The 56,943-nt window shown below is 64.3% G+C and carries 57 protein-coding genes and 1 pseudogene (2 of these 58 only partly in view); 39 read left to right on the forward strand and 19 right to left on the reverse strand.

Annotated features, from left to right (window positions below):
- From leuA to M9955_00630, 9 genes are all read right to left on the reverse strand, one after another.
- Nucleotides 1–18, reverse strand: partial view of a 2-isopropylmalate synthase gene (leuA, locus tag M9955_00590; GenBank protein ID MCO5080133.1) — the start only. The gene continues 1,659 nt to the left of window position 1, outside the view; the window shows 18 of its 1,677 coding nt (coding positions 1–18); its start codon is at nt 16–18; the stop codon falls past the left edge of the window.
- A 308-nt stretch (nt 19–326) separates the two neighbouring features.
- Nucleotides 327–1,415 carry an AbrB family transcriptional regulator gene (locus M9955_00595; GenBank protein MCO5080134.1) on the reverse strand — a complete coding sequence of 363 codons (1,089 nt, stop codon included), beginning with the start codon at nt 1,413–1,415 and terminating at the stop codon, nt 327–329.
- Nucleotides 1,416–1,484: 69 nt separating this feature from the next.
- Nucleotides 1,485–2,264: an SDR family oxidoreductase gene (locus M9955_00600; GenBank protein MCO5080135.1), complete on the reverse strand. Its 780-nt coding sequence runs from the start codon at nt 2,262–2,264 to the stop codon at nt 1,485–1,487.
- 96 nt (nt 2,265–2,360) lie between these two features.
- Nucleotides 2,361–3,290 (reverse strand): cation diffusion facilitator family transporter, encoded by a 930-nt coding sequence (locus M9955_00605; GenBank protein ID MCO5080136.1) that lies wholly within the window; start codon nt 3,288–3,290, stop codon nt 2,361–2,363.
- Between the two features lie 13 nt (nt 3,291–3,303).
- Entirely contained in the window at nt 3,304–5,493 is a 2,190-nt protein-coding gene (locus M9955_00610; GenBank protein ID MCO5080137.1) for an anthranilate synthase, read from the reverse strand.
- Between the two features lie 201 nt (nt 5,494–5,694).
- Nucleotides 5,695–6,417 carry a phosphatase PAP2 family protein gene (locus M9955_00615; GenBank protein ID MCO5080138.1) on the reverse strand — a complete coding sequence of 241 codons (723 nt, stop codon included), beginning with the start codon at nt 6,415–6,417 and terminating at the stop codon, nt 5,695–5,697.
- Nucleotides 6,418–6,461: 44 nt separating this feature from the next.
- Nucleotides 6,462–7,643 (reverse strand): choline ABC transporter ATP-binding protein, encoded by a 1,182-nt coding sequence (gene choV / locus M9955_00620; GenBank protein ID MCO5080139.1) that lies wholly within the window; start codon nt 7,641–7,643, stop codon nt 6,462–6,464.
- Nucleotides 7,640–8,494 (reverse strand): choline ABC transporter permease subunit, encoded by an 855-nt coding sequence (choW, locus tag M9955_00625; protein MCO5080140.1) that lies wholly within the window; start codon nt 8,492–8,494, stop codon nt 7,640–7,642. The genes choV and choW overlap by 4 nt, the downstream gene beginning before the upstream one ends.
- A gap of 92 nt (nt 8,495–8,586) precedes the next feature.
- Nucleotides 8,587–9,534, reverse strand: coding sequence for a choline ABC transporter substrate-binding protein (locus tag M9955_00630; protein ID MCO5080141.1), 948 nt, complete (start codon nt 9,532–9,534; stop codon nt 8,587–8,589).
- 338 nt (nt 9,535–9,872) lie between these two features.
- Between M9955_00630 and M9955_00635 the strand changes: the two genes are divergently transcribed.
- The 13 genes and pseudogenes from M9955_00635 to M9955_00695 all read left to right on the forward strand — a co-directional run bounded on the left by M9955_00635 (nt 9,873) and on the right by M9955_00695 (nt 24,237).
- Complete coding sequence (locus M9955_00635; protein MCO5080142.1) at nt 9,873–10,961, forward strand: hypothetical protein; 1,089 nt, start codon at nt 9,873–9,875, stop codon at nt 10,959–10,961.
- A gap of 119 nt (nt 10,962–11,080) precedes the next feature.
- Nucleotides 11,081–12,229 carry a hypothetical protein gene (locus M9955_00640; protein ID MCO5080143.1) on the forward strand — a complete coding sequence of 383 codons (1,149 nt, stop codon included), beginning with the start codon at nt 11,081–11,083 and terminating at the stop codon, nt 12,227–12,229.
- Between the two features lie 36 nt (nt 12,230–12,265).
- Nucleotides 12,266–14,176 (forward strand): ATP-binding protein, encoded by a 1,911-nt coding sequence (locus M9955_00645; GenBank protein MCO5080144.1) that lies wholly within the window; start codon nt 12,266–12,268, stop codon nt 14,174–14,176.
- A gap of 52 nt (nt 14,177–14,228) precedes the next feature.
- Nucleotides 14,229–14,348: pseudogene (locus M9955_00650) on the forward strand (type II toxin-antitoxin system prevent-host-death family antitoxin).
- Nucleotides 14,349–14,476: 128 nt separating this feature from the next.
- Entirely contained in the window at nt 14,477–14,887 is a 411-nt protein-coding gene (locus M9955_00655) for a type II toxin-antitoxin system VapC family toxin (protein ID MCO5080145.1), read from the forward strand.
- Nucleotides 14,888–14,894: 7 nt separating this feature from the next.
- Nucleotides 14,895–16,181, forward strand: coding sequence for a hypothetical protein (locus M9955_00660; protein ID MCO5080146.1), 1,287 nt, complete (start codon nt 14,895–14,897; stop codon nt 16,179–16,181).
- Nucleotides 16,182–16,214: 33 nt separating this feature from the next.
- The gene (locus M9955_00665; protein MCO5080147.1) at nt 16,215–17,336 is read left to right on the forward strand and encodes a DUF2333 family protein; all 1,122 of its coding nucleotides are present in this window, start codon (nt 16,215–16,217) and stop codon (nt 17,334–17,336) included.
- A 201-nt stretch (nt 17,337–17,537) separates the two neighbouring features.
- A complete protein-coding gene (locus tag M9955_00670; GenBank protein ID MCO5080148.1) occupies nt 17,538–19,217 on the forward strand; it encodes a formate--tetrahydrofolate ligase in 1,680 nt (559 codons plus the stop codon).
- A gap of 91 nt (nt 19,218–19,308) precedes the next feature.
- Nucleotides 19,309–20,070 (forward strand): 3-hydroxyacyl-CoA dehydrogenase, encoded by a 762-nt coding sequence (locus M9955_00675; protein ID MCO5080149.1) that lies wholly within the window; start codon nt 19,309–19,311, stop codon nt 20,068–20,070.
- A gap of 75 nt (nt 20,071–20,145) precedes the next feature.
- Nucleotides 20,146–20,916 (forward strand): HugZ family protein, encoded by a 771-nt coding sequence (locus M9955_00680; protein MCO5080150.1) that lies wholly within the window; start codon nt 20,146–20,148, stop codon nt 20,914–20,916.
- An 82-nt stretch (nt 20,917–20,998) separates the two neighbouring features.
- Nucleotides 20,999–21,205: a heavy-metal-associated domain-containing protein gene (locus M9955_00685; GenBank protein ID MCO5080151.1), complete on the forward strand. Its 207-nt coding sequence runs from the start codon at nt 20,999–21,001 to the stop codon at nt 21,203–21,205.
- Nucleotides 21,206–21,224: 19 nt separating this feature from the next.
- A complete protein-coding gene (locus M9955_00690) occupies nt 21,225–23,420 on the forward strand; it encodes a heavy metal translocating P-type ATPase (protein ID MCO5080152.1) in 2,196 nt (731 codons plus the stop codon).
- Between the two features lie 4 nt (nt 23,421–23,424).
- Nucleotides 23,425–24,237 (forward strand): RNA methyltransferase, encoded by an 813-nt coding sequence (locus M9955_00695; protein ID MCO5080153.1) that lies wholly within the window; start codon nt 23,425–23,427, stop codon nt 24,235–24,237.
- 33 nt (nt 24,238–24,270) lie between these two features.
- Here the strand turns inward: M9955_00695 and M9955_00700 are convergent, their stop codons facing one another.
- Nucleotides 24,271–24,648 (reverse strand): flagellar export protein FliJ, encoded by a 378-nt coding sequence (locus tag M9955_00700; protein ID MCO5080154.1) that lies wholly within the window; start codon nt 24,646–24,648, stop codon nt 24,271–24,273.
- A 430-nt stretch (nt 24,649–25,078) separates the two neighbouring features.
- Here M9955_00700 and ctrA point away from each other — a divergent pair, with 430 nt between their 5' ends.
- Nucleotides 25,079–25,774, forward strand: coding sequence for a cell cycle two-component system response regulator CtrA (gene ctrA / locus M9955_00705; protein ID MCO5080155.1), 696 nt, complete (start codon nt 25,079–25,081; stop codon nt 25,772–25,774).
- An 87-nt stretch (nt 25,775–25,861) separates the two neighbouring features.
- Here ctrA and M9955_00710 read toward each other — a convergent pair whose 3' ends face one another.
- Both M9955_00710 and M9955_00715 read right to left on the reverse strand, forming a co-directional pair.
- Nucleotides 25,862–26,230 (reverse strand): response regulator, encoded by a 369-nt coding sequence (locus M9955_00710; GenBank protein MCO5080156.1) that lies wholly within the window; start codon nt 26,228–26,230, stop codon nt 25,862–25,864.
- 126 nt (nt 26,231–26,356) lie between these two features.
- A complete protein-coding gene (locus M9955_00715) occupies nt 26,357–27,004 on the reverse strand; it encodes a histidine phosphotransferase family protein (GenBank protein MCO5080157.1) in 648 nt (215 codons plus the stop codon).
- Nucleotides 27,005–27,304: 300 nt separating this feature from the next.
- Here M9955_00715 and M9955_00720 point away from each other — a divergent pair, with 300 nt between their 5' ends.
- Nucleotides 27,305–27,883, forward strand: a complete 579-nt coding sequence (locus M9955_00720; GenBank protein MCO5080158.1) for an EipA family protein — start codon at nt 27,305–27,307, stop codon at nt 27,881–27,883.
- Between the two features lie 130 nt (nt 27,884–28,013).
- Nucleotides 28,014–29,261: a hypothetical protein gene (locus M9955_00725; protein MCO5080159.1), complete on the forward strand. Its 1,248-nt coding sequence runs from the start codon at nt 28,014–28,016 to the stop codon at nt 29,259–29,261.
- Between the two features lie 9 nt (nt 29,262–29,270).
- On the opposite strand, the gene M9955_00730 is transcribed toward M9955_00725, so the two are convergent.
- Nucleotides 29,271–32,183 carry an insulinase family protein gene (locus M9955_00730; GenBank protein MCO5080160.1) on the reverse strand — a complete coding sequence of 971 codons (2,913 nt, stop codon included), beginning with the start codon at nt 32,181–32,183 and terminating at the stop codon, nt 29,271–29,273.
- Between the two features lie 411 nt (nt 32,184–32,594).
- Between M9955_00730 and M9955_00735 the strand changes: the two genes are divergently transcribed.
- Entirely contained in the window at nt 32,595–33,296 is a 702-nt protein-coding gene (locus tag M9955_00735; GenBank protein MCO5080161.1) for a LuxR C-terminal-related transcriptional regulator, read from the forward strand.
- Nucleotide 33,297: 1 nt separating this feature from the next.
- Nucleotides 33,298–34,020, forward strand: a complete 723-nt coding sequence (locus M9955_00740) for a helix-turn-helix transcriptional regulator (GenBank protein MCO5080162.1) — start codon at nt 33,298–33,300, stop codon at nt 34,018–34,020.
- A 3-nt stretch (nt 34,021–34,023) separates the two neighbouring features.
- Here the strand turns inward: M9955_00740 and M9955_00745 are convergent, their stop codons facing one another.
- From M9955_00745 to motA, 6 genes are read right to left on the reverse strand one after another with little or no spacing between them, the layout of a single operon-like run.
- Nucleotides 34,024–34,464 carry a hypothetical protein gene (locus tag M9955_00745; protein MCO5080163.1) on the reverse strand — a complete coding sequence of 147 codons (441 nt, stop codon included), beginning with the start codon at nt 34,462–34,464 and terminating at the stop codon, nt 34,024–34,026.
- Nucleotides 34,461–35,552, reverse strand: a complete 1,092-nt coding sequence (gene flhB / locus M9955_00750; protein MCO5080164.1) for a flagellar biosynthesis protein FlhB — start codon at nt 35,550–35,552, stop codon at nt 34,461–34,463. The genes M9955_00745 and flhB overlap by 4 nt, the downstream gene beginning before the upstream one ends.
- Before the next feature lie 20 nt (nt 35,553–35,572).
- Complete coding sequence (gene fliG / locus M9955_00755; GenBank protein ID MCO5080165.1) at nt 35,573–36,622, reverse strand: flagellar motor switch protein FliG; 1,050 nt, start codon at nt 36,620–36,622, stop codon at nt 35,573–35,575.
- A gap of 2 nt (nt 36,623–36,624) precedes the next feature.
- A complete protein-coding gene (gene fliN, locus M9955_00760) occupies nt 36,625–37,041 on the reverse strand; it encodes a flagellar motor switch protein FliN (protein ID MCO5080166.1) in 417 nt (138 codons plus the stop codon).
- A 24-nt stretch (nt 37,042–37,065) separates the two neighbouring features.
- On the reverse strand, nt 37,066–38,007 hold the full coding sequence (locus M9955_00765; GenBank protein MCO5080167.1) for a FliM/FliN family flagellar motor switch protein: 942 nt from the start codon (nt 38,005–38,007) through the stop codon (nt 37,066–37,068).
- Between the two features lie 35 nt (nt 38,008–38,042).
- On the reverse strand, nt 38,043–38,921 hold the full coding sequence (motA, locus tag M9955_00770) for a flagellar motor stator protein MotA (GenBank protein ID MCO5080168.1): 879 nt from the start codon (nt 38,919–38,921) through the stop codon (nt 38,043–38,045).
- A 144-nt stretch (nt 38,922–39,065) separates the two neighbouring features.
- Here motA and M9955_00775 point away from each other — a divergent pair, with 144 nt between their 5' ends.
- The 21 genes from M9955_00775 to M9955_00875 form a co-directional block, all read left to right on the forward strand.
- On the forward strand, nt 39,066–39,851 hold the full coding sequence (locus M9955_00775) for a DUF1217 domain-containing protein (protein ID MCO5080169.1): 786 nt from the start codon (nt 39,066–39,068) through the stop codon (nt 39,849–39,851).
- Between the two features lie 8 nt (nt 39,852–39,859).
- Nucleotides 39,860–40,582 (forward strand): flagellar basal-body rod protein FlgF, encoded by a 723-nt coding sequence (gene flgF, locus M9955_00780; protein ID MCO5080170.1) that lies wholly within the window; start codon nt 39,860–39,862, stop codon nt 40,580–40,582.
- A 3-nt stretch (nt 40,583–40,585) separates the two neighbouring features.
- Nucleotides 40,586–41,992: a flagellar protein export ATPase FliI gene (fliI, locus tag M9955_00785; protein MCO5080171.1), complete on the forward strand. Its 1,407-nt coding sequence runs from the start codon at nt 40,586–40,588 to the stop codon at nt 41,990–41,992.
- Nucleotides 41,973–42,557 (forward strand): hypothetical protein, encoded by a 585-nt coding sequence (locus tag M9955_00790; GenBank protein ID MCO5080172.1) that lies wholly within the window; start codon nt 41,973–41,975, stop codon nt 42,555–42,557. Before fliI ends, M9955_00790 begins: the two co-directional genes overlap by 20 nt.
- A gap of 73 nt (nt 42,558–42,630) precedes the next feature.
- A complete protein-coding gene (gene flgB, locus M9955_00795; protein ID MCO5080173.1) occupies nt 42,631–43,011 on the forward strand; it encodes a flagellar basal body rod protein FlgB in 381 nt (126 codons plus the stop codon).
- A 5-nt stretch (nt 43,012–43,016) separates the two neighbouring features.
- The gene (flgC, locus tag M9955_00800; GenBank protein MCO5080174.1) at nt 43,017–43,433 is read left to right on the forward strand and encodes a flagellar basal body rod protein FlgC; all 417 of its coding nucleotides are present in this window, start codon (nt 43,017–43,019) and stop codon (nt 43,431–43,433) included.
- A complete protein-coding gene (gene fliE, locus M9955_00805) occupies nt 43,433–43,753 on the forward strand; it encodes a flagellar hook-basal body complex protein FliE (protein MCO5080175.1) in 321 nt (106 codons plus the stop codon). The genes flgC and fliE overlap by 1 nt, the downstream gene beginning before the upstream one ends.
- 19 nt (nt 43,754–43,772) lie before the next feature.
- Entirely contained in the window at nt 43,773–44,561 is a 789-nt protein-coding gene (gene flgG, locus M9955_00810) for a flagellar basal-body rod protein FlgG (protein ID MCO5080176.1), read from the forward strand.
- 5 nt (nt 44,562–44,566) lie between these two features.
- Nucleotides 44,567–45,028: a flagellar basal body P-ring formation protein FlgA gene (gene flgA, locus M9955_00815; GenBank protein ID MCO5080177.1), complete on the forward strand. Its 462-nt coding sequence runs from the start codon at nt 44,567–44,569 to the stop codon at nt 45,026–45,028.
- Nucleotides 45,028–46,254 (forward strand): flagellar basal body P-ring protein FlgI, encoded by a 1,227-nt coding sequence (locus M9955_00820; GenBank protein MCO5080178.1) that lies wholly within the window; start codon nt 45,028–45,030, stop codon nt 46,252–46,254. The genes flgA and M9955_00820 overlap by 1 nt, the downstream gene beginning before the upstream one ends.
- An 8-nt stretch (nt 46,255–46,262) precedes the next feature.
- A complete protein-coding gene (locus tag M9955_00825; protein MCO5080179.1) occupies nt 46,263–46,853 on the forward strand; it encodes a MotE family protein in 591 nt (196 codons plus the stop codon).
- A complete protein-coding gene (locus M9955_00830) occupies nt 46,850–47,554 on the forward strand; it encodes a flagellar basal body L-ring protein FlgH (GenBank protein ID MCO5080180.1) in 705 nt (234 codons plus the stop codon). The genes M9955_00825 and M9955_00830 overlap by 4 nt, the downstream gene beginning before the upstream one ends.
- Before the next feature lie 14 nt (nt 47,555–47,568).
- Nucleotides 47,569–48,099, forward strand: coding sequence for a flagellar basal body-associated FliL family protein (locus tag M9955_00835; protein MCO5080181.1), 531 nt, complete (start codon nt 47,569–47,571; stop codon nt 48,097–48,099).
- Nucleotides 48,096–48,827, forward strand: coding sequence for a flagellar type III secretion system pore protein FliP (fliP, locus tag M9955_00840; GenBank protein MCO5080182.1), 732 nt, complete (start codon nt 48,096–48,098; stop codon nt 48,825–48,827). Before M9955_00835 ends, fliP begins: the two co-directional genes overlap by 4 nt.
- A 176-nt stretch (nt 48,828–49,003) precedes the next feature.
- Nucleotides 49,004–49,987 carry a flagellin gene (locus M9955_00845; protein ID MCO5080183.1) on the forward strand — a complete coding sequence of 328 codons (984 nt, stop codon included), beginning with the start codon at nt 49,004–49,006 and terminating at the stop codon, nt 49,985–49,987.
- Between the two features lie 315 nt (nt 49,988–50,302).
- A complete protein-coding gene (locus tag M9955_00850; protein MCO5080184.1) occupies nt 50,303–51,280 on the forward strand; it encodes a flagellin in 978 nt (325 codons plus the stop codon).
- A 253-nt stretch (nt 51,281–51,533) separates the two neighbouring features.
- Nucleotides 51,534–52,529 (forward strand): flagellin, encoded by a 996-nt coding sequence (locus M9955_00855; GenBank protein MCO5080185.1) that lies wholly within the window; start codon nt 51,534–51,536, stop codon nt 52,527–52,529.
- A gap of 118 nt (nt 52,530–52,647) precedes the next feature.
- Nucleotides 52,648–54,282, forward strand: a complete 1,635-nt coding sequence (gene fliF, locus M9955_00860; protein MCO5080186.1) for a flagellar M-ring protein FliF — start codon at nt 52,648–52,650, stop codon at nt 54,280–54,282.
- Nucleotides 54,282–54,905: a hypothetical protein gene (locus M9955_00865; protein MCO5080187.1), complete on the forward strand. Its 624-nt coding sequence runs from the start codon at nt 54,282–54,284 to the stop codon at nt 54,903–54,905. The genes fliF and M9955_00865 overlap by 1 nt, the downstream gene beginning before the upstream one ends.
- The gene (locus tag M9955_00870) at nt 54,872–56,065 is read left to right on the forward strand and encodes an OmpA family protein (GenBank protein ID MCO5080188.1); all 1,194 of its coding nucleotides are present in this window, start codon (nt 54,872–54,874) and stop codon (nt 56,063–56,065) included. Before M9955_00865 ends, M9955_00870 begins: the two co-directional genes overlap by 34 nt.
- On the forward strand, nt 56,058–56,943 hold the 5' portion of the coding sequence (locus M9955_00875; protein ID MCO5080189.1) for a chemotaxis protein MotC. Its footprint extends 431 nt past the window's final position; 886 of the gene's 1,317 nt are visible here — the first part of the coding sequence; its start codon is at nt 56,058–56,060; its stop codon lies off the right edge, out of view. Before M9955_00870 ends, M9955_00875 begins: the two co-directional genes overlap by 8 nt.

Raw genomic sequence — 56,943 nt, forward strand, 5'->3', positions numbered from 1 at the left:
GCGTACCGCATCCGGCATGCCTTTTGCGGAATGCGCGTGTTGTGTCGTATCCATCGTCCTGTCTCCTGACGCGAACGTCCTGAGCGTTGCGTCTCTCGAATTCATATCTTGCTTGGGGCGAGGAGCGGCAGCCTGGGCGGCATATCGACCGCCGGGCGCTCCTCGTCAGCGAGCCCGGCGATCGCCGATAAGGCCGAGAAGAAGGAGCGTGGAAGAAAGCGCGCGCACGGTCTCCGCCGCGAAAGCGGACGAACGGGACAGCTCGATGGTCGGGCGCCGGAACATGGGCGCTCTCTTACTAGAGCCTGATCGGCCGCGCAAGAGCGTCATTCCCTGACGAGCCGGGCGACCAGACGCGCGATGACAGGCCCGAAAAGCAGCACCATGAGGAAACGGGCGAGTTGCAGCGCCATGATGAAGGATATGTCCACGTCACGCGATGCCGCCGCGATGATGGCGACCGCATCCATGCCGCCGGGGCTGGTGGCGAGATAGGCAGTCAGCGGGTCGACGCCGGTCGCTTCGACCAGCACCCACGCCAGCGCACCGCAGAAGGCGATCAACACGACGATCGAGCCAACGATCTGCGGCAGCGCCTTCGTCGCATGCAGCAGGATTGCGCGGGTGAAGTTGAGGCCGATCGACCAGCCGATCAGCGCATAGCTGACGGCCAGCAGCCAGTTGGGCAACTGGAAATCGACATCGAGGCCGAGATGCAGCGCCGTGGCGACGAGGAACACGCCCATGAAGAAAGGCGACGGCAGGCGCAGCAATCTTCCGGCGAAGCTCCCCACGAACACGACAGCGACCGTGGCCGCGAACGCTAGGGCATCGATGGGCGGAAACCAGACGATCGGCGCGGCCACGACACCCGACGTGTCGACCCACAGACGTGCAACCATCGCCGCCGTCAGCGAGACGATGATGACACGCAGATATTGCATGAATGCCACGAGCCGCGCATCCGCCCCGAACGCCTCGGCCATCAGCACCATCGCGTTGGCCGCGCCCGGCGAGGAGCCCCACACCGCCGTACTTCCCGGCAGGACCCGCCAACGGCTGATGAGCCAGCCGAGGAAACTGCTGGCGACCAGAGTCGCGATTACGGCAAGCAGGAAAAGCGGCCAGTCGGCCAGAAAAGAGGAGAAAATGGTGAGAGAGATGGAGGCCGCGATCAGCACGCCCACCACGCCCTGGCTGAGCGCATAAAGCGCTTTTGGAACGCGAATGGCCGCGCCGTTGGTGCCGACCGCGATGCCGGCGATCATCGGACCGATCAGCAGCGCGGCCGGCAGATGGCCGAGTTCGAGAAGCGTCGCCAGCAGAACCGAAAGGAGGGCGAGGAGCAGCCACTGCAACGGACGCGGCATCGTCGCGAGCAACGCCGGCTCCGGCGGCTTTTCGAAAGAGTCCATGCATGCGGCCTAAGCCGCAGAAAGCCGAAAATCAAATGCAGACTTCGGCGCCGGACCAGCGCCGCGCCGTCACGGCATCAACTGTCCACCGTTCACCTCGATCACCTGTCCGGTGACGTAGCCGCTCAACATGTCGGACGACAGGAACAGATAGGCGCCGACGCAGTCTTCCGCTATGCCGGCCCTGCCCTGCGGAATGGTTGCGACCATGGCCTTCATCTGCTCATCCGTCGAATAGCGCTCATGGAAAGGCGTGGCGATCACGCCGGGCGCGACGGCATTCACCCGGATCTTGTAGGGCACGAATTCCTTCGCCATGCCCCGGGTGACGTTCGACACGAACGACTTGGCCGAGCCGTAGATGCCGGCGCCGCCGCCGGCGCCGTTCCGCGCGGCTATGGACGAGGTGTTGACGATGAAGCCGCCCTGCCGCTTCAGCCAGGGCAGCGCCGCGCGCGTGGCGATCACCACCGAACGCGCATTGAGATCCATGACCCGGTCGTAATAGTCGTCCGTCATCTCGGCATAGGGCACACGCCCGATCATGCCGCCGGCATTGTTGACGAGCCCGTCCAGCCTGCCGAAATGCTCAGCACTCTGCTCGACGACGCGCCCGACGTCCGGCGAGGAGGAAAAGTCCCCCTGCACGAGGAAAACCTCGCCGCCATTCCCGCCGATCGTTTTCGCGAGATGTTCGGCCGCGTTCTTGCTGGCATTGTAGTGCAGCGCAACCTTGCAGCCCTGCTCCGCATACGCCACAGCCAGCGCCGCGCCTATTCCCGTCGAGGCGCCGGTGATGAGCACGACCTTGCCGCGAAGGTCGGGGATGTTCAGCCTGTTCTCGCCCATACGTCGCTCCTGCGAGTTTCAACCGCAGCAGCTAACGACACCGCCGACACCGGCGCAACCCCGACCGTCGGTCCAAACTGGCAGCGCTGCAAAGGCTCAGGCGAAAGGCACCGCCGCCGTACCCTTCGGCAGCTTGGCCTCGTCGTCCGGCTCGACGTGGATGATGACGCGCACGGACGGAATCTCTGCTTTCAGCGCGTCCTCGATCCGGTCGCAGATGACGTGGCTTTCGCGCACGGTCATGTCCGAATCGACGATCAGGTGGAACTCGATGAAGGTGGCGCGGCCAGCGATGCGCGTCTTGAGGTCGTGCACCTCCAGCGCGCCCTTAGAGTTCACCGAGATGATCTCGCGGATGCGCATGTTCTCCTCGGTCGGCACGGCCTTGTCCATCAGGCCGCTCAGCGAGGAGGAGATGACCTGCCAGCCCTGATAAAGGACGTTGATGGCGACGAGGATCGCGAGCAGCGGATCGAGGATGGCGAAACCAGTAACCACCGCCGCGATGAGACCGGCGATCACGCCGACGGATGTCACCACATCGGTCATGATGTGATGACCGTCGGCGACGAGCGCCGGGGACTTTTCGGCGCGGCCTACGCGTATCAGGATCATCGCCCAGATGACATTGACGAGGGACGCGAGCCCGTTGACCGCCATACCTTCCCACGGTTGCTCCATGGCGCGCGGCATCCGCAGCGCATCCCACGCTGCGGCGAAGATCATCAGCGCCGCAACGGCGATCAGCACCCCCTCCAGAACAGCGGAGAAATATTCCGCCTTGTGGTGGCCGTGCTGATGATCGTCGTCGGCCGGCATGTAGCTGACGCGGATCGCCCAGAACGCCGCGCCCGAGGCGATGACGTTGACGATCGACTCCAGCGCGTCGGAATAAAGTGCGACCGAGCCCGTCATCCACCAGGCGCCGGTCTTGAGCCCGAGCACCGAGAAGGCGACGACGATCGACCATGCGGCGAGTGTCGCGACCTTCGGCTTCGGACGTCCGGGAGTTGCGACTGCGTTCAAAGCGTTCCGGCGATCACGCCGCCTTTTCCCTGGCCTTGCGCGGCAGATGCGCGACGATGTTCTCTATCATCCGCATTCCGGCGTTCTGACCGAGCGTCATGATCGATTCGGGGTGGAATTGCACTGCGGCGATCGGCTCCTTGCGATGCTCGAACGCCATGATGATGCCGTCCTCCGTCTCCGCCGTGACGAGAAAATCGTCCGGCAACCGCACCGGATCGGCGAAGATGGAGTGATAGCGCCCGACCGTTACCTCTTTCGGCAGGCCGGAGAAGATGACGCCCGGCTTCGACACGCGGATGCGCGACGGCTTCCCGTGCATCGGGATGTGGAGATGGCGCAGCTCGCCGCCATAGGCTTCCGCCAGTGCCTGCAGGCCGAGGCAGACGCCGAAGATCGGCAACTCGCGCTGGCGCGAGCGCCTGATGGTGGAGGCGCAGTCGAAATCCTTCGGCGACCCCGGTCCGGGCGACAGCACGACGAGGTCCGGCCGAAAGGCGTCGAAAACCTCGTCCGGCACCGGTGTCCGCACAGTGGAGACCTCGGCGCCGGTCTGCCGGAAATAGTTCGCCAGCGTGTGCACGAAGGAATCCTCGTGATCCACCAGCAGGATCTTGACCCCCTCGCCCACCTTCGCCGTCGCGCGCTCGGCAGCCCCGGAATTCGCTGACTTGGCGTCACGGATGGCGGAGATCATGGCGGATGCCTTCAGCTCGGTTTCGGCTTCTTCTTCTGCCGGATCGGAATCGTAGAGCAATGTGGCGCCGGCGCGCACTTCGGCAATGCCGTCCTTGATGCGGATGGTCCTGAGCGTGAGGCCTGTGTTCATGTCGCCATTGAAATGCACCATTCCGATCGCCCCGCCATACCAGGCGCGCGGGCTCTTCTCATTGTTCTCGATAAAGCGCATTGCCCACAGTTTCGGCGCACCGGTGACGGTGACGGCCCATGCGTGGGAAAGAAACGCGTCGAAGGCGTCCATCCCCTCGCGCAGGCGGCCCTCGATATGATCGACCGTATGGATGAGGCGCGAATACATCTCGATCTGGCGGCGACCGATCACCCGCACCGAGCCCGGCTCGCAGACCCGGCTCTTGTCGTTGCGGTCGACGTCGGAACACATGGTCAGCTCCGACTCGTCCTTCTTGGAATTCAGCAGCTTGAGGATCTGCTCCGAATCCGAAATGGCATCGTCGCCGCGCTTGATCGTGCCGGAGATCGGGCAGGTCTCGACGCGCCGGCCCGATACGCGCACGAACATCTCGGGCGACGCGCCGATCAGATACTCGCCTTCGCCGAGATTGATGAAGAAGGAATAGGGTGACGGATTGATCGCCTTGAGGCGGCGCGAGATCTCGGAGGGCTGCGTCTCGCAGCGCTCGTAGAACATCTGCCCCGGAACGACCTCGAACAGATCGCCGCGCCTGAAACTCTCCTTCGCCTTTTCCACGAGACGCGCATATTCGCCTGGCTCGTGGTCGCCGCGCGGCGGGATGCGGTCGGCCGTCCGGAACGGCTCCGACACCTGCTCGCGCGGCAGGCCTTCCGTGGAGAAGCCGTCGCCAGAATAGTCGTAGCGATCGACCCACGCCTTGGCCGAATAATGATCGACCATCAGGATCTCGTCGGGCAGGAACAGCACGAGGTCGCGCTGGCTTTCCTTGCGCTCCAGTTTCAGCTCGACCGGATCGAACTGGAAAGCCAGATCGTAGCCGAACGCGCCGAACAGACCGAGATCGGCGTCCTGCTCGGTCCTGAACAGAGCCACGATCGCCCGCAAGACGGTGAAGACGGATGGAACGCGGCTACGCTCTTCCTCGGTAAAGACGCGGCCCGGCGCCGCTATGTCGAGCGTGACGAGACGCTGTGCGCGGCTCCCGATCGTGACGTCCTTCAGCGGCTCGATGGCCTTGAGCAACACCGGGAGGAGCGCCTCGCCCCGCCGGTTCAGCGCCTCGATCCGCATCGCGCGGCCGCACGCCGAAATGGCGACGGGCGGGTCGATGATCGCCGTATCCCAGCGTGTGTAGCGGCCCGGATATTCGTAATTGGAGGAAAAGACCGCGCCGCGGCGGCTGTTCAGCCCGTCGATATAGCTTTCGATAGCGCCCTGATAGGGCGTGCCGTGGCGCTTGCGGGTGACCGCGACACCTCCGGCGGTCACGTATCGTTCGGCACCGTCTTCGAGCACTTCCACCGTCATCCGACACTCCATTCCTTTTCCAGTCGGGTCCGGAAGGCTCAAGAAAACAAAAAGGCCGCCCGGATCATCCTGCGGCCATCTGAACTTTTCGCGCGCACGCGCTCGCCCGGCCGCCTCAGCTGCCGCGCCACCACTTCGCTTGGGTCGAGATCATGTGCATATCGGTTTCATACCGTCCGCCGCGCGGTCCGGCAAGCGGATTCATTCGGATTGGAGCCGGCCCCGCTCCCTGTCGCGGCGGCGACGCAGAACCGACACCGCCAGCCACGACAACGCCGCCCAGGCGGCGCCGAGCGCCCAGCCGGCGATCACGTCGCTCGGCCAATGGACCCCGAGAAAAATGCGAGTCAATCCCACCGCCAGGGCGATCGCCACGGCAACCGCAAAGACATAGATGCGTACGCTGGTCTTCTCCGTCAGGCGCGCAATGACCGAAGCGAGCGTCAGATAGACGAGAGTCGTCATCATCGCGTGCCCGCTGGGAAAGCTCGCCGTGTGGACAAGATCGAGCTGCGGCACCAGATCGGGCCGCGGCCGGTCGTAGAAGCTCTTCAGGAGCTGGCTCGTGATCCAACCGGTCGTCACGGACAGGAGCACGAACAGCGCCGGTCCCCTGAGCCCGTTGATAAGCAGCAGCCCGATCACCGCCGCCACCAGCACGACGATCAACGTATATCCGCCAAGCGCCGTGATCTCGACGACGCTTTCGGCGAGCCATGGCGGGCCGACCGTCCGCGAAAGGTCGGCCGGGTCGCGAAAAGCCAGGAGAATGGAGGAATCGAACTGCACGAGTTCTTCCTCGCCAACCTCGTGGCCGATGTAGACGAACGCCAGGACGCCGAGCGCGGCGGCCGCCACGATCAGCGCCGGCAACCACGAAGCGCCTGAATTCCTGAGACCGGAGACGAGATCTGTGATGCTCATGGCGAAGAGATGTGGAGCGCGGCGGACCGTATGACCAGTGCGGCTTATCTCCGCAGCACCGCGCTCAGCACGTCGCGCACGCCGATGGCGCCGACGAAACGCGACGCCTCGTCGAACAGGGCGACGGGCGCGGTCTGCGAACGGTGCATGGCCAGCATCACCGTCTTGAGCGGCGTGCCGGGAGTCGCCCAGAACACCTGCGCCGTCTCCTCCGGCTGACGCTCCACATCCGCGCAGGAGACCCATACGGCGGGCCTGCCGTCGCGTTCGGCGGCCGCCACCAGCCCGTCGTCATCGACCTTGAACTTCGTCGTCCTGCGCCGGTCGAGCCAGATCCAGCCGTCCGGAGCGGTTTCCAGCTCATGCTTGCTTCGCATGACATTCCAGGCGGTTAGCACGGAAAGCGGATTCACATTGGCAATGAAGTCGCGCACATAATCGTTGGCGGGCTTCAGCACGATGTCCTCCGGCGCGCCGCTCTGCACGATGCGCCCGCCTTCCATGATCGTGATGGTGGAGCCGATCTTCAACGCCTCCTCCAGATCGTGGCTGACGAAGATGATGGTCTTCTTCAGCGTCTTCTGAAGCTGGAGGAGCTCGTCCTGCAACTTGGTGCGGATCAGCGGATCGAGCGCCGAGAAAGGCTCGTCCATCAGCAGGATTGGCGCCTCGGTGGCGAAGGCGCGGGCAAGGCCGACCCGCTGCTGCATGCCGCCGGAAAGTTCATGGGCGAACTTGCGCGCCCACTGGTCGAGGCCGACCAGCTTCAGCTGCTTCTGCACGCGCGCCTTGCGTTCGGCCTCCGGCACGCCGGAAAGCTCCAGCCCGAAGCCGACATTCTCCTCGACCGTGCGCCAGGGCAGCAGGCCGAACTGCTGGAAGACCATGGCGACACGGGTCTGCCGTATGCGGCGCAGCGTGGCCGCATCGCAATTGGCGACGTCGACGGTCCTGTCGCCGTCGTGTACGGACACGTTTCCGCGCGCGGGCACGTTGAGCCGGTTGACGGCGCGCAGCAGCGTGGACTTGCCCGAGCCGGAAAGGCCCATCAGCACCGAAATCTCGCCCTCGTTGACGGTGAGGTTCGCCCCCGCGCAACCGAGCACGGCGCCGGTCTTTTCGAGGATTTCGGCACGCGTCGCGCCCCGATCGATCATCGCCAGCGCTTCCGCCCGCGCTTCGCCGAAGACGATGTCGACGTTTCTGAATTCGACGGCGGCGTTCATCGCGAGCCTCCCGTACGCACGCGGCTCATACGGTCGAGGATGATGGCGAGCACGACGATGGCGAGCCCCGCCTCAAGGCCGAGCGGGATGTTGACGGAGTTGAGCGCCCGCACCACCGGCTTGCCCAGACCGTTCGCGCCGATCAGCGCGGCGATCACCACCATCGACAGGCACAGCATGATGCACTGGGTGAGACCCGCCATGATCGTGGGCAGCGCGGCCGGCAGTTCGACCTTCCAGAGAAGCTGCCGCTTCGTCGCTCCGAAGGCCTCGCCTGCCTCCAGCATAGGCTTCGGCACCGAGGTGATGCCGAGATAGGTCAACCGGATCGGCGCAGGCGCGGCGAAGATGACGGTAACGATCAGGCCGGGCGCGATGCCCAGTCCGAAAAGGATAAGCACTGGAATGAGATAGACGAAGGTCGGCATCGTCTGCATCAGGTCGAGGATCGGTTGCAGGATGCGGTAGCCGCGCTCGTTATGCGCCGCCCATATGCCGATGGGAACGCCGATCGCCATCGAAGCGGTGGCCGCCGCGACCACGAGCACCAGCGTTTCAACCGTCTCCTTCCAGAGCCCTTGGTTGATGATGAAAAGCAGGCCGATCGCGATGCCGATCGCAAGCTTCACAGAGCGTTGCAGATACCACGCAAGCAAGGCGATCAAGGCGACCAGGACGAAGGGCGGGAACCACAGCAGGGCGTCCACGAGGCCATCGAGAACCACCGTCAGGCCGTTCGCGATGGAATCGAAGAACCACTCGAAATTCGTGGTCAGGAAGTCGAAGAAGGCCTTGCCCCATCGTCCGACCGGTATCTTCGCACTGGCTATCAGACTGGAAACCGGGTCCATCGCGCTCCCTCCTTCGACATCCCACCCCCGCACTCAAGAAAAAGGCGGCCGGGCATGCGGCCGCCTTTCCCGATCTCGTCACCCGGCGAGATTCATCCGCCGATGGCCGCTTTCACGGCGGCGGCCGCGTCGCCGCCGTCGAAGGTGGTGACGCCGTTCAGCCATGGCGTCACCGCATCCGGATTCTTCTTCAGCCACGCAGTCGCGGCAGCCTTGGGCTCGGCGCCGTCGTTCAGTATCGAGCCCATGATCTCGTTTTCCATGTCGAGCGAAAAGACGAGGTTTGTCAGGAACTTGCCGACGTTCGGGCATTCCGTGGTGTAACCGGCACGCACGTTGGTATGTACGGTCGCGCCGCCGAAATCAGGACCGAACACCTCGTCACCGCCGGAAAGGTACTCCATCTCGACCGCAGCGTTCATCGGATGCGGCTCCCAGCCGAGGAACACGACGTCCTTCTTGGAGGGCACAGCCTTCTGAACGGCGGCCAGCATGCCGGCTTCCGAGCTTTCGACCAGTTCGAAGCCGCCGAGATCGAACTTGTTGGCGCTGATCATGTCGAGGATCAGACGGTTGCCGTCATTGCCGGCCTCGATCCCGTAGATCTTGCCGTCGAGCTTGTCCTTGAACTTGGCGATGTCCCCAAAACTCTTGAGACCGGCCTCGTAGGTGTATTTCGGCACGGCGAGCGTGTACTTCGCGCCGGTCAGGTTGGTGACGATGTCCTCGACCGTCTTGTTTTCGAGATAGGGCTTGATGTCGGCTTCCATGGTCGGCATCCAGTTGCCGAGAAAGACGTCGATGTCCTTGTTGGACAGCGACGTATAGGTCACCGGGACCGAAAGCACCTGCACGTCGGGCTGATAGCCCAGCGCTTCGAGGATGACCGAGGCGGTCGCGGTCGTCGCCGTGATGTCCGTCCAGCCGACATCGGCGAAACGCACCGGCTTGCAGCTCTCCGGCTCCGCCGCGTAGGCGGCTCCGGTGGAAAGCACAGCCGCCAGGCCGAGACCGGCGGCCAGTCTGTTAACGCGCAACATGAAGTAGTCTCCCATTGTGATTCTGATTGCGGCGAAACGCCATCGGAAGGCGATGCCGGGGTGGTTGCAGCCAGACTTCATTCTGGCCCGCTTTCATGCATTCCGGCAAGGGCTATGCGTCAGTTCGTTTTCTCGTTGCGACATCGCCGCCCTTCGGAACGCATCTCCATGGCGCCCTGGAGGCTTTCGCGCGTGATCTCCGAAGTACGGGGCGACGCCATTGCCGCTCCCCGCGTGAAACGCACCCGTTGCAAAACGCTGGGCCGCGCGACTTTCAATCGCCATACGAGACTCCTATATTCGCGCCCACATCAGGCGGAACACCGGGAGAAAATTGGATGGCCAGCTTGCAGGATTTCGATCAGGAGATCGCCAAGACCAAACAGGTTGTCGAAGAAATGCGGTCCAAGATCGAGCAGTCCGGCACCATGCTGGATACGCTGGCCAAGGCCGACCAGAAGATCGGCGACGCCAATTTCGACATCGAGAATGCCCGCATCGAGGATGTCATCAAGCAGCAGAAGGTGATGGAAGGCAACATCGCCGAGCTGATCATCGGCCTAGAGGACGCCACCAACGCCTTCGGTTCCGAATTCGAGAGCATGAAGAGCTTCACCGGCTGGGAAACCTTCATCGGCATCTTTTCCGACGAATCCAAGCAGCGCATGCGCACCGACCGCGTCCGCAACATGTCGCTGGCCAGCAATCTGCAGGAACTTCTCAGCAAATCCGACACCATCGTCGGTATCCTGAAAGCGCAGAAGCAGGTGCTCGAAGCCCGCTACAAGACCTCCGAGGCGAGCCTCGGGCAGGTGATCGAGCGCCGCAAGACGACGATGGAAAACCTCACCGGCGTTCAGAAGCGCATCGAGGAGTTGAACCCGCTGCTGCTCGACATAGAGAACAAGATCGCCGCATCGACCAACCAGTCCGAGCGCACGCAGCTCGAGGGCGAGCGCGCGAAACTCGCCACGGAGTACAACGAGAAGCAGGCCAAGGAACAGGAACTGCTGGCCGAGAGCCAGACGCTCGAGCGCTACACCTCGATGTTCCAGACCTTCGTCGATTCCCTCAACAACCAGATCGCGGCGCAGAACACGCTCATCAACAAGCTGTCGATCGACACCGAGCAGCGCATCGTCCTTTACAAGGCGCTGGAAGATTCGTTGAAGACGGCTGCCCAGCAGGACGTCGCTCACAAGATCAACACGCTCGGCTCCAAGGTCGACACCACCGCCGAGGAGACGATGGCGGGCATCGGCGCAGCCGCGCAGAAGCATATCGGCGACCTTCTGGAGATGCACGAGAAGAACATGGTGGCGACCGCCGACATCCAGCGCCGCAAGAAGCTGGCCGACGACGCCTTCGCCCGGCGTTTCGAGGAGGTGCTGCGCAAGCACAACGCTTCGGAATACGGCCGGTCCTGAGACGACGCGGCGTCCGGCAAAGCCGTCCGATGCGCTTTTCGAGGTCTCGCTTCGCCCATAGCCTTTCCGCTCGCCGGAAGGGCTTTCGGCTGGTTCTCCAACATCCGGGATGACGGACCATGCCCCCCGCAACTGAAGCCGCTTCCCGCTACTTCGACGCCATCAGGGCAGCATTGAGCGGCCTCGAAATCTTCATGCGCGACGACCGCTCGCCGCTCTACCGGCACGGGATCGTCGCGAAGATCGTGGCCGAGTACATAGCGCGTCTCGAAAAATCGTTCGAAAGCTGGCGCAACCGGCTGGCATTCATGGACGCGTTCAAGATCTCGCGGGCCGACAGCGGCTTTCCGATATTCCAGAACGTGCTGGAACTGGAGAACGACCGGCGGCAGGTCGAGCAGCGCATCGCCAACATTCCGGACGCGAACACGATCCGTGCGGAGATGGCGGACTTCATCCTGCGGCACAAGGAGTTCCCGGCGGCGCTGCAGAAGTCGATGGCCGAGCGTCTGTATCTCGAAGGCATCAGAAGCGGAGAGCAGTTCGGCCCTTTCATGCTGGCGCAGACGGCCAAGGTTTCGGTCAACCCCAAGAACATGCGGCCATTCTATCTCGTCCACTGGGCGAGCTTCGACGGAGCGGCGAACCTGCCGCTCGTCTATATGGCGACGGTCGAGGATTCGTCCGACGCCATGGTCCGCCAGCTCGTCGATACAGACAAGGGCAAGCTCAAAGCCGGCCTCGACATCCCGCTGCCGGTCGACGGGCTGCTCAATCCGGAACTTGCGCACCAGTTCGACGCATTCACGGAGAAGAATTCCGCATACAGCCTGTCGCCGGTGACGATCGCCAACAATCTCGACAAGGATTTCGCCACGCTGCATCCGAAGCAGCTGCGCCGCGTCGTGCTCGGACCGTTCTATTACGCCGGCATCACCGAGAACAACTCGACTGTATCGGAGGTGCTGACCAAGGTGAGGCGCACGGAAAACGCCTGGCTGCTGACCTGGACGATCCAGGAAGTATTCTCCAAGGCGGAGAAACCCGGCCGGCGGGGGCTGTTTTCCAGCGAGAAGGCGACGCAGGAATTCTACATCAACACCGACGATCTCGAGGCGGCGCGGCAGGGCGTGTCGAATTACGAGAGGCATGCGCTCGTTCCGCACGAGGCCTATCAGGCGCTCTACGCTGCCGGCGAGGCGCAGAAGATTTTCCTCGGCTACAAGGTGCATATCCTGTCGAAGGGACAGGTGATCAGCGATGTCTAGCCGGCGCGGGCGACTTCGATCCAACAAGGGGGTGACATGGACGCAGGACTGACGACGGTCGCCGAAGCCGATATCGAGAAGCACCGCGCCACCGCCCAATCCATGATCACGCGCGTGATCGTGCTTGAGGATTCCTCCGGCCAGTCGAGCACGGCGCTTGCCGGCACCGGCCGCCGCTTCGTATCCACCGTTTCGACCGGCTCGATCCGCAAGACGCGCGAGGTCGAGCTGTCCAGGACCATCACGGCGATCAGACCCGACGATCCGCTGATGGGCATCGGCCAGCACACCCTGCTCTACCGCGCGCGGCGTGGCATCGCCGTGTCGCTCGCCATCGCCGACATCTTCGGCCGTGGCAACGACCTTGAAAGCCTTCAGGCCAAGAATGCACGCTCGCCGCTGGAGGGCGACGAGGCAACGCGTTTCAAGAAGCTGCTCTCGGCCGCCGCCTATGTCGCCGCCTTTTCCTTCGCCTCCTACCTGTCGCAACTGATCGACAGCGAGGGCGAGCCGCCAAACGACGTCGCGGAGCCGGATTTCCTGTTCGATACCGCCCAGGACGCTCTGAAATCGATGGTTGCGGGCCTCGACCGCGCCCTTGCCGGCGCCAAGGACGACGCCGACCTGATGGCGCGGGCGGACGCTTTCGCACGGGTCGCGATCGAGGGACTGCTCGCCCGCAAGAGCCGTTTCGACGGGCTTGGGTCGTTCGAGAATGCCCATATCCGCATCGACGCCGACGACTTCACGCTCGACGGCTTCGACGTCGCGCCGGGCAAGAAGTCCAGGCCGCTGGAGATGACCTTCAAGAAGCCCGAGGAGGTCGTCGGCAACCACATCGCGAAATACCAGTCGGTAAAGCTGGCCAAGATGCTGATGGCCTATGACTTCGACCGGCAGATGAACCCGTTCGTCGAGCTGGGCGGCTTCCTGTTCACCTTCATCGGCGACGGCGCGCCGGGCACCGGCAAGACGACGCTGATCCAGATGATCGCCGGTCTCGTCAACAACTACTGCCAGATCGCCGGCTACCCCTTCCACTACGAGAATTTCGGCGTCGACCAGATCTCGTCCTATCAGGGCAAATCCGGCCAGAACTGCCGCGCCTTCATCGACAACGTGCTGAGCCCGCGCGCCATCGGCTTCGGGACGATCGACGATATCGATCAGGTCGCGGCGAAACGTTCGGACGACCGCGCCTCGGCCGGCCAGCACGAGATCACTGGCGTGCTGATGTCGGCCTTCTCGGGAGCCATGACCGTCGTGCGCGGCAATTGCTCCTTCGGCATGTTCTCCAACTATCCGGAGAATGTCGACGACGCGCTGCGCCAGCGCGCCGGGGCGCGGTGGCTGGTCGACGGCCCGCAGACGCGCGAGGACTACATCGACATCTTCGTGCTGCTCGCCGGCAGGAACCACACCATCCCGCTTGGCGATCATCAGCTTTACGCGGCGCAGGAGATCCAGCGCGCGGTCGACACAGCCTATGAAAGCCATTCGAAGCCGCACGAGGACGGGCTGATGCAGGTCTACGAGCGCTTCATGAAGGAGAACGGCCAGCCGAAGACGCTGGCCGATATCGGCGAATATCTGCACATGATCAAGGAGGCCGAGCCGCGCTTCACCGGCCGCGCCATCAAGAACGTCACCGACGCGATCAAGATGCGGGCCATGGACATCGAGCTTCCGGACGACTGGTTCGAAAAGCCCGAGACCTTCATGCACAAGTCCTATGACGAGAAGAAAGCCATGGTGGAGGAACTGCGCGGGCCATTCGACATGACCATGGTCATGCAGGAGATCAACCGCTACGCCGACTCCGAGTTCCGCTATTCCGACCGGGCCGACGATTCCGCCGTCCAGAAGCTGCTGCGCGACGCGCGGCTGCGCGAACGCGCCGCCCGCGAGATGGAGGAATTGAAGCAGAAGGGATTGTGGAATGCTTGAATCCCGGCTGCGGACGCCGTAAATCTGGCTAAGCTAGCTTAACAGGCTCATCATGAAGCATTTTGGCACGTTTGAAGCAAAGAACCGGCTGAGCGCTCTTCTCGATATGGTTGAGGCAGGCGAAGAGGTGACGATCACGCGCAACGGGAAGGCCGTTGCGAAATTGGTGCCGGCAGACGGCGCCGCGCGCGACATCGAAGTGGCGCGCCGCGCCGCCGCCGAGGGATTGCGCGCCATTAGAGCGCGCAGCAAGCCGGGGCCGGAAAGCCTGAAGGACCTCGTCAATGAAGGGCGGCGCTATTGAGCGTCGTCGTCGACAACTCGATGGCACTGGCCTGGACGCTGATAGATGAGCAGAGCGCTGCATCCGACGAGGTTCTTGATCGCGTAATGAAATACGGCGCATCTGTTCCGTTCATTTTCCGGGCAGAGTTCGCAAACGGGCTGACGATGGCTGTTCGCCGCAAACGGATTGACGCCAAAGCCCGCGCCGAAGCGCTCGAATTCATAGAGACGCTGGCGCTTAGTCACGACGAAGAAGGAAAGTCGCGGATGGCGGCTACGGTTGAACTGGCGGACAGATACAGCCTGACCGTCTACGACGCACTCTATCTCGAGCTTGCCCAGCGTCTCGGCCGGCCCCTCGCGACCTTCGACAAAAAGCTCATCGCTGCGGCTCTCGATGCCGCCGTCCCCCTCTCGGCGTCGTGAGGAAACGATGGACCTTCTTCGCGACAACGAGCTGATCTACGGCCGGCTTCTGCCGATCGACCAGAAGCACCTGATCGAGCGCTACAACAAGGCGCTGGCAGCCTTCGGCCTGCCGGCGACCAGGCTCGAGAAATTCGAGATCGACCGCACCGGCTTCTCGCCGCAGATCGCGGACGAACTGAACGACCCGCTCTACCTCGACCCGAACGAGATCAACCGCCGCTTCATCATCCTGACGCCCGAGCAGATCGACCTGCCGGTAGTGCACACCGCCTTCTCCAACACCTCGCAGCTCATCTACGAGTTCATGACCGCGAACCAGCGCGCCATCGACGCGCTGACCATCAAGGACGTCATCTACGGCGAGATCGAGGATTCGGTCTCGAAGGTCGAGGACATCGAGGACCTGCTCTCCATCCATCAGGTGGAGTTCCGCGTGCTCTCGGCCGAGGATGTGCTCGGCAAGGCGGCCGAACTCGGCACGCTGGTCGACCGTCTGAAGCTGGAGCCGAATGCGTGGCGGGACGACGCGCTTCTCAACCGCATGGTCGATCTCGCCAGAGTGTGCGGCGACATCCGCGAGAACGCGCTGGTGCCGGATCAGGTGATCTTCCGGCACAACGCCTTCTGGACCAGCCATTTCGGCGGCGTCTACATCTTCGTCGATCCCGACATGACGACCGTCATCGCCGACCCCAATGCGCCGGGTTTCCGCCGTTCGCGCCCATGGCAGGTGAGCTACCTGTCGCTGGGCGATGCCGACAAGGTTTTCCGTTTCCTCGCCTCCACCGGCCGGCTGGAGCTGCCGCGCGCCTCCTGGGTCGAGACCTCGGGCTATCTGGAGCATCGCGCCGAGATGCTGGTGCGTGGCCTGATCCACAAGGCCGAACCCGAGCGCGATATCTCCGCGCTCGACAAGGTGTGGTTGCAGACCTGGATTCACACCAATGCCGACCTCATCAACAAGGACGGCACCTTCCCCTTCCTCAACGCCGCCAAGCGCGAGATCGCGCAGTATGGGCAGCTGAAACTCGACGACGTGTTCCCGTCCCAGCGTTTTCTCGTCGTTCGGGCCAAGCCGGACCATCCGGATGCGTGGCTCGTCAACCGCCTGATCTCGGACTTCGTGTCGTTCGACTTCGTCAGCCGATATATTTTCAACAAACAGGGCTTCTACCGCGATTACCAGGCCTTCGCGGAGCCATGGCGCAGCCATGTTGTGGACGTGCTGAAAACCACGTATCTCAAGGACAAGGCAGGTCTGCGCACCCGCCTCTACGGTCTGACCGATTGATCCGGCGCAGGTCCGCTATTCGAGGGAGCATCCATGCTTGAGCCCATCGTGAACTTCGTGGCCCGCATCTTCCAGTGGATCGGACGTGGGCTCGGCTGGGTGATCAGCATCCTGCTTTGGCCCTTCATGTGGCTCGGACGCTGGTATGTCGCTCGCGGGTGGATTCTGAAGGCTGTGGTGGGCGCTTTCCTCGTGCTGCTGGTCGGCCTCTACGGATACTTCGTCTATTCGACCCAGGCCTGGACCGGATTCGACCCGGACTATGTCGAAGCGTATCGCTACGAGACACGCAACGTCTCGGCCGGCGAACAGGTCGCGGCCGGAGGCGGCGCCGATACGACACGCACCTGCGGCCGGTCCGCCATCGCGGATGTCGCGGCGGACCTCACCAACTACAACGTCAACCAGAACCCGTGGATCTCGTCGATGATCCTCTACAAGCTGGGTTTCTTCGGCATCGACTGGGACCACACGCCGTTCCTCGACAACAAGGCGTCGTTCCAGCGCGGCATCAACCAGGCGGTGCGACGCACGACGACCGAGCTTGCCGACAATCTCGGCCGCGTCCGCACCACCTCGCAGATCGACGGCGATCTGCAGGACGCGCGCGGCAACATGCAGTTCGACGAGGAAACGTGGTATTTCGGCCTCAACCCCTTCGGCCCGAAGACCCCCACGCCGAGCTATTATCGCGACGCGATCGCCAAGCTGCGCTCCTTCAATGCCCGACTAGAGAACTGCCAGGCGGTGTTCGACGCGCGCGCCGACAATCTGAAGATCTATCTCGACCGGATCGCCAGCGACATCGGCTCGACTTCGGCGCTGTTGAAGGACCGCGCCGAGAACTATAATGCCGGCTTCTTCGACCTGCGCGCCGACGACAGGTTCTGGTTCGCCTACGGCCAGCTCTACGCCTATTACGGCTTCATGAAAGCCGCCGAGGCCGATTTCGAGGACGTGCTCAAGCAACGCAACCTGTTGAGCCTATGGCAGACCATGGACGCCCAGTTCGTCGCCGCGCTGAAAGTGCAGCCCGCCATCATCGCCAACAGCCGCGAGGACGGTCTGTTCGCCTCGCATCTGACGACGATGGGCTTCTATATCCTGCGCGTCCGCTCCAACATGGTTGAGATCAGCAACGTGCTGGCGCAGTAGCGCGACAGTCGTCGGTAGGCAGCCGCTGGAGCCTGATCCGACTGGCGGCCGCCGATTGCCGACTGCCCATCCTGTCGCAATCCGTGCATTGCGCGGCTGTTTTGAGACGGCGCGGATTTCAGCACTCGGGCTTCTATGCGCACGGGCAAGCCGGCGCTATCGATGCCGCAAACTGAACATTCGTATCCTGGGAGAGCCTGCATGGCCGAAGTGAAATCCGACATCGAGATCGCGCGTGCGGCGAAGAAGAAGCCGATCATGGAAATCGGCAAGAAGCTCGGCATTCCGGAAGAGCACCTGCTGCCCTACGGCCACGACAAGGCGAAGATCTCGGCCGAATTCATCAAGTCCGTGCAGGACAGGAAGAATGGCAAGCTGATCCTCGTCACCGCCATCAATCCCACCCCGGCCGGCGAAGGCAAGACGACGACCACCGTCGGCCTCGGCGACGGCCTGAACCGGATCGGAAAGAAGGCGATCACCTGCATCCGGGAAGCTTCGCTCGGGCCGAATTTCGGCGTGAAGGGCGGCGCGGCCGGCGGCGGCTATGCGCAGGTCGTGCCGATGGAAGACATGAATCTCCACTTCACCGGAGACTTCCATGCCATCACGACGGCTCACAATCTGCTGTCGGCGCTCATCGACAACCACATCTACTGGGGCAACGAGCTCGGCATCGACACGCGCCGCGTCACCTGGCGCCGCGTCATGGACATGAACGACCGCGCGCTGCGCGAGATCATCACCTCGCTGGGCGGCGTCGCCAACGGCTATCCACGCGAAGCCGGCTTCGACATCACCGTCGCTTCCGAGGTGATGGCGATCCTCTGCCTTTCCAAGGATCTGAAGGACCTCGAGAAGCGTCTCGGCGACATCATCGTCGCCTATCGCCGCGACAAGAGCCCGGTCTATGCCCGCGACCTCAAGGCCGACGGGGCCATGGCCGTGCTGCTCAAGGACGCCATGCAGCCGAATCTGGTGCAGACGCTGGAGAACAATGCCGCCTTTGTACATGGCGGCCCCTTCGCCAACATCGCGCATGGCTGCAATTCGGTGGTCGCCACCGCGACGGCGTTGAAGCTTGCCGACTATGTCGTCACCGAAGCGGGCTTCGGCGCCGATCTCGGCGCGGAAAAGTTCTTCGACATCAAGTGCCGCAAGGCGGGGCTGAAGCCGGCAGCTGCGGTCATCGTCGCCACCGTGCGCGCCATGAAGATGAATGGCGGCGTGAAGAAGGAAGACCTCGGCAGCGAGAATGTCGAGGCGGTCAAGAAGGGCTGCGCCAATCTCGGCCGCCATATCGAGAACGTGAAGCAGTTCGGCGTGCCGGTGGTCGTGGCGATGAACCACTTCATCTCCGACACCGATGCCGAAATCCAGGCGATGAAGGATTTTGTCGCGGAGCAGGGAGCGGAGGCGATCCTCTGCAAGCACTGGGCAAAGGGCTCGGAAGGCATTGTCGACCTTGCCAACAAGGTGGTCGAGCTGGCCGAGAGCGGAACCGCGCAGTTCTCGCCGCTCTACCCCGACGAGATGAAGCTCTTCGACAAGATCGACACGATCGTGAAGCGCATCTATCGCGGCTCGGAGGCGATCGCCGACAAGGCGGTGCGCGACCAGCTCAAGCAGTGGGAGGATGCCGGCTACGGCAATCTGCCGGTCTGCATGGCCAAGACGCAGTATTCCTTCTCGACCGATCCGAACCTGCGCGGCGCGCCGACCGGCCATGTCGTGCCGGTGCGCGAGGTGCGGCTGTCGGCCGGCGCCGGTTTCGTCGTCGCCATCTGCGGCGAGATCATGACCATGCCGGGCCTGCCGAAGGTGCCGTCTTCGGAGAAGATCTTCCTCAACGAAGCCGGCCAGATCGAAGGGCTTTTCTAGGATCGGCTGAGCCCCTGCCGGCAGGGACTGTTGACAGGCGCGTTGCTTCGCGTAACGCACTCTGCCCAGCAACCGACCGGCAGGAGCCCGCATGAACCCTTCCAACCATGTCGCCATCGTCACCGGCGGAGGCTCCGGCCTCGGCGAAGCCACCGCGCGGGCGCTCGCCGCCAGGGGCGCGAAAGTGGCGCTCCTCGACATCGGCGTCGAGCGGGCGGAGAAAGTCGCGGCGGATATCGCCGGCATCGCGGTCCGATGCGATGTGGCCAGCGCCGAAAGCGGCGAGGCGGCGGTCGCCGAGGTCGTTGAGAGACTGGGTGCGCCGCGTATCCTCGTCAACTGCGCCGGCATCGCAGTCGGCTCGCGCACGACCGGAAAGGACGGGCCGCACCCGCTCGACCTCTTTCGCCGCGTCATCGAGATCAACCTGATCGGCAGCTTCAACATGATCCGGCTGATGGCGAGCCGCGCCGAAAAGCTGGAGCCGCTTGAAGGCGGCGAGCGCGGCGTGATCGTCAGCACCGCCTCGGTGGCCGCCTATGACGGGCAGATCGGGCAGGCTGCATACTCTGCCTCCAAGGGTGGCGTCGTCGGCATGACGCTGCCCGTCGCCCGCGACCTTGCCCGCGCCGGCATCCGCGTCATGACCATCGCGCCCGGCATCTTCAAGACGCCGATGATGGCGAACATGCCGCAGGAGGTGCAGGATTCGCTGGGCGCCGCCGTCCCCTTCCCGCCCCGTCTCGGCGAGCCGGCCGAATACGCGGCGCTGGCGCTCCACATCGTCGAGAACCAGATGCTCAACGGCGAGGTCATCCGCCTCGACGGTGCGATCCGCATGGCGCCGAAATAGCGCCGCAAGCCTTGCCCGACGCCCATCGAGGCGGCATGAAGTGGATTCTCAAGGTCAGCTTAGGGCAGGAAGACAATGGAAAAGAAGCGCGACGTGCTCAGGGAAACCGATGCGGAGTCGATCCGCCTCGCGAAGACCCTGCTATGGTCCTGCCGCTACGGTGCGCTGGCCGTGCTAGAGGCCGAAACCGGCGCGCCGCTCGCCAGCCGCGTCGGCGTTGCGACGGATGCCGACGGTACGCCGATCATCCTCGTTTCCATGCTGTCGGCACATACGCCGGCCATCCTCGCCGATCCGCGCTGCTCGCTCCTGCTTGGTGAAACTGGCAAGGGCGATCCCCTCGCCCATCCGCGCATCACGCTGTCCTGCCGGGCGAAGAAGGTCGAAAAGGACACGCCCGACCATGAGCGCGTGTCGCGCCGCTATCTCAATCGCAATCCCAAGGCGAAACTCTATGTCGGCCTTGGCGACTTCTCCTTCTTCCGGCTCGACATCGAGCGCGCCTCGCTGAACGGCGGTTTCGGCAAGGCCTATGCGCTCGGTCGCGGCGATCTCGTTCTGAGCGGACCGGTCGTCGAGGCGCTGGCGGCGCATGAGCAGCGCGCCGCCGACCACATGAACGAGGATCACCGCGACGCGATTGCCCTCTATGCGCAGCATTTCGCGGGCAATCGGGAAAATGCCGACTGGACGATCAGCGGCATCGACGCCGACGGGCTGGATCTGGTCGACGGCGACCGGTTCCAGCGCGTTTTCTTCCCCGAGCCGCTGAAGGACGCGAGCGAACTGCGGCCCGTGCTCGTATCCATGGCTAAAACCGCCCGCGACGCCGGCGCACAAGCTTGACGATGCGAAGATTTGTCGGCGCCCTTGACCTTCCAGTAACTGGAAGTCCTATCTCCCGGCAAGACGATCCGTGGAGATAGAAATGCAGATCAGGCTGAAGGTGGATGGCATGACGTGCGGCGGCTGCGTGCGCGCGGTTCAGACGGTGCTGTCCCGCATGGACAAGGTGGACAATGTGGCGGTCGATCTCGCGGCCGGCGAGGCGGTCGTCAGCGCACAGGACGGCATCGACGCCGCCGCGCTGATCGCGACCGTCGAAGATGCGGGTTACGAAGCCCGCCAGATCTGACGATCGCGAAGCAAAGATCATGAAGCACGTCTCGCTCGACATTTCCGGCATGACCTGCGCCGCCTGCTCCGCGCGCGTCGGCAAGGCGCTGTCGAAGGTGGATGGCGTCACGGCGGCGGAGGTCAACCTCGCGCTGGAGCGCGCCAACATCGAACTTGCCGACACGGTGACGGCGGAGCAACTGATCGCTGCCGTCGAGAAGGCCGGATACGGCGCCGCCCTGCGGGTGGACGACGCGGCGGCTCAGCGGCGGGCCGACGACGAACGCGATGCGCTGAGACTCGCCGAGGAGCGGCAGATGCTCGTGCGCTTCGCGGTGAGCGCGATTCTGTCGGTTCCCCTGGTGGTCGGCACGCTGCCGATGATGCTTGGTCTCGGCCATGCGTGGATCGGCCCGTGGACGCAGCTTGTGCTCGCCGCCGGCGTCATGGCGGTTGCCGGCACGCGTTTCTACCGCGAGGCGTTCAGCGCCGTGCGGGGCGGCACCGCCAACATGGCCGTGCTGGTGTCGATCGGCACGGGCGTCGCCTTCGTCGCCTCGACGGTCGAGGTCCTGCGCGGCAACGGACACGCACACCTCTATTTCGAGGCGGCCGCCGTCGTGCTGACGCTGACGACGCTCGGAAAATATCTCGAAACGCGGGCGCGGCGCGGGGCATCGGCGGCACTTGCCGCCTTGGGTCGCCTGCAGCCGCGCGAAGCCGAGCTCGTCGTCGAAGGCGGCGTCCGCCGCGTGCCCGCGGAGACCTTGAAGACGGGCGATGTCGTCCTCGTGCGGCCCGGCGCGCGATTCCCCGCCGACGGTGCCATCATTTCCGGCGCGACAAGCGTGGACGAGGCCATCGTCACCGGCGAGAGCCTGCCCGTCGAACGCGGCGTCGGCGATCCGGTGCTGACCGGCACCGTCAACGGCGCCGGCGCCGTCGAGGTCAAGGTGACGCGCGTCGGCGCGGATACCCGCCTCGCGCGCATGGCGAAACTGGTCGAGGACGCCCAGACCGGCACCGCGCCGATCCAGAGGCTGGTGGACCGGATCTCGGCGATCTTCGTGCCAGCGATCCTGCTGGCGGCCGTCGTGACCTTCGCGGGCTGGTGGCTGATGGCCGGCGATCCGACCGCCGGCATCCCGGCCTCGGTCGCGTTGCTCGTCATCGCCTGCCCCTGCGCGCTGGGCCTCGCTACGCCGACGGCGCTGGTGGCCGGCACCGGCGCGGCGGCGAGAGCCGGCATCCTGATCCGCGACATCGAGACATTGGAGCGAGCGGACGAGATCGGCACGGTCGCCTTCGACAAGACCGGCACGCTGACCGAGGGCAAGCCGCGCGTCACGCAGATCGTGGCGCTGGACGGCGATGCGGATCGCCTCCTGTCGCTTGCCGCCTCCATCGAGACGCGCAGCGAGCATCCGCTCGGACGGGCCGTGGTCGAGCGGACGAAGGATGCCGGCCTGCCGCTGCCCGACGCCGCGAATGTGAGCGCCATCGTCGGCGAAGGCCTTGTGGGAACCGTCGACGGACGGCGCGTTGCGGTCGGCAATGCGCGCCTGACGGCACGCGAGGGCATGGAAGCCGGGGAGATCGATTCGCTCAAGGCCAGCCTTGGGGCGGCGGGAACCGTTGCCTATGTCATGGTTGACGGCAAGCTTGCCGGCGGACTGCTTTTTGCCGACGAGGCAAGGCCGGAAGCGGCGGCGGTCATCGCCGAACTCAAGGGGCGCGGCCTGCGCACGATGATGCTTACCGGCGACAATATCGGCATCGGCACGGCACTCGGCGAATCGATCGGCATGGAAGAGGTGCGGGCCGGCCTGCTGCCGGAAGAGAAGCTGGAGATCGTGCGAAGCCTCTCCGGCGATCCCGGCAGACGGCTCGCCTTCGTCGGCGACGGCGTCAATGACGGTCCCGCGCTGGCGGCCGCGCATCTCGGCATCGCCATGTCCTCCGGCGCGGATGTCGCGCGGGAAGCCGCCGCCATCACGCTCATGCGTCCCGACCTACGCCTTGTGCCGGCCTCGCTCGACATCGCGCATGCAACCAGAAGGACGATCCGCCAGAACCTGGCCTGGGCTTTCGTCTACAATCTGATCGGCATTCCATTAGCGGCGCTGGGCTTCCTTTCACCGATCGTCGCCGGTGCGGCGATGGCGTTTTCCTCCGTTTCGGTCGTCACCAACTCGGCCCTGTTGACGCGCTGGAAGCCGTCGAACCAAAAGTGATCGGATGTTTCCGATCCGCATCGACGATCCCGAAGACCCCAGAATCGCGGCCTACAGGGATATTCGCGAGCGTGACCTCGTCGGACGGCAGGGGCTGTTCGTGGCCGAGGGCAAGGTGGTGCTGAACGTTCTTTTTTCGGCGCGGCGCTTCGAGACGGAATCGGTCCTGCTGCTGGAGAACCGGCTCGCCGGCATGGCCGACACGCTGGCGCTCGCGCCTGAAGGCACACCGCTCTACGTCGCCAGCGCCGATGTCCTCGACCGCATCGCCGGCTTTCACATGCATCGCGGCGTGCTGGCAATCGGCAGGCGGCGGGAGCAGCCTGCAATCGACGCGCTGCTGGACGAACTGCCCGCCGATGCGCTGGTCCTCGCCCTGATCGGCATCGCGAATCACGACAATATGGGCGCGATCTTCCGCAATGCGGCAGCCTTCGGCGCGGATGCGGTGCTCATCGACCCGACCTGCTGCGACCCTCTCTACCGCAAGGCGATTCGCGTTTCCGTGGGCGCGGCGCTCAAAATCCCGTTCGCCGCCGCGCCTGATCCGAAAAGCCTGATCGAAAAGCTCGCGGCGCGCGACTTTGCGGGAATCGCGCTCTCGCCGTCGGGCGCGCGTGAGATTGGTGAATATCGAACGTCGGGACGCGTGGCGCTGTTTCTGGGCGCGGAAGGGCCTGGCCTTCCCAGCAACGTTCTCGCCGCGCTGGAAACCGTACGGATCAGGATGGCGAAGGGTTTCGACAGTCTGAATGTCGCCGCGGCGTCGGCGATCGCCCTGCATCACTTCGCGCAGAATCGCTGGACGAAGGACTGATTCGAAAACGGATGGCGCCTGGCGTGCGCGGTCTCAGCCGATCATCGCGCTGCGCGGCGCATGCTCCATGTCGCGCGTCTTGGTCTCGCGTGATTCGAGCGCCTCGGCCCTGGACAGCTCCGCTTCAGCTTCGGCGAGTATGGCTTGTGCGTTGGCGCGTTGCTGCAGGAGATCGTTCTGCGAGGCGCGCAGATTGTCCCGGCGCTGCCGCGCCGCCTTGGCGAAGGTTGGATAGGCGAAATGATTGACGTCGGTGATGCCGGACTTTCGTTCCTCGGCCGCGATCTGCGCCTCGAGTTCCGCCGCCATCCGCTCGAATTCGGCTATCATCATGTCGAGCTGCAGCAGGTGTCGCCGCTTCTCGCCGACCTTGAACTGCTTTAGCCGAACGAGATTTTCACGCGATTTCATGCCAGCAAACTCCCGAATACCCTTACGCAACACGCCAGTGGCTGCCATCCCGCACCCTCTGCCGCCTCTTACAGATGGGCGGCGCGCGCGTTCCGGAAATGAACTCCTGATCAAACAGCCCGCTGGTAACCTTTCGTTTACGGGCATTGTTAATCATAGGGCCGAGGCCTTAAGGCACCGTAAAAATCGAAAGGACGAGTGAGGTGGTTCGGCGAAGGCGATGATGCGGGGTGTGACGAAGCGCATGCCTGGCGAAACGGCCTGCCATCCCATGACTAAGCGTGAGCGTATAAGTAGGTTAAAGAATCTGGTATCGCTTGCCGAGCAGAATCAGGTTTTGTTAACCAATCGATGGCAGCCTTGACGAGGCAATCACTGCCGCAGCGCCCGAGGGATCGTGGGGTGCGCCGGGCGGCAAAAGGGGAATGAAATGCGTGTTCTGCTGATCGAAGACGACAGTGCGACTGCCCAGAGCATCGAGTTGATGTTGAAGTCCGAAAGCTTCAACGTCTACACCACGGACCTCGGCGAAGAAGGCGTGGACCTCGGCAAGCTCTACGATTACGACATCATTCTCCTCGACCTCAATCTGCCGGACATGTCGGGATATGAAGTCCTGCGCACCCTCCGGCTCTCGAAGGTCAAGACGCCGATCCTGATCCTTTCCGGCATGGCCGGCATCGAGGACAAGGTCCGCGGCCTCGGCTTCGGCGCCGACGACTATATGACGAAGCCGTTCCACAAGGACGAGCTGGTCGCCCGCATCCATGCCATCGTCCGCCGCTCGAAGGGCCATGCCCAATCGGTCATCACCACCGGCGATCTGGTCGTCAATCTCGACGCCAAGACGGTCGAGGTCGGCGGGCAGCGCGTGCATCTGACCGGCAAGGAATACCAGATGCTGGAACTGCTCTCGCTGCGCAAGGGAACGACGCTCACCAAGGAGATGTTCCTGAACCACCTCTATGGCGGCATGGACGAGCCGGAACTGAAGATCATCGACGTCTTCATCTGCAAGCTGCGCAAGAAGCTCGACGCCGCTTCCGGCAACCAGAACTATATCGAGACGGTCTGGGGTCGCGGCTATGTGCTGCGCGAACCCGAGGATATCCGCGAAAGCGCCTGATTCGGCGGTTTCGCGATCTCCATGCAGGCCCGGCCGTCGCGCCGGGCTTTTCGTTTGGGATATGCGCCGGAGACCGGCGGCGGCAGATCAGGCGACGGCCTGAAGCACCCGGAAATTATCCATCAGCTGCGAGCGGTTGAAAGGCTTCAGAAGATAGCCGTGCGCGCCGGCGCGCTTCGAGCGCATGATCGCCGGCACGTCCATCTCGGTCAGGCAGACGGCAATGCGCGGCGCGACCAGCGCCGGCATGGAGCGGACGCTGCGGATGAATTCCTCCACCGACATGTCCGGAAGGCCGACATCGACGAGGATGTAGTCCGGCATGTCCATGGAACAGATGTCCAGGGCATGCGCGCCGCTCGACGCTTCCACGACGAGCAGGTCGGACCCCGAGAGAATCCGTTTCGCGACCTTTCGGATGACGCTCGAGTCATCGACAAACAGGCAGCGCTTCATGTCGCAACAACCTTCAGAAAGTCAGCCCCCACTGCCCACCCAGCAGCGTTGAATGCACGATAGCGGAATCTCGTAAAAATCCGTCGAACGCCTCAATTAAAATTTTCGACGATTGCAGGAATCTGATCAGGCCGGAACGGACGTCCATCCGGCCCTGAGCAGGATCTCTTCCGGATTGACGTGGATCTTGATCTCCATCTCGGCGTCCTTTGCCAGCAGCAGCGTGTAATAAGGCTGGATGCTGTGCGCATCGATCGGCTCGTCCAGCGGCCGTCCCGAATGCAGTTCCAGGAATTTGGGCGGCACCCGCGCCGCAGGCCCGGCGGCGGAGAGCGTGAACTTCGGCTCCGTCTCGACATCATCCAGCGTGACGGTTATGCGCCCGCCTTTCGGAATGGCCGAATGGGCGATCAGGATGAGGTTGAGCAGGAGTTTCACCTTGTTTTTCGGCAGCAGCGCACGCCGCCCCTGCCAGACCAGTTCCGGCTTCTCGTCGCGCAGATAGGCGCTGGCCACGGCCTCGGCGTCGCCCGTATCGATCAGCATGCCCGCCGAACCCGCCGCCCCGAATGCGATGCGGGCGAATTGGAGCCGCGCCGAGGCCTTGCGCGCGCTGGTACGGATCAGCGCCATCGCTTCCTCGCTCGCATCGCCTTCGTCGAGCAGCTCCAACCCGTTATTGATCGCACCGACGGGGGAAATGATGTCATGGCAGACGCGGCTGCAAAGCAGCGCTGCCAGATCGGCGGCGGACAGGTTGAAAATTTCGGCCATCAGCAATGCTCCGTATAAGCTCAAAAAAGACCCGCCCCCGAACGGTATCGGAGGCCGAATCATCGCAATCTGACAAAACGACTATAGCCGCAGTCGACGGCTTCGAAGAAGTTTCCCGAGATAGCACCCCCGCAAAGGGCGTCGCTCTATACAACTGCCCGAGCACGGCCGCGTTCATGTGATCGGTTAATGGTTGAAAAAGGATTACGCATTAGCCTGCCGGCTTGACGTCTGACCGGCCGAGAAGAGCCGGCAGGCAGGAAGGCGTCGGCAATGTGCTCCCGCATGGAGATTGGAAGCATGTTCAACCGATATCTGTTCCGATCCGCGTTTCGTGGCATCGCCGCCGCATTCGCCCTTTTCGCCGTCTGGATGGGCAGCGCTCCGGCGATGGCGAACGAATATACGGCGCAGGAGATCATCGATTCCGGCCACCGGTTCTTCGGCGCGACCTCGGGCGGGCTCGCGACAGCGGTCGAGCAGGTGTTCTCGAACTATGGCCTGCCCAATGGCTACGTCCTTGGCGAAGAAGGCTCGGGCGCCTTCGTCGGCGGCCTCACCTATGGCGAGGGCACGCTCTATACCAAGAATGCCGGCGACCATAAGCTGTTCTGGCAGGGGCCTTCGCTGGGCTGGGATTTCGGCGGCCAGGGCTCGCGTACCATGATGCTGGTCTACAATCTGGATTCCGTCGGCGCGCTGTATCACCGCTTCATCGGCGTTTCGGGGTCGGCTTACGTGGTCGCGGGCGTGGGCGTGAACGTGCTGAAATACGATAACGTTCTCCTCGTGCCCGTGCGGACGGGCGTCGGCGCGCGGCTCGGCGTCAATGTCGGTTATCTGAAGGTCACCGAAAGCCCGACCTGGAACCCCTTCTGACGACGCGGGGCGGGTCTTAAGGTTAACGCAAAGTTAAGCGGCCGGCGCGGCGGTCCTTCTGGATTCGGGCATATGAGGCGTGGCAAAGTGGTTTGCCGCGCCTTTTCATTTGCTGCATGGTTCGTGCGTCGTGATTGAATCCACCCTTTTCTTCACCCTTGGCTTTCTCTGTGCGGGCTTCCTTGCCCTGATGATCGCCCCGGCGATCTGGCGCCGCGCGGTCAACCTGACGCGCCGCCGCATCGAGGCGTCCGTACCGCTGACGTTGAACGAGATACAGGCCGACAAGGACAAGCTGCGCGCCGAATTCGCCATGTCGACGCGGCGGCTGGAAATGAGCATCAAGGGCTTCAAGGAGAAAGCGGCGGAGCAGATCGCCGAAATCGGCCGCAGCCGCGAAGAACTGAAACGGCTCGCGGCCGAGCGCGACGAGAAGCACGCCGCCATCACTGAACTGGAAGCGCAGGGCGCGGAACTGCGCGCGGAGCTTCGCCAGCGCGAGGATCAGTTGCAGCAGGCGAATGCGCGGCTTGACGAGGCCGGCAAGGCGCTGGAGGCGCGCGCGCTCGATCTGGAACGCCTCGGCGGCCTCTATGAGGAGGCCACTTTCGCGGCCAGCGGACGCCAGATCGAACTGGTGGCCCGCGAATCCGAGATCGAGAGGCTGAACGACGATCTCGCGCGCGTCAGCAAGGGCCGACGCGAATTCGACCGCCGCCTCAGCGACGCGGAGAACGAGCGCAGGAATGCGTTCGACACGCTCGCCGCGGAGAAGAAGCGCGTCACCGACCTCGAAGGCAAGGTCGAGCGCATGCTTTCGACCCTCGCCGACCGCGAGGAAAAGCTCGAGCGGCGGGAGAAGGAACTGGCTCGCCTGCGCGACCAGTTGAAAGGGTTGAGCGGCACCGAGGACAGTCTCGGCCAGAAGCTGATGGACGCGCAGGCGGAGAAATTCAAGCTGGAGGCGCAGGTCGCCGAACTCAGCCAGCAACTGTCGACGATGCTCTCCGGCGCCAAGGGTGGCGACGTCGAGAAGGCCGTCGGCAAGCTGAGCAAGGACCGGGAAAGGCTCGAACAGCGCCTCTCGCTGCTGACCCGCGAGAACAAGCGGCTGCGGGCGGAGCTCGACGCCATCGAGCGCGCCAGGACCGAGGAATGGAGCGACGAACGGCGCTCCAGCGCATTGCTGCGCGAGCAGATCAACGACCTCGCCGCCGAAGTGGTCAACATGACGATCATGCTCGAAGGCAAGGATTCCGCGGCGGCGAAGGCGCTCGCGCAGCCGGTGGCCGACCGCCCTGTCGATGCCGACGGCAAGGTCGTGATCAGCCTCGCCGACCGCGTGCGCGCCTTGCAGAAGGCCGCAGCCTCACGCTGACCCGCAAGGTCATTCTGCCGCGCCTGTGTCGGGCGCACAGTTGCGCCCGGTGGTCCGGTCGCACCCACCGAGGGAACGTGTCGAGCCTGCGCCGACCGGACCATCCGATGCGGAGGGCAAGGCCGGGCCGGCAGTCTCCTCCGACAGCGTGGCGTCGCGCGTCGGGACCTCCTCGATCTTGTCGCGCTTGAAGATCTCGACATCCTTGATGCCGATGGCCGCCAGTTGCGGCAGGATGACGTCCGCGTCCCCGGCCACGACGATGAGCGACGTATCCAGCGACGCGAGGGCCGGGGCCTCGGCGCGGACGGGATCGAGCGTCAGCGCGGCGATGCGCTCGCGCCGGGCATGGTCATCCTCCAGCGCGACGCCGAGCGTGGCGCTGTCGACCACATAGCCTGCGAAGCCCCTGCCCGTTTCGGCCGTCGCCGCGATCGCCGTGCGGTAGGCCGTGATCGTGCGGGTCAGTTCCTGCTGCGAGACCGGCAGCGTATTCAGGCTGTCGAAGCCCTTGAACACTTCCTGCAGCGCCGCGCCCGTATTGTCGCGTTCGACGGTCATCTCGACAACCATGCCGCCATTGGTCTTCATGCCGGACATCAGCCGCGCGGAGGTGCCGTATGTATAACCTTTCTCCTCGCGGATCACCGAATTGAGGCGGCCATTGAAGTCGTCGCCGAGCAGGCGCATCACCGCCGTCGCCTCCGCCCGCTGCGGATCGTTGCGGCCGGGCGCGGGCCGGGCGATATAGAGCGCGGACTGGCTCGCGCCGGGTTCCGGGACGAGGATCACCTTGCGCCCTTGCGCGAAGGCCGGGGAACGGAACTCCCTGGCGTCGAAGCCTTCGCCGCTATCCTTCCAGTCGCCGAACGTCTGGTCGAGCGCGGCCTTCACATCCTCGATCGGCTGGGAGCCGATGCTGTAGAAGGTGATTTTCGACGGCTGGAACAGTTCGTGATAGATGGAGCGCGCATCGTCGAGCGTCATCGCCTTCAACGCCGGCAGCGACCAGTCCTGATCGGGTTCGCCGGCACGCTTCGGGAAAAGCGTCCTGTTGGCGGCCCGCGCTGCAACGCCGGACAGGTCGGATTCGCGGTTGACAAGCCACTGCGCATAGTCGGCCACCATGATCTGCCACTCGCGCGCGTCGAAGCGCGGCCGCAAGAGCACGTCGGAAAGCAGCGCGAGGCCGCCGCGATATTCGCCCAGCGGAACCGCCAGATTGATCGCCGTTCCGACACTGCCCGTCGAGGTGCCGAGCCCGGCGCCGATGTCCGTCGCCGCCTTGGCGAATGCCGCATAACCCCTGTCGCCGGCGCCGCGCATCGCCATGTTCGACGCGACGTCGATCAGACCCTCCTTGCCTTCGGGTCCATTCGGCCAGCCGCCCTCGGCGATCACGGCGACATATTCCATCGGCGATTCCGGGAAGCGGTAGTGGACGAGGCGCGAACCGTTCGCCAATGTGGCGGTCTGCTTTTCCGGCAACGCCGTCTTGCCGGGCTCACGCTGGCCAAGCCTGGGGATTTCCACCTGCGGGCGCGCCGCCACCGCAAATGGCGCCGGCGTGCCGGAGGACTCCAGCAGAATCGCAGGATAGTTGCCGCGCGGACCGGGGCGGACGATCAGCGTGCTGGCATTCTTCGGATCGAGCACCTTTTTCACCGTGGCGGCTATGCTCTCGGCCGTTGCCTCCACGATCTGCCGGTCGTCCTTCAATGCCAGTTCCGGATCGTTGAGGATGTCGGTGGCATAGGCAACCGCGGCGGTCCGGTCGGAAAGCGGCTCGACCGCCAGCTTGCCGCTGAGCAGCGAAGCCGTCTTGGCCCGCGCCACGTCTTCGGGATCGATGGGCGCTGCCAGGAACTCGTCAAAGGCGGCGCGCAGTTCCTTCTCCAGCACGTCGATGGACACGCCGTCATTGGCGGTCGCGTCGATCTCGAAACGGCCGCCGAGCAGCCCCGGAGTCCAGGACGCGCTTACCGAACTCGCCAGCGCTTTTTCCGAGACGAGGCGGTTTCGCAGCAGGCCGAAAGCACCGTTGCCGAGCAGATCGGACGCCAGCGACAACGCGCCGTTCTCGGGCGAGGAAGCCGGAGGGCCATCGAAGCCGATGGCGACGCTTGGCGCGGCCACGCGATCGGTCACGTCGAGGCGGACCCCGGTAGGCACCACCGCATCCACATGCGGACGCGGCACGTCGGCGGCGCGGGGCACGCGGCCGAACGTGTCCGCGACCAGCGCCTTTGCGTCCTCGACATCGAAGTCGCCCACGAGCGCCAGAATGGCATTGTTGGGCACATAGTACGTGTGGAAGAAGCCTCGCACGTCATCCAGCGAAGCCGCGTCGAGATCGGCGATCGAGCCGATCACCGCGCGGCTGTAGGGATGGGATTTCGGGAACAGCGCCGACCAGAAGGCGGTCCAGCCCGCAGCGCCGGCGGCATCCAGTATGTTCTGGCGCATCTCGTTCTTGACGACGCTGCGCTGCAGGTCGAGCTTCCGCTGGTCGACATTGTCGCCGAGATTGGCCATCCGGTCGGCCTCAATGGCGAGGATGGTCGGGAGGCCGGAAGACAGGCCCTCGACATAATAGACGGTGGCGTCTTCCTGCGTCCAGGCGTTGATGGTGTTGCCCATGGCCGAATGCGCGTCGAACACGCCCGGCCAGGCTTTCGTGCCGGAGAACATCAGATGCTCGAAGAGATGCGCGAAGCCGGATCGCCCGGCCGGCTCGTTCATGGAGCCGACACGATAGCGCAGATTCATCACAACTTTGGGAACGCGCCGGTCAGGAGCGAGCACCACCTGCAAGCCGTTGCCGAGCGTGTAGCGCACCGTCTCGAGCGGCTTGTCGTTGGCCGTCCAGCCGATGGCGGGCATCAGCATGATAGCGATGAATGCCACAAGAAAACGCTTCAAGATCAAGGCCTCCCGCCGCTTCGGACCTGTTGCGCCCCGGACGATGCGGCCGGCGCGAGGTCACGCTAGGGCTTGTTTCAGCGTGGCGCAACAGGCTTCCGGTTCGTTGAAGACGACGGAATCAGGGCGATTTCAAGAAGCTCTCGTTGCCGCGAGACGCCAATCCGGAACCCCGGATGACGGCCATCGTCGCGTCTCCGGACCGATGCCGGAGATTCCCCCATCGTACCGTTTGAACTAGAGTGAACGCGAATCATCGGGTGGGGTATTCGGGATCGGTTCAGCGCTTCGGCATCGTTCGGCCGGAGTCTCCGGTTTCATTTCATGTAGGCAAGCTCGGGGATTTTCCGGTCGGGGCGGCATGCCGTCAGCGGATCGGGTCGAAACTGATGCTGCGGTCCCCACGAGGCGATGCCGACCACTCTTGCCCGACATGAAGCGAGCCCCCTCGCCCTGGCCTCGCGCGCCGACCTGACCGCCTATCTGGCCGCCCTGTGCGCCGACATCCAGGCGGATCACTACATGCTTCTGGCCGTCGTTCACGACCGCGACCGCAGCGACGCCCGCGTCATAGCCTCCAACTGGATCTACGATGCCATTCAGCTGATCGGCTTCCGCCAGCTCGCGGCGCTGGCGGCAAGCGACGCGACCGTCTCACCGGGCGGACGATGCCGTCCGGTTGCGACGGAAGATGGAGGCTCGCGGTCCGGGATCGACGCCGCAACGTCGACCTTGCTCAAGGCGCTCGGACACGCCGAGCTTTACGTTCTGAAGCTCTATGCCGGCCGCCAGCGCTATTATCTCCTGCTATCGGCCGCGCAAGCCGGCGTCGTCCGCGTCGAGACGCTTGCGGCAATCCATATGCCGGTCTGCTACGCGCTCTCGCGCGCCCCGGACCTTCTGGCATCCGCCGCTCTTGTCGACCCGCTGACCGACCGCGAGCGCGAATGCCTGTTCTGGGTGTCGGAAGGCAAGACGACGGATGATATCGCCATCATCCTCGGCGTCTCGGCCAACACGGCCAACAGCTATATCGCCAACGCCATCCAGAAGCTCGGTTCCAGCAATCGCGCGATGGCGATGGCGACGGCGATACGCAGCGGGGTGATCTGACATGGTGGCGGTGTCACGCAGCATTCGCGACGGCGACGAATCCAGCAGGGGCATATCCATCGCCGACCTGCTCGGGGCCTGCCACGCGATAGCCCGCGCCATGCGGGCCGACGGCTTCGCGATCTTCTCCATCGGCGCGGCGCGCGAGCGGGCCCGCCTGACGCCTTTGATCGATTCGGAGCATCCCGCCGTTTCGTCGGCGAGCACGATCCTGTCGTCCAGTTTCGGCGACGAATTCGTGAAGCGAGCCGTCACCTCGACGCTGCCGAGCTGGTGGTCGGGCGAACGCGAGAGCGCGTCGATCCGGACGTTTCAGGCTCTCGCCGACGCCGGCTCGACGGCGCTGGGCCTGCCGGACATGCCGGGAATCGCCTTTCCCGTCTACGCGGAGGGCGGAACGGCCGGGCTGATCGCGTTCACGGGAACGGAAATCACCATGTCCGATCCGTTGATGCACGAACTGCATGCGCGCTGCTTCGCCCTGTTCGAGGACGCCTTGCGGCTCGGACTCGATCAGACGACACGCCTGCCCGCCGTCAGCCAGCGCGAGCGCGATTGCCTGCGGCTTACGGCGAACGGCTACACCAGCGAGGAAATCGCCGTCGTGCTGGCGCTTTCGGTCCACACCACCAACCAGTACCTGACCAGGGTCACCATGAAGCTGAACGCGGTGAACCGCATGCACGCGGTCGCCAAGGCCCTGCGTCTGGGGCTGATCGAATAGGCGTCAGAACGCTTCGAGCAGCGGCTGCGTCTTGCGGATTCTCGCCGAGGATATGGCGTTGCGCAGGAAGGCCGTATTCTTCTCGGGACACGGATCGGGTGCGTCGAACGACACGTAGTTCACCTCGACCCCGGCGCGCCGGTCCATGAGGTGAAGCGTGAAATAAATGGTGGCGCCGCGCGGCCTGAGCTCGAGGTCGAGCAGGATCTTAGGGGCTTCGTCCCAATTGACGATGGCCTCTCCGCCCGGTCCGAGGCGCAGCGTCCCCGGCATGAAGAACAGTTCCGCCGCCGAATCCACGATGTCGGAAATGCAGGCGAACTGCTCCAGCCGCATGAAGGCGATATAGTCGGCGACATCGACCAGCCTGAGCTCGCGCACCACATCCTGAATCGCTTCTGAGACGATCAGCTCGCGCGCCTCGGAATGAGATTGACGGATCATTGCATCTCCCTGCGTTGCGGCGCCTTGGTCTTCTTGGCGTAGACAATACGGACCAGTTCCGCGACAGCCTGATAGAACTGAGATGGAATCACGCTATCAACCGAAACTTGTTTGTACATGGAGCGCGCGAGCGCGACGTCCTCGAATACCGGAATCCCGTGCTCCGCCGCGATCTCGCGGATCTTCAGCGCGACCAGATCCTGCCCCTTGGCGACGACGATCGGCGCTGAATCCTCGTCGCGCACATATTTGAGCGCGATCGAGTAGTGGGTCGGGTTGGCGATGATCAGCGTCGCCTTCGGCACCGCGGTCATCATGCGCCGCCGCGCACGGTCGCGGGCGAGTGACCGGAGCCGCGCCTTGACGATCGGATCGCCTTCGACCTGCTTGTGCTCGTCCTTGATCTCCTGGCGCGTCATGCGCAGTTCCTGCCGCCAGTGGAAGCGCGACCAGAGAAGGTCGGCGACCGCGATCGCGGCCATGACCAGCGTGATCGAGACCAGTATGTTGACGAGGAGGTCGCGGATCACCAGCCCGAACGTCGTCGGGTTGGTCAGCATGCCCGACATCACCTTCTCACGGGCCTCGTCCACCATGAAGGACAACACCGCGATGGCGAAAGCCAGCTTGCCGATCGATTTGGCGAATTCCACCCAGCCCGCGATGCCGAACAGCCGGTTCCAGCCCTGCGCGAGCGATATGCGCGACATTTGCGGCGTGATCCGCTCGCCGACGAATTGCGGCATGTTCTGCATGACCGAGGAGCCGACGCCGGCGACCATCAGAAGCACAATGAACACGCCGAGAACCTTCACGATCTCCATCAGTATGGCGCGATAGAGATTGACGACGTCGGCGGGCGTCGCCAGCGACCACATTTCCGGACGCTCGAGGAAATCGGCGAGGAAAGCGCCGGCTTCGGCGATGGCGCCGTTCGCGAAGAAAACCACATAGACGAGCGTCGCGACGAACGACATCAAGGTCGCGACTTCGCGCGAGCTCGGAACCTTGCCGCGCTCGATCGTGTCACGGATTTTCTTTTCCGTGGGTTCTTCTGTCTTGCTTTCCTTGTCTGCCGCCTCGGACATCGCCGGCCTCTCCGTTCAGATCAGGCAGCGGCCTGCTCGGCGGTCGGCAGCTCGATCGTCCCCTCGCCGGCAAGCCGTATGGCGGTCGAGGCGATGGTGCGGCGCGCGCGCAGGATGTCGACGGACTGGATACCGTCCGATCCCATCGCCAGTTCCGACTCGATCATACGACGCGAGCGGGCGCCGATGGAGGACAGGATTGCCTCCGTGAGCGCCGGCTCGGCGTTGCGCAGGGCCAATGTGACGAGTTCGGTCGACAGGCCGTCGAACAGCGCCACGCGGGACTTCTGCGTCAGGCGCTCGACATCCTCGAAGGCGAACAGTTTTGCCCGGATCGCCTCGAGGTTCGCGGCGCCGGAGGCGGCGAGATCCTGCATCACCTCGTCGAGCTGGGTCTTGTCCAGCTCGTTGAGCAGATTGGCCACGCGCGCCTGACCGGCGCCGTTGTCCTTCGGGGTGGTGTCGGAAAGCAACCGCGACCGGATCTGGCTTTCGACGATCTTCACCGCCGCCGGAGGCATGTTGGTGATCGCCATCATGCGCTTGATGATCTCGGTGCGCTGCGGCTTTTCCAGCTTCAGCAGGACTTCCGCGCCCGCCTGTCCGGGCAGGTTCGAGAGGATCAGCGCGGCCGTTTGCGGATGTTCCGGCCTGAGGAATGCGACCAGCCGTTCGGGGTCGAGCTTGGCGACCTCCGGCCAGACCGGAGGCGGCGCATCCGCCTGGGCGGCGGCCGGCGCCTTGCTCATGAGCGCGTTCATCTCCTCCGGCGTCAGCGTCTCGTTGAGGATGGTGTCCATCGCGTCGCCGGAATCGAGCAGGCCAGCGCCCTCGGTGAATTCCGCCTCGAACTCCGCGACGATCGTTTCCAGATCGTTCTGCGGAATGGTCGAAAGCGCCCGCGCCGCCTCGATCAGCGACTTGAGTTCCTCCTGCTTGAAGAATTTGAGCAGACGGCTGGCCGACGGTTTGCCCATGGCCACGAGGATCGCCGCAGCCTTCTGCGGTCTGGTCAGCGCCGCGACGCCTGCCGTGCCGGCCTCCTGCTTGACGGATGCGCGCGCTACCATGCTCAGGCCTTTCCGCCGGTCATGATTTCGGTGAGCCTGACGCCGAATCGCGACGGGTCGTTCTCCATGACGATGATCTCGCCGCGAGCGATCTTGCGGCCATTCACCATGACATCGATCGGCTCGCCGATGCGCCGGTCGAGTGCGACGGTCTCGCCCTTCTGCAAGGCCATCAGATCGGATACGGGCATCTCGGCGCGTCCGAGGACCACCTGAACGTCGACGGGAATGCTCATGATGATCCCGGAAGGAGCGGCCGGCGTTCCGGCCGATGCACCAATCGACGACGCTGACGATGACGCTGCGCCCGCCGCGGGACCGGCCGCCGGCTTGTCGCTCAGCACGCCGCGCAGTTCCTCGATCGCCTTGTTGAGCTGATCTTCCGACTCGTTCTGCACCATCGCGTTCGCCTGGGTCATCCCGAAAACTCCGTTTGCCGCGCGTCAGCGGCCATGGCCCGGCAGAAGGCCGTCCATGATGTCGTTGCTGGTTTCGAAAGGCTCGCGGATGCGAACCGAATAATTTTGTCCGACCCGGCCGAGCTCGCAGGTGAACAGCGTCCTGTCCCGCGCCGCCAGATGCACATTCGCCTGCGCCCCCGCGTCGATCGGCAGGACGTGCCCGACATCCAGAAGCGAGAGCGCGCCCAGGGTCATATGCGCTGCGGGCATCGTCGCCACCATCTCGACAGTGGCGCGCATCACTTCGCCGCCGAAGCGCGCCACCCAGGCGTCCCGCTCCGCGCTGTCCTCGGCCGCGGCCGGCAGGGCACGATTCTTGAGCAGAGCCCGCTGCGGGACGATGACGCCGAGTTCGCCCCGCGCGGCGCGGGTCGACAGGCCGAAGATGATCCTGACGGCCGGCGTGTCGCGAAGCAGAAGCCGCTTCAGCTCCACGCCGCACAGCGGCGCCGCCGGAGGCGACTTCATATCGAGCCCGCGCCCGTCCCGGCCACCGACTGCGGCGGCCGTCCGGGCGAAGACCGAAGCGGCCACGTCCAGTTCGATCGGTGAGGGATCGCGCTCCACCGCCCCGATCGGCGTATCGGCATCGGCCCCGAACATGAGGCTCACGATCAGGGCAATCGCAGCGCCGTCCAGGGTGAACATCACCGCATCGGCGGAAGATGAGAGCGACGCGACGCTCGCAGCAGAAAAGCTGTCGGGTTGCGGCCGCGCCTCGGCAAAGCGTGTGAGTTCCACCTCCTTGACCTCGATCTCCAACGCGACGCCGAGTTCGTCGGCAAGACCCTGCAGCAGCGTTGCGACGGCCCGATCGGCGACGGCCCGGGCAGCGCCGATGACCCGATCCGGCTCCCCGGTTTCGCCCACCAGCCGTTCGATGATGTAGTCCCGGGTCTCGGCGGGGCTCCCGACGCTCGCCATCTTCAGATCTCGCGCAGCCGGCTGCGGATCACGGATCAGGCCGCCTTCTTCATTTCGGCGGCGCCGGGATTCATCGTGCTCTGCTCGACCGCGTCGATCGACGGGCGCTCATAGGCGGAGATGGTCTTGCGCCCGAACTCGATGGCGACCTGCGGCAGCGCGCCGTTCATGTAGGCGAGCAGGGTCTGCTTGACGATGACATAGAGCCGGTTCTGCTTCTCGCGCACAACCTTGATCTTCGTCGCGATCGGCCCGACCACGCAGTAGGACATGAAGATGCCGAGGAAGGTGCCGACCAGCGCCGCGCCGATCAGGCCGCCGAGGATTTCCGGCGACTGGTCGAGCGCGCCCATCGCCTTCACGACGCCGAGCACGGCGGCCACGATGCCGATGGCCGGGAAGCCGTCGCCCATGGCGGTCAGCGCATGGTAGGCCTTCAGCTTGTCGCCCCGGATGGTCTGGATCTCCTCGTCCATCAGCGCCTCGATCTCGTGCGGACGGGCATTGCCGATGATGATGATGCGGCAGTAGTCGCAGATGAAGTTCGTCAGGTCCTTGTTCTTCAGCACCGTGGGGAAGGCCTGGAAGACGGAGGATTCCTGCGGATTGTCGATATGCGCTTCCACTTCCGAGCGCGACTTGGTGCGCAGCTCGCGCATCAGGCTGTGCAGGACGCCGAGAACCGCCAGATAGTCCTTCTCCTTCGGCACGGCCTGCTTGAAGGCCTCCATGCACCCCTTGCCGGTGTCCTTGACGATCTTCATCGGGTTGGCGACGAGGAAGGTTCCGAGCGCTGCGCCGCAGATGATCACCACTTCCCACGGCTGGACGAGCACTTCGATGTGGCCGCCCATGGCCATGAAGCCGCCGAGCACGCAACCCAAGGTCACGACCAGACCGATAATAATACCCACGGCTCAACCCTTCGACGTCAATTCAGGGTTAACCATAGCGGATCGTGCCTTGCGTGAGGCTTGAACGAAAATGCCGCCGGAGCGATTCAGCTTCGCGCAAGGAAGTCGGCGTATCTTGGCACGACCGACGTCCATGCGCGGGGGATGCGCTTGCTCAGTACATATACAAGCTATTCGCTGATTACCCGCGACCTCGAGAAGTCGCTGGACCGCACGGAGAAACAGCCGGCCGTGCAGCGCGAGGTGGAGTACTATCTCGCCAACATCGAGAACGTGAAGTCCATAGACGACCTCCTGAAGGACGACCGGCTGTTCAAGTTCGCCATGAAGGCGCACGGCCTTCAGGACATGGATTACGCCAAGGCCTTCATGAAGAAGGCCCTGAAGGAAGGCATCGACGATTCGGACAGTTTCGCCAACAAGCTCTCCGACAAGCGCTATGCCGAGTTCGTCGACACCTTCAATTTCGAACGTTACGGCGAGACGACGACGATCTTCACCAAGGCGCGGCAGGGCACCGTCGACAAGTATATCAGGCAGACGCTGGAGGAGGATGCCGGCGACCAGAACGAGGGCGTGCGTCTGGCGTTGTATTTCTCGCGCAAGGCTCCCGAACTGACGAATTACTATGAGGTGCTCGCCGACACGGCGCTCTCGGCCGTGGTGCGCACGGCCTTCGGCCTGCCTGATTCTTTCGCGACCGCCGACATCGACAAGCAGGTTGCATTCTTCGAATCCAAGATGGACATCGCCGATCTGCAGGACCCGAAGAAGCTCGAGAAGTTCATGACGCGCTTCACGAATATGTACGAGCTTTCCAACCCGAGCGCGAATTCGGCGACGTCGTTCGCGAGCGTATTGTTCGGCCAACCCGCCGAATACGGCATCTCTACGAACACGCTTTTCGCCATCCAGGCCTTGCGGCGATAGGTGTCGGCATGCAGGACTCGCTCTACGTCGCTCTTTCGTCTCAAGTCGCGCTCGAACGACGCCTGACCACGCTGGCCGACAATGTGGCAAACGCGGGGACCGTTGGCTTCCGGGCCACGGGCGTCAAGTTCGAGGACCTCGTCTCCGGCTCCGGCAGCGACAAGGTCTCTTTCGCGTCCACCGGAAACACCTTTCTTTCGGGCAATGCGGGCTCGCTGCGCCAGACCGGAAACCCGTTCGACTTTGCCGTGCAGGGCGATGCCTGGTTCGGCATCGATACGCCGGTCGGCACGGTGATGACGCGCGACGGGCGTTTCGAGATGAACGAGGAAGGCCAGTTGGTGACGCATCAGGGTCATCCCGTTCTCGACATAGGCGGCGCGCCGATCCAGCTCGATCCGCGCAACGGCCAGCCGGAAGTCGGCGCGGACGGCATGATCACGCAAAACGGCTTCCAGGTCGGCGCGATCGGCCTTTTCACCTTCCAGCCGGGCGAGGATTTCCAGCGCTACGGCAACTCCGGGATTATTCCGAAGGGAGAACCGGAGCCGCTGGTCGATCGCATGGATGCCGGCGTGGCGCAGGGCTTCGTAGAGGATTCCAACGTCAATCCGGTGCTGGAAATGACGCGCCTCATCGCCGTGCAGCGCGCCTTCGAGAACACGTCGGCGATGATCCGCGCCAATACGTCAAGCCTCGACCAGGCGATCCAGACGCTCGGATCGAAATAGCGCATGCTCGTCCCTGCTTCGGATACCCCCGGCGGACTTCGCGAGCCGCAGGCCGGCGCGGCGGACGATCCGCTGTCGCGGCTGGAACGCCTCTACGCCGCTTTTGCCGAACCCGGCTCGCTGGTCCGCCGCGGGGGCCGCATCGGCGACGTGAGCGCCACAGGCTACCGCGTGCGCGGCTTGTCTTCCGGCGCGCGTCTCGGCGACGTCGTCGAGCATCGCGGCAAAGGCGCGGCGAAACGCGGCGAGATCGTGCGCATCACCGCCGACGAGGTGACCGTCTCGCCATTCGAGCGCAGCGACGACGCCGGCATCGGCGATCCCGTCTTCAACATTGGTTCGTTCGTGCTGTCGCCGTCGGATTCCTGGCGCGGCCGGTCGATCGACGCGCTCGGCCGCGCCATCGACAGGGGCCTGCCCCTTATTGCCGGCCCTTCGGGCAACAGAGCCTCCACGCCCGGCGCGCTTTCGCGCGAGCGCGTCGGCATCGGCTTCGCCACCGGCGTGAAGGTCATCGACATCTTCACGCCCATCTGCTTCGGCCAGCGCATGGGCATCTTCGCCGGCTCGGGCGTCGGCAAGTCGACGCTGCTCGCCATGCTCGCCGCAGCCGAAGCCTTCGATACCGTGGTCGTCGCGCTGATCGGCGAGCGCGGCCGCGAGGTGCGCGAGTTCCTCGAGGACACGATCGGCAAGGCGATGGCCAAAACCGTGGCGGTGGTCGCCACCAGCGACGAAAGCCCGATGATGCGCAAGCGTGCGCCTGAAACCGCCATGCGCGTCGCCGAGCATTTCCGCGATCAGGGCCATAAGGTGCTGATCGTGCTTGATTCGATCACGCGTTACGCGCATGCGCTGCGCGAGGTGGCGACGGCGGTCGGAGAGGCGCCGGTGGCGCGCGGCTATCCGGCATCGGTGTTCACCGACCTGCCAAAACTTCTGGAGCGTGCCGGCCCCGGCGCCGTGGGTTCCGGCTCGATTACCGCCATCATCTCCGTGCTGATCGACGGCGACGACCACAACGACCCCGTCGCCGACTGCGTGCGCGGCATTCTGGACGGCCACATCGTGCTCGACCGCTCCATAGCGGAACAGGGCCGCTATCCGCCTGTCAATCCGCTGGCGTCGATCTCGCGACTGGCCTCGAAGGCGTGGAGCGAAGAGCAACGCATGCTCGTCACCCGCCTGAAAGCGATGATCTCGCGCTACGAGGACACGCGCGACATCCGCCTGCTGGGCGGCTACCAGCCCGGAGCCGATGCCGAACTCGATGCCGCCGTGCGACAGGTGCCGGTCATCTACGAAGCGCTAACGCAAACCCCGAAGGACAAGCCGTCCGCCGATGTCTTCGGGGATCTCGCCCGTCATCTGAAGGGCAAGGAGAAGATCAATGCCGCCCAGGCAAGCTGAAACGCCCGAATCCATCCTCCGCAGCCTGTTCGGCAAGCGTCTGGCGAAGGCAGGCCCCGAAGCAGAAGAGCGCCGCAGCCGGCGCAACGACATATTGATCGCCGGCGCAGGCGTCGCGCTCGGCCTCACCTGCGCGCTGTTTCCCTGGTACATATTCCTCAATCAGGAACAGTTCGGCCCGCCTGCCGTGAAGTTCGAAGGCACAGACGCCGAGGTTCTGGTCGACGACGCCACCGCGACGCCGGTCCTGCCGCGCGGCAATTCCGAGGTCAGGATCATCGGCATACCCAGCCTCGATCTCGACTACACCCCGACCGGCAGCCTGCCCCGTGTCTTCACGCCCGGCATCGAGCCGGCCGAACAGGCCTATCCGGACGACGCTTCGGCCTTCAAGGTGCTGCATGTCACCGCCGGCCGCGCCATGATCGAGGACGACACCGGCATCTGGGTGGTGGAGCCCGGCTCCAGGCTTCCGGACCGCAGCCGGGTCGAATCCATCGAGCGCCGCAAGGGCAAATGGGTGCTGGTGACGAGCGAGAAAAAGGTGCTCGCCGCCGGCGGCTGACCGGTCCCCTTACCCGCTGCAAGGTCCACGCAAGACTGGACGCATAGTCTCCGATCATCGCCCGGAGACCCGCATGGACGCCGTCAACCTCTTCGACCTGGCCTCGCAGCAGTCGCGCTGGCTGTCGGTGCGGCAGACGGCCGTTGCCGGCAACATCGCCAATGCCAACACGCCCGGCTATGGCGCGGTCGAGGTGGAGCCGTTCGAGAGCGTGCTGAACAATTCGCGCGTCGCATTGATCTCCACGAATCCGGGGCATCTTGCCGGAAACGTCTCCGCCAGCGGCTTCAAGGTCGAGCAGGAAGACACCGGCGGCGCGCTCATGCCGTCGAAGAACACCGTCGTGCTCGAAAACGAGTTGCTGAAGTCCGGCGAAATCCGCCGCGGTTTCGAACTCAACACCGCGATCGTGAAGGCGTTCCATCGCTTTGCGCTGATGACGATGAAGGGGTGATCGCAATGGATGCCCTCACAACCGCCCTCAAGGTGGGCGCTTCCGGCCTCGCGGCCCAGTCGGAACGGCTGCGCATCGTATCGGAAAACATCGCCAACGCGCAGTCGACCGGCAGCACGCCGGGCAGCGATCCGTACCGGCGCAAGACCATCATCTTCCAGGCCGAGCTCGACCGCGCCAGCGGCGGCGCGACCGTCGAGGTCGAATCCATTGCGCGCGATCCCGGCGTCTTCCCGATGGAGTTCCAGCCCGGCAACGAGGCGGCGGATGAGAACGGCTACGTCAAGATGCCGAACGTCAATCCGCTGATCGAGATGGCGGACATGAGCGAGGCCAATCGTTCGTATGAAGCGAACCTGCAGGTCATCAAGCAGGCGCGCGAACTCATCTCCATGACCATCGACCTGATGCGGAGCCAGTGATGATTTCGGGCGTCGGCCTTTTCGACCAGAAGCTCGGCACCGTCGGCGCCGGCCTTTCCGGAGGCATCGGCTCGTCCGGCCTCGCCGCCGACAATTCGCTCGGCACGTCGTTTTCCGATCTGGTGACCGCCGCCGCGACACGCACGGTCGACCGGCTGAGCAATGCCGAGGACATGGCCGTGAAGGCCATGCAGGGCGGCGCCGACACGCGCGAGGTGGTCGACGCCGTGATGACCGCCGAGCAATCGCTGCAGGCGGCCATCGCCATCCGCGACAAGATCGTGTCCGCCTATCTCGACATAAGCCGCATGGCGATCTGAGGGAGTTTGGGAGTTTAGTATGAGAGCACTCGCCATCGCCGCCACCGGCATGAATGCCCAGCAGACCAACCTGGAAGTCATCGCCAACAACATCGCCAACATCAACACGACCGGCTTCAAGCGAGCGCGCGCCGAATTCACCGATCTGCTCTACCAGACCGACCGCTCGCAGGGCGTTCCGAGCCGCGCCAGCAGCGGCGTGGTGCCGGAAGGCGTCAGCGTCGGCCTCGGCGTCAAGACGACCTCGATCCGCAACGTCAACGTGCAGGGCGCGCTCAACCAGACCGGCAACCAGTTCGATCTTGCGCTGATGGGCACCGGCTGGTTCCAGATCGAAGGCGCGGACGGCCAGACGCTCTACACCCGCGCCGGCGCCTTCAACACCAATGCCACCGGCCAGCTCGTCACGCCCGACGGCTATGCCGTGGTTCCGGCCATCACCGTACCGGCCGAAGCCGTCGCCATCACCGTCAACAAGACCGGTCAGGTCTACGCCCGCTTCCAGGACCAGAACGAGCTTCAGGAGATCGGTCAGCTCACCTTGGCGACCTTCGCCAACGAGGCCGGCCTCGATCCGCTCGGCGACAACCTGTTCAAGGAAACCGCGGCTTCCGGGCCTGGCAATGTCGGCATGCCGGGCGATCTCGGCTTCGCCACCATCCAGCAGGGCTATCTGGAGGACTCCAACGTCGATCCGGTGAAGGAAATCACCGAGCTCATTTCCGCCCAGCGGGCCTACGAGATGAACTCGAAGGTCATACAGGCGGCCGACGAGATGGCCGCTGTCGTCTCGAAGAACATCCGGTAGTGACGATGATCCGGCAGGTTTTCCGTATCATGGCGCTCGTCGCAGGCCTTGCCGTCGGCGTGGTCGGCCTCGCCGCGGCCGAAGACGTCGTGCTGGTGCCGAACCGTACCATCTATGTCGGCGAGACGGTCTCGCAGTCGGTGCTGCGCGAGGTCGTGCTCAAGCCCGGCAAACGCGTTCCGGACGGCGTCGCCTTCCGCTTCGAGGACCTCGACGGCAAGGTTGCGCGCCGAACGCTGCTGCCGGCCCGCTACATCCCCGTCAGCTCGCTGCGCGAGGCCTGGCTCGTCGAACAGGGCGCGCCGGTGCAGGTCCTGTTCGAGGCAGGATCGCTGAAGATCACGGTGACTGCAATGTGCCTCCAGTCGGGTTCGGCCGGCGACCTCGTCAAGGTCCGCAACATGGACAGCGGCAAGGTCTTCTCCGGCGTCGTGGCCAATGACGGCACGGTAAGGGTCGGCACCTGATGTTTCGCCGGCTGCTCGTCGCCATCAGCCTTGTCGCGGTGTCCCTGGCGCAGCCGGTGACCGCTGCCGACTATGGCGGGGGCCGCGGCGCGTCGCGCGACGATGGCGGCTATGCGGACGATGGCGCCTACTATGGCGGCTACGACAAGCGTGGCGGCCCCGCCCTCCCCGATCGCGGCGGCCTCGTCTCCCGCATCAAGGATATCGCCAGCCTGCAGAGCACCCGCGACAACCAGCTTGTCGGCTATGGTCTCGTCATCGGCCTGCAGGGCACAGGCGACAGCCTGCGCAACTCGCCCTTCACCGAACAGTCGATCCGCGCCATGCTGCAGAATCTCGGCATCGCGTCGGAGGGCGGCCGTGCGCGCGCGAAGAACGTCGCCGCCGTCATCGTGACCGCGAATTTTCCCGCTTTCATGTCGACCGGCGCGCGCATGGACGTGACGGTGTCCTCGATGGGCGACGCCACGTCGCTGGCCGGCGGCACGCTGATCATGACGCCGCTGAAGGCCGCCGACGGGGAAATCTACGCCGTCGCCCAAGGTCCCGTCATCGTCACCGGCTTCAACGCGCAAGGCGCCGCCGAAAAGCTCACGCAGGGCGTGCCGACCGCCGGCCGCGTGCCGAACGGCGCGCTCGTCGAGCGTGAGATAGACGAGAAATTCGCCCATCTGAACCAGCTGAAGCTTGAGGTGCGCAACGCCGATTTCCGCACCGCGGTGAAGATCGCCGATTCCATCAACGCCTTCACCAGGAAGGAATTCGGCAAGGCGCTGGCTTTCGAGCAGGACTCGCGCACGGTCATCATCGAACAGCCCGCGAAAATCTCCACAGCGCGCTTCTATGCCATGATCGAGGACCTGCCGGTGGAAATCGACATGCCGGCCCGCGTCATCGTCGATGAGCGCACGGGCACCATCGTGATCGGCCAGAACGTCAAGATCTCCCGCGTGGCCATCAGCCACGGCACGCTGACCGTGCGCATCACCGAAATGCCGCGCGTCGTTCAGCCGGACCCCTTCTCCAAGGGGGAGACCGCGGTCGAGGACTACACGGTCATCGACGCGGCCCGGCCCGACGCGACCGTCGCTACCCTCGACGGTCCCGACCTCGAAACCCTCGTCGCCGGTTTGAACAAGCTCGGCGTGAAGCCGGACGGCATCATCGCGATCCTTCAGGCGATCAAGTCTTCCGGCGCCCTGCAGGCCGATCTGGTGCTGCAATGACAGGAAGCATGACGAAAAACGCCCGTACGATCCTGAAGCTCTCGACGGCGATTGCCGTCGCGCTGCTGGCCTTCGCACTGCCCGCCTCCACGGAATCGGCGGCGCCGAAACATGCGGAATCGGAAAAGGCAGCGCCCGCTCGCAACGTCACGCCGGGAGAGACGGCGCCGGCCGCCGCAGCAGCGGCGGGCATGGCCGCCGACGGCGACGAGATCCAGCGCTTCTGCGGCAACATCGCCGACGCGGCGCGCGACCGCCGCTACGCGCTGCAGGCGCAGGAATTGCAGAAGCTGCAGGCCGAGATCGACGCGCGCATGAAGGCGCTGGATGAAAAGCGCGCCGAGTACGAGACATGGATGCGCAAGCGCGAAGCGTTTCTCGAACAGGCGCAGGATGGCGTGGTCAACATCTACAAGGGCATGAAGCCCGACGCCGCAGCCGAGCGGCTGGCGGAACTGAAGCCCGACCTTGCCGCCGGTATCCTGATGAAGCTCGAACCCCGCAAGGCGAGCGTCATCCTCAACGAGATGAAGAGCAAGGAAGCCGCCGTGCTGACCACGATCATGGCGAGCGCGGTGCGCCGCGAGGACCCGTCATGATCCGCGGCGCCGCCCCTCTGCTGCTGCTTGCCCTGCTCTATGGCTGCGCAACCCCGGTCAACGAGATCGGCAAGCCGCCGAAGATGTCGCCTGTCGGCAGCGGCATCGACGAGACCACGGGCTCGATCTCCAGTTATCCGGACGCGCCCTCTTCGCGCGCGGGCCGTTTCTCGCTCTGGGACGACCGCCAGAGCCGGCTGTTCACCGATCCCCGCGCGCTCAGGCCGGGCGACATACTGACTGTCGAGATCTCGATCGACGACCGCGCACGCTTCAAGAACGAATCGGAACGCAATCGGAAAACCAGCCGCGAACTAGGCTTCGACCTCGGGCTCGACTGGCAGGGCGCCACGACGGAGGGTTCTGGCAAGGCGAGCATCGATTCCAACACCGATGCCTCCGGCGCCGGCACGACCGAACGCTCGGAGCGCCTGCAACTGTCGATCGCCGCCGTCGTCACGGAAGTCTTCCCGAACGGCAACATGATGATCCAGGGCTCTCAGGAGGTGCGGGTCAACGCCGAACTGCGCATCCTCAACATCGCCGGCATCGTGCGTCCGGCCGATATCGGCCCGAACAACACCATCCCCTACGAGCGCATCGCCGAGGCGCGCATCTCCTACGGCGGCCGCGGCCGCCTGACCGAGGTGCAGCAGCCGCCCTACGGCACGCAGATCCTCGACAATATCTCGCCTTTCTGAGGCAGGACCGAACGATGGCCGTCACTACGCTCGACCAAGCACCGCCCGTGAAGAAGGGCCCGTCGCTGATCATCCAGATCGCAGTATTGCTTGTCCTGACCGGCGTCGCGGTCGGCGGCGGCTGGTTCACAGGCAACTACATGCGCGGCGAACAGGCCGGCGAGGCCGCCCCGGCCGCGGGCGATCACGGAGCGGCGTCCGGACATGGCGCGGCCGAGGCAGCCGGGCATGGCGAGACGTCCGCCGGCGGCGAAGGCCATCCGACCATCATCCCGATGGCCGCCATCACCACCAATCTGGCCCAGCCCAGCAACACCTGGGTGCGCATGGAAATCTCGCTGGTGTTCGACAAGGCGCCGCAGAATCCGGAGCTGCCGGACATCATCCATCAGGATTTCCTGACCTTCGTGCGCACGCTGAAGCTGCACCAGATCGAAGGCCCCAGCGGCTTCCTGCACCTGCGCGCCGATCTCGATGAACGCGCCCAGCTGCGCAGCGACGGCGCGGTGAAGCGCATCCTGATCCGCACCCTGTTGCTCGAATGAAGAAGCTCCTCCTCGCCCCGACGCTCTTCCTCGCCAGTGCCGGAACGGCGCTCGCGCAGCAGATCGATCTCGGCGGCATCGCGCAGGCGGACGGCACCACCGTCGGCTATATCATCCAGATGTTCGGGCTGCTCACCGTGCTCTCGGTGGCGCCCGGACTGCTGATCATGACGACCAGCTTCACGCGCTTCATCATCGCCTTCTCGATCCTGCGCGCCGGCATCGGCCTGCAGACGACGCCGGCGAATCTGGTCCTCATCAGCCTATCCCTGTTCATGACGTTCTACGTCATGGCTCCGACCTTCGATCAGGCATGGACGAACGGCGTGCGTCCTCTGATGGACAACCAGATCACGCAGGCCGAGGCGGTGGAGCGCATCTCCGATCCGTTCCGCCAGTTCATGGTCAAGAACGTCCGGCAGAAGGATTTCGACCTGTTCGCCGATCTCGCGCGGGAGCGCGGCCAGACGGTTTCGGAGGAGACGGTCGATCTGCGGATACTGGTCCCTGCCTTCATGATCTCGGAAATCCGCCGCGGCTTCGAGATCGGCTTTCTGATCGTGCTCCCCTTCCTCGTCATCGATCTGATCGTCGCCACCATCACCATGGCCATGGGCATGATGATGCTGCCGCCCACCGTCGTCTCGCTGCCCTTCAAGATCCTGTTCTTCGTGTTGATCGACGGCTGGAATCTGCTCGTCGGCAGCCTGGTCCGCTCCTTCACCTGATACGATTTACCGGCGCTTAACCACCTCTCTTATGCCGGCGTTAGAACCTCTCTGCCATAAGAACGGGCAGATGACGGGTTGATCTCCGAATACAGCGATCATGGGCATGATGCCGCGCCGTCATACCGGTCGAGCCGGTATGTAGTTTCTCCGAACACGCGCAGGATTCCTGTACCATGGCCAGTATCATGACCAACGCTTCGGCGTTGACGGCTCTCCAGAGCCTGAATGCAACCAACAAGAGCCTCGAGACCACGCAGAGCCGCATTTCGACCGGCTATCGCGTCGCCGAAGCTTCCGACAACGCCGCCTACTGGTCGATCGCGACCACCATGCGCTCCGACAACAAGGCGCTCGGCACGGTTCAGGACGCGCTGGGTCTCGGCGCCTCGAAGATCGACACCGCCTACACCGGCATGAACAAGGCGATCGAGACGGCGAACGAGATCAAGGTGAAGCTCGTCGCCGCCACCGGCGCTACCGATCAGGACAAGGCCAAGATCCAGACCGAGATCAAGGCCCTTCAGGACCAGCTGAAGTCGTACGCGGATGCGGCGACCTTCTCCGGCACCAACATGCTTTCGGTGAACAGCGGCGCGACCGCGACGACCGCCGCCGACGTCAAGATCGTCTCGGCCTTCAACCGCACCGCCGCCGGCGTTGCCTCGATCTCGACCATCGACGTCAAGGTCGAGGACATCAAGCTTTACGAGGCTGGCACCGCTTCGGGCGTCAACAAGGGTATCCTCGACTCGAACCGCACCTCGGCAGGCGTCGAGGGCGCGGCCGATGCGGTGACGCTCGGCACCTATGACGCGAACGACACCTTCACGGTCTCGACTATGCAGCTGACCAACGGCACGCTGTTCGCCACGGATCAGCAGATCGGCCAGATGCTGGGCGTCGTCGAAAGCGCCATCAAGGACATGACGACGGCCGCCACCAATCTCGGCGCGGCAAAGAGCCGTGTCGACCTGCAGAAGACCTTCACGCAGAGCCTGACCGACTCGATCGATCGCGGCGTGGGCCAGCTCGTCGACGCCGACATGAACAAGGAATCGACCCGCCTGCAGGCCCTTCAGGTCCAGCAGCAGCTCGGTATCCAGGCGCTGTCCATCGCCAACGGCAACGCGCAGGGCATCCTGTCGCTCTTCCGCTAAGGCGGAGGTCGATATTTCCTAAGGGCAAGGGGCTTGCAAGGCCGCGTTCCGCAAGGAGCGCGGCCTTTGCTTTGCGGTCGCGGACGCGCGGAAGTCCGGGCAATCCGGCGTCAAACCGGGATATTTGCGCTCCACCCCGGGAGATTCAGTCTTCGGTAACCAGTCCTCTTATGCCGACGTTAGACTCTCCCTGTCATAAGTTGGGACAGATGACGGGTTGATCCCTGCGAGGGGGCTCATGGGCATGATGCCGCGCCGTCATACCGGTCAGGCCGGTATGTGAGTTCGAAGTCACGCGTAAGGGTACGTGCAACCATGGCCAGTATCATGACCAACGCCTCGGCGTTGACGGCTCTCCAGAGCCTGAATGCAACCAACAAGAATCTCGAGACGACGCAGGGCCGCATTTCGACCGGCTATCGCGTCGCCGAGGCTTCCGACAACGCAGCCTACTGGTCGATCGCGACCACCATGCGTTCGGACAACAAGGCGCTTTCGACCGTTCAGGACGCGCTGGGTCTCGGCGCCTCGAAGATCGACACCGCCTATACCGGCATGAACAAGGCGATCGAGACGGTCAACGAGATCAAGGTGAAGCTCGTCGCCGCCAGCGGCTCGACCAATCAGGACAAGGCCAAGATCCAGACCGAGATCAAGGCCCTCCAGGACCAGCTGAAGTCCTATGCGGACGCGGCGACCTTCTCCGGCACCAACATGCTTTCGGTGTCGAACGCCTCCGGCACGGCGGCCGACGTCAAGATCGTTTCGGCCTTCAACCGCACCGCCGCCGGCGTCGCCTCGATCTCGACCATCGACGTCAAGGTCGAGGACATCAAGCTCTATGATGCGGGCGCCGCACCGACCAAGAAGGGCATCATCGACGCTGCCCGTCTCGGCACAACCGGCGCGATCCAGGCCGCGACTTCGGGTACGCTCGGCACCGACGCGGCGACCGACGCGTATGCGCTGTCGTCGATGCAGCTCACCGACGGCACCAACTTCGCCACCGACCTGCAGATCAGCAAGATGCTGACGGTGACGGAAACGGCGCTGAAGGAGATGACGACGGCCGCCACCAATCTCGGCGCCGCAAAGAGCCGTGTCGACCTGCAGAAGACCTTCACGCAGAGCCTCATGGACTCGATCGACCGCGGCATCGGCCAACTGGTCGACGCCGACATGAACAAGGAATCGACCCGCCTGCAGGCCCTTCAGGTCCAGCAGCAGCTCGGCATCCAGGCGCTGTCCATCGCCAACGGCAACGCGCAGGGCATTCTCTCGCTCTTCCGCTAAGGCCTCTCCAGGCCCGCCCGGCGGGCCTTTCCTCCTCGATGCAAAAAGCCGCGTTCCGCAAGGAGCGCGGCTTTCGCGCGTGCCGTTTACAATTTTTCTCATTCTTTAAGGTGCCATTAACCACACCCCTCGTAAGTATGGTTAACCGTTCGACTATGGCGGGTCGATTGTATCTGCGGCCGGAATGAGTCCGTCGGGAGCAGGGGTTCGCGGCACCGGGCCGCGACCGCCGTGACAATGAGGGGTGTGTACCTTGAGCAGTATCATGACCAACGCCTCGGCAATGACGGCTCTGCAGAGCCTCGCTGCCACAAACCGTTCGCTTGACGTCACACAGAACCGGATTTCGACGGGTTACCGGGTGTCGGAAGCGGCAGACAACGCGGCCTACTGGTCGATCGCGACCACCATGCGTTCCGACAACAAGGCCCTTTCCACGGTGCAGGATGCGCTGGGCCTCGGAGCCTCGAAGGTCGACACCGCTTACACCGCCATGAACAAGGCAGTGGAAACGGCCAATGAAATCAAGGTGAAGGTGGTTGCGGCCGTCGGCGCCAGCGAGGGCGACAAGGCCAAGATCCAGACGGAAATCTCCGCGCTGCAGGTTCAGCTCAGGGCCTATGCGGACGCTGCGACCTTCTCTGGAACGAACTGGTTGTCCGTGAATTCCACCGTCGCCGCCGGGCATACGGCCGCCGGTGTGCACAACGACGCCAAGATCATCTCGTCCTTCAACCGCGACAATGCCGGCAACGTCGTCCTCACCACGATCACGGTCGATGTGCAGGACATCAAGCTCTACGACGCGGCGGCCACGACGAACCAGACCAAGGGTCTGCTCGAAGGCATCCGCGACACGACGACCGGCCTGCGCACCGACGGTCACACCCAGGCCGTCGCCGGCACCGTCGCCGCGACGACCGGCTATGCGATCTCGACGCTGAACGTGGTCGGCTTCACCGACCAGCAGGTCCAGCAGATGCTAGTCGTCGTCGATACCACGATCGAGGAAATGACCGACGCGGCCACCAAGCTCGGCTCGGCCAAGAAGAGCGTCGACCTGCAGAAACAGTTCGTGTCGCAGTTGATGGACTCCATCGACCGCGGCGTCGGCCAACTGGTCGATGCGGACATGAGCAAGGAATCGACTCGCCTGCAGGCTCTACAGGTCCAGCAGCAGCTCGGCATCCAGGCGCTGTCCATCGCCAACGGCAACGCCCAGAACATCCTGTCGCTGTTCCGCAGCTAGAGCTGGAAAAATTCAACTAAACGATTGATTTTCGGGCCGTCTCTGACGGCCCGATTTCATTCTCGCACAAGCTTCGCGCTCTAGACTTGACCCCGATTTGCTTGCGGGAGTTCAGGTCTTGCCGGATCAGTTGAAGACGCTCATCGCGAACTTGCAGGAGTTCGGTCCGCGACGCCTTGCCATCATGGGCGGCGTGGCGGCTCTGGTTGTCGCGGTCATCATCGTGGGCTCGATCTGGCTCAACCGGCCGGCCTACGAGACGCTGTATGTCGGCCTCGAACGGCAGGACGTGAACCAGATTGGCATGGTGCTCGGCGAGGCCGGCATCGATTTCGACGTCGCGTCCGACGGCACGACCGTTCTCGTGGGAGCAGGCAACACGTCGAAGGCGCGCATGCTTCTCGCGGAAAAGGGTCTGCCGACCAGCGCCAATGCAGGCTATGAACTGTTCGACAATGTCGGCTCGCTGGGCCTCACCTCCTTCATGCAGGAAGTCACGCGCGTCCGGGCGCTGGAAGGCGAGATCGCCCGCACGATCCAGACCATTCAGGGCATCCGCGCCGCCCGCGTGCATCTGGTCATGCCGGAGCGCGCCAGCTTCCGCCGCGACCAGCAGCAGCCATCCGCTTCCGTCGTCGTGCGTACGGCCGGCTTCGACGCCGACCGCAGCGCCAACGCCATCCGGCATCTCGTTGCTGCTGCGGTGCCGGGCCTGAACGCCGACAAGGTGACGATCCTCGATTCCAACGGAACGCTGCTGGCTTCGGGCGACGATCCGATGAACAACAGCGCCAACCGCAACTTCACCTTCGAGCGCTCTGTCGAGATCCAGATCGAGGACAACATCCGCCGCGCGTTGGCCCCCTATCTCGGCCCGGACAATTTCCGCGCCAGCGTCAAGGCCGAGGTCAACACCGACACGCGCCAGACAGAAGAAACCATCTTCGATCCCGAATCGCGCGTCGAGCGCTCCGTCCAGGTGGTGAAGGCCAACGAGAACAACAACCAGAAGTCGGCAGCCACGCCGACCACCGTCGAGGAGAACCTGCCGGAATCCGACAACCAGCCGGTTGCCGGGCCCGAATCGACCGAGCAGAGCGAGCGCAAGGAAGAGACCACCAACTACGAGATTAACAGCAAGCGCATCGCCACCGTGAGCAACGGCTATTCCGTCACCAAGATGTCGATCGCTGTGGTGGTGAACCAGCAACGCATCACCAACGTGCTCGGCCCCAACGCCACGCCCGAGCAGATCAATGAGCGCATCGCCGAGATCCAGAAGATGGTCGCATCCGCAACCGGCTACAATGAAGGCCGCGGTGACGTCATCAATGTGTCGGCGGTCGAGTTCATCGACGGGCTGGACGGCGCGGAAATAGTCGAGCCGGGCATCATGGACAGCATCGGCGCGCATGTCGGCACGCTGATCAATGCCGGCGCGTTCATCATCGTCGTCGCGCTCGTGGTGCTGTTCGGCTTGAAGCCGATGACGACGGCGCTGACGAAGAAACCCGAGACGCCAAGCTTCGACGAGGTGCAGCGCTCGCTGGCGGCTCCCGACGGCTCCGTTGTGGCGGAACCCGGAGCGCCCGGCGTGGCCGCCCTGCCCGGCATGAACGCGCCCAATCCGCTCGAGGATCTGCGCCAGCGGCTGAAGCCCGCGCCACAGGAACGCCTCGCGCGCATGGTGGACCTGAATGAGGAGCGCACGGCCCAGATCCTGCGCAAATGGGCACGCCAAGAAGCCGCCTGATGACCGGATTGGCGCTCGCAGATTATCTGACGGACTTCGGCACGCCGCCCTCAGCCGCGCGCAAGCCTGTCGAGATCGTTACACCGGCCGTCACGCCGGTAGCGATGCCGGCCGTCGACGTAGGCGCGCTGGTCGACGCAGAAGTGGCGAAGGTCGAATCCCGCCTGAGGGCGGAGATGCACGATGCCGCGGAAGCCGCCCTGAATGTCGAGCGCGCCCGCCACGAGATCGAGATCGCGGAATTGCAGGCGGCGTTCGGCGCCGATGCAGGCGCGCGCATCGCCGCCGCCTTCGAGACGGCCGAGGCCAGCCTCACAGGCATCACCACCACGGCCGCCGCGCGCATCCTTTCCTCTTTCCTGAGCGATGAGCTCGCTCGCCGCTCCGTCGAGCAGCTGGCCTCCCGCATTCGCGAGGCGACCGCCGACCGGGACGCCGTCCGCATCAAGGTCAGCGGGCCGCAGTCGATGCTCCACCGGCTAGGCGCGGCCCTCGGGCCGCTTGAGGCGCAATGCGACTTCACCGAAGCGGACGCCTTCGACGTCACCGTCTCCATCGACGGGGCGTTGTTTGAAACACGGCTGGCCGAATGGGCCGCCCAGATCGACGAGGCAATGTCGTGAGCACCGTCAGCGGCCATCATCATCAGGAGATCATCATCGTCCGCCACGGCGGCGACCATGAAGACGGCCATCACGGCGGCGCCTGGAAGATCGCCTTCGCCGACTTCATGACGGCCATGATGTGCTTCTTCCTCGTCATGTGGCTGATCAACGCCGCCAACGAGCAGACCAAGAGCGCCGTCGCCAGCTACTTCAACCCGGTGAAGCTCATCGATCGCAACTCCAGCCGGCGCGGTCTGGAGGAGATCGGCGACGGGCCGAATTCCATCGAGGCCGGCGGTCAGGACGCCAAGGATTCCGAGCCGACGGAAGGCAAGGAAGGCGAAAAGGACTCCGGCCCTGCGGAAAACCAGAGCGCGCCGGATGCCAGCGTGTCCGAAGCGCGCGCCGACGAAAAGCTCTTTGCCGATCCCTATGCGGTGCTGGCCGAGATCGCGGCCAACACCGATCGCCGTCAGAACATCAGTTCCAAGGGCGACGGCGGCGCGAGCGTCTCCGGTCCGGCCACCGGAGCCGATGGCGGTCAATCCTACCGCGACCCCTTCGCGCCCGACTTCTGGTCGCAGCAGGTCGAGTCAGTCAGCCAGGAAGACGAGGCCCTGGAGGTCGACACGCGCGAAACCAAGGCCGAACGGAAGAAGACTGCCGTCGAGGATACCAAGGACAGGAAGGACGAGAAGACCGGCACCAGCAAGAAGGACATCGCCGAGGCGAAGGAGATCGAGAAGCAACTCGCCAAGGCGCTTGGCAAGGAGATGGTCGGGGCCGGCATCTCCGTCACGGCGACGTCGCGCGGCGTCGTCATCTCGGTCACGGAAGAACTCGAATTCGGCATGTTCGAGATCGGCTCCGCGGTGCCGAGGCCCGAACTCGTCCGTGCCATGGAAAAGATCGGCAAGGTAATTTCCGAGCACAAAGGCTCCATCATCGTCAACGGACACACAGACGCCCGGCCGTTCCGCACCGCGAAATACGACAACTGGCGTCTGTCTACCGCCCGCGCCCAGTCGGCCTACTACATGCTCGCCCGCTCCGGCCTCGACGAGAAGCGCATGACCGAGGTTGCCGGCTTCGCCGACCGGAAGCTCAAGAACACGGACGATCCACTGGCTGCAGAAAACCGCCGCATCGAGATCCTGCTGGAGACGGGGAATGATTGATCGGGCCAGATGGCTCGCTCCGCTTGCGCTGCTCGCCTGGCTCGTTCCGGCGGCGGCGGACGAGCAGCCGTCGCTCGCGCCCTACCAGATGGTGCGTTCGCTGCAGGCGCTGCAGGACCGTATCGCCGCAGGCGATCATGCCGCGCTGCCGATGCAGAACAAGCTGCTGGAACTCATCGACGGCCGCCTGCGCGATGCCGCGGACGAGGAATTCGCCGAGAAGCGCAACGTCCGCGCCGCCCTCGTCTACGGCATGAGCGGCGGCAATCCCGCCACGCTGGCGCGCATCCTCAAACGCCAGCCCGTGACGGATGAGGACCGGAAGCTCGGCCGGGGCGTGCTCGCCTATCTCGCGGGCAACCCCGAACAGGCGCAGGCCGCCCTCGGCGATGTCGATCCGCGCACACTCGCGCCTGAACTCGGTGCGTTCCTGGCGCTCGTCAAGGGATCGGTCAGCGCAACCGGCAACGAGGAAGTGGCGCTGGCGCTCTTCGACTATGCGCGGCTGCTTGGTCCCGGCACGCTTGTCGAGGAGGCCGCGCTCCGGCGCTCCCTCGCCATCGAGGCGTCGCTGGGCAAGCCGGAACGCTTTTTCCTGGCATCGCGGCAATATGTCGTGCGCTTCCTGCGTTCTCCCTACGCCAGCCAGTTCGCGGACTCCTTCATCACCGGCATCCTGGCTCTCCACAAAACGCTCGATTACGGCGCGATCGACAGCATCACGGCGATGATGGACAGCGACCAGCGTCAGGTGATCTATCTGCGGCTCGCCCGCCGCGCGGCGATCGAGGGCCTGACGGAACTCTCCGCCTTTGCCGCCAGACGGGCAAAGGAAAACCTGCCGGCGGATGCTTCGGACGCGCGCTCCAGGCTTTATT

It is taken from the genome of Rhizobiaceae bacterium (genome assembly GCA_023953845.1).
Classification (GTDB): domain Bacteria; phylum Pseudomonadota; class Alphaproteobacteria; order Rhizobiales; family Rhizobiaceae; genus Arvimicrobium.

What these genes read in the sequence shown, in the direction of transcription:
- M9955_00595 (MCO5080134.1), bottom strand. Translation starts at nt 1,415, where the DNA reads ATGGACTCTTTCGAAAAGCCGCCGGAGCCGGCGTTGCTCGCGACGATG.
- M9955_00600 (MCO5080135.1), bottom strand. Translation starts at nt 2,264, where the DNA reads ATGGGCGAGAACAGGCTGAACATCCCCGACCTTCGCGGCAAGGTCGTG.
- M9955_00610 (MCO5080137.1), bottom strand. Translation starts at nt 5,493, where the DNA reads ATGACGGTGGAAGTGCTCGAAGACGGTGCCGAACGATACGTGACCGCC.
- M9955_00615 (MCO5080138.1), bottom strand. Translation starts at nt 6,417, where the DNA reads ATGAGCATCACAGATCTCGTCTCCGGTCTCAGGAATTCAGGCGCTTCG.
- choV (MCO5080139.1), bottom strand. Translation starts at nt 7,643, where the DNA reads ATGAACGCCGCCGTCGAATTCAGAAACGTCGACATCGTCTTCGGCGAA.
- choW (MCO5080140.1), bottom strand. Translation starts at nt 8,494, where the DNA reads ATGGACCCGGTTTCCAGTCTGATAGCCAGTGCGAAGATACCGGTCGGA.
- M9955_00630 (MCO5080141.1), bottom strand. Translation starts at nt 9,534, where the DNA reads ATGTTGCGCGTTAACAGACTGGCCGCCGGTCTCGGCCTGGCGGCTGTG.
- M9955_00635 (MCO5080142.1), top strand. Translation starts at nt 9,873, where the DNA reads ATGGCCAGCTTGCAGGATTTCGATCAGGAGATCGCCAAGACCAAACAG.
- M9955_00640 (MCO5080143.1), top strand. Translation starts at nt 11,081, where the DNA reads ATGCCCCCCGCAACTGAAGCCGCTTCCCGCTACTTCGACGCCATCAGG.
- M9955_00645 (MCO5080144.1), top strand. Translation starts at nt 12,266, where the DNA reads ATGGACGCAGGACTGACGACGGTCGCCGAAGCCGATATCGAGAAGCAC.
- M9955_00660 (MCO5080146.1), top strand. Translation starts at nt 14,895, where the DNA reads ATGGACCTTCTTCGCGACAACGAGCTGATCTACGGCCGGCTTCTGCCG.
- M9955_00665 (MCO5080147.1), top strand. Translation starts at nt 16,215, where the DNA reads ATGCTTGAGCCCATCGTGAACTTCGTGGCCCGCATCTTCCAGTGGATC.
- M9955_00670 (MCO5080148.1), top strand. Translation starts at nt 17,538, where the DNA reads ATGGCCGAAGTGAAATCCGACATCGAGATCGCGCGTGCGGCGAAGAAG.
- M9955_00675 (MCO5080149.1), top strand. Translation starts at nt 19,309, where the DNA reads ATGAACCCTTCCAACCATGTCGCCATCGTCACCGGCGGAGGCTCCGGC.
- M9955_00680 (MCO5080150.1), top strand. Translation starts at nt 20,146, where the DNA reads ATGGAAAAGAAGCGCGACGTGCTCAGGGAAACCGATGCGGAGTCGATC.
- M9955_00685 (MCO5080151.1), top strand. Translation starts at nt 20,999, where the DNA reads ATGCAGATCAGGCTGAAGGTGGATGGCATGACGTGCGGCGGCTGCGTG.
- M9955_00690 (MCO5080152.1), top strand. Translation starts at nt 21,225, where the DNA reads ATGAAGCACGTCTCGCTCGACATTTCCGGCATGACCTGCGCCGCCTGC.
- M9955_00695 (MCO5080153.1), top strand. Translation starts at nt 23,425, where the DNA reads ATGTTTCCGATCCGCATCGACGATCCCGAAGACCCCAGAATCGCGGCC.
- M9955_00700 (MCO5080154.1), bottom strand. Translation starts at nt 24,648, where the DNA reads ATGAAATCGCGTGAAAATCTCGTTCGGCTAAAGCAGTTCAAGGTCGGC.
- ctrA (MCO5080155.1), top strand. Translation starts at nt 25,079, where the DNA reads ATGCGTGTTCTGCTGATCGAAGACGACAGTGCGACTGCCCAGAGCATC.
- M9955_00710 (MCO5080156.1), bottom strand. Translation starts at nt 26,230, where the DNA reads ATGAAGCGCTGCCTGTTTGTCGATGACTCGAGCGTCATCCGAAAGGTC.
- M9955_00715 (MCO5080157.1), bottom strand. Translation starts at nt 27,004, where the DNA reads ATGGCCGAAATTTTCAACCTGTCCGCCGCCGATCTGGCAGCGCTGCTT.
- M9955_00720 (MCO5080158.1), top strand. Translation starts at nt 27,305, where the DNA reads ATGTTCAACCGATATCTGTTCCGATCCGCGTTTCGTGGCATCGCCGCC.
- M9955_00735 (MCO5080161.1), top strand. Translation starts at nt 32,595, where the DNA reads ATGCCGACCACTCTTGCCCGACATGAAGCGAGCCCCCTCGCCCTGGCC.
- M9955_00740 (MCO5080162.1), top strand. Translation starts at nt 33,298, where the DNA reads ATGGTGGCGGTGTCACGCAGCATTCGCGACGGCGACGAATCCAGCAGG.
- M9955_00745 (MCO5080163.1), bottom strand. Translation starts at nt 34,464, where the DNA reads ATGATCCGTCAATCTCATTCCGAGGCGCGCGAGCTGATCGTCTCAGAA.
- flhB (MCO5080164.1), bottom strand. Translation starts at nt 35,552, where the DNA reads ATGTCCGAGGCGGCAGACAAGGAAAGCAAGACAGAAGAACCCACGGAA.
- fliG (MCO5080165.1), bottom strand. Translation starts at nt 36,622, where the DNA reads ATGGTAGCGCGCGCATCCGTCAAGCAGGAGGCCGGCACGGCAGGCGTC.
- fliN (MCO5080166.1), bottom strand. Translation starts at nt 37,041, where the DNA reads ATGACCCAGGCGAACGCGATGGTGCAGAACGAGTCGGAAGATCAGCTC.
- M9955_00765 (MCO5080167.1), bottom strand. Translation starts at nt 38,007, where the DNA reads ATGGCGAGCGTCGGGAGCCCCGCCGAGACCCGGGACTACATCATCGAA.
- M9955_00775 (MCO5080169.1), top strand. Translation starts at nt 39,066, where the DNA reads ATGCGCTTGCTCAGTACATATACAAGCTATTCGCTGATTACCCGCGAC.
- flgF (MCO5080170.1), top strand. Translation starts at nt 39,860, where the DNA reads ATGCAGGACTCGCTCTACGTCGCTCTTTCGTCTCAAGTCGCGCTCGAA.
- fliI (MCO5080171.1), top strand. Translation starts at nt 40,586, where the DNA reads ATGCTCGTCCCTGCTTCGGATACCCCCGGCGGACTTCGCGAGCCGCAG.
- M9955_00790 (MCO5080172.1), top strand. Translation starts at nt 41,973, where the DNA reads ATGCCGCCCAGGCAAGCTGAAACGCCCGAATCCATCCTCCGCAGCCTG.
- flgB (MCO5080173.1), top strand. Translation starts at nt 42,631, where the DNA reads ATGGACGCCGTCAACCTCTTCGACCTGGCCTCGCAGCAGTCGCGCTGG.
- flgC (MCO5080174.1), top strand. Translation starts at nt 43,017, where the DNA reads ATGGATGCCCTCACAACCGCCCTCAAGGTGGGCGCTTCCGGCCTCGCG.
- fliE (MCO5080175.1), top strand. Translation starts at nt 43,433, where the DNA reads ATGATTTCGGGCGTCGGCCTTTTCGACCAGAAGCTCGGCACCGTCGGC.
- flgG (MCO5080176.1), top strand. Translation starts at nt 43,773, where the DNA reads ATGAGAGCACTCGCCATCGCCGCCACCGGCATGAATGCCCAGCAGACC.
- flgA (MCO5080177.1), top strand. Translation starts at nt 44,567, where the DNA reads ATGATCCGGCAGGTTTTCCGTATCATGGCGCTCGTCGCAGGCCTTGCC.
- M9955_00820 (MCO5080178.1), top strand. Translation starts at nt 45,028, where the DNA reads ATGTTTCGCCGGCTGCTCGTCGCCATCAGCCTTGTCGCGGTGTCCCTG.
- M9955_00825 (MCO5080179.1), top strand. Translation starts at nt 46,263, where the DNA reads ATGACGAAAAACGCCCGTACGATCCTGAAGCTCTCGACGGCGATTGCC.
- M9955_00830 (MCO5080180.1), top strand. Translation starts at nt 46,850, where the DNA reads ATGATCCGCGGCGCCGCCCCTCTGCTGCTGCTTGCCCTGCTCTATGGC.
- M9955_00835 (MCO5080181.1), top strand. Translation starts at nt 47,569, where the DNA reads ATGGCCGTCACTACGCTCGACCAAGCACCGCCCGTGAAGAAGGGCCCG.
- fliP (MCO5080182.1), top strand. Translation starts at nt 48,096, where the DNA reads ATGAAGAAGCTCCTCCTCGCCCCGACGCTCTTCCTCGCCAGTGCCGGA.
- M9955_00845 (MCO5080183.1), top strand. Translation starts at nt 49,004, where the DNA reads ATGGCCAGTATCATGACCAACGCTTCGGCGTTGACGGCTCTCCAGAGC.
- M9955_00850 (MCO5080184.1), top strand. Translation starts at nt 50,303, where the DNA reads ATGGCCAGTATCATGACCAACGCCTCGGCGTTGACGGCTCTCCAGAGC.
- M9955_00865 (MCO5080187.1), top strand. Translation starts at nt 54,282, where the DNA reads ATGACCGGATTGGCGCTCGCAGATTATCTGACGGACTTCGGCACGCCG.
- M9955_00870 (MCO5080188.1), top strand. Translation starts at nt 54,872, where the DNA reads ATGGGCCGCCCAGATCGACGAGGCAATGTCGTGAGCACCGTCAGCGGC.